The sequence below is a fragment of the Sphingobium sp. LMA1-1-1.1 genome (genome assembly GCF_040676365.1).
Lineage (GTDB): Bacteria > Pseudomonadota > Alphaproteobacteria > Sphingomonadales > Sphingomonadaceae > Sphingobium.
Genome location: NZ_JBEGHS010000023.1, coordinates 228,966 through 284,752 on the forward strand (window position 1 = coordinate 228,966; position 55,787 = coordinate 284,752).

Annotated in this window: 53 protein-coding genes (1 of these 53 only partly in view); 20 read left to right on the top strand and 33 right to left on the bottom strand. The window is 63.6% G+C overall.

Going from position 1 to position 55,787, the window contains the following annotated elements:
• Positions 1-131 precede the first annotated feature (131 nt).
• From rpmE to rpsB, 12 genes are all read right to left on the bottom strand, one after another.
• Positions 132-356, bottom strand: a complete 225-nt coding sequence (rpmE, locus tag MRBLMA1_RS12540; protein WP_007687040.1) for a 50S ribosomal protein L31 — start codon at positions 354-356, stop codon at positions 132-134.
• 183 nt (positions 357-539) lie between these two features.
• The gene (fabZ, locus tag MRBLMA1_RS12545) at positions 540-1,022 is read right to left on the bottom strand and encodes a 3-hydroxyacyl-ACP dehydratase FabZ (protein WP_133653002.1); all 483 of its coding nucleotides are present in this window, start codon (positions 1,020-1,022) and stop codon (positions 540-542) included.
• A gap of 8 nt (positions 1,023-1,030) precedes the next feature.
• Entirely contained in the window at positions 1,031-1,690 is a 660-nt protein-coding gene (locus tag MRBLMA1_RS12550; protein WP_363737175.1) for an OmpH family outer membrane protein, read from the bottom strand.
• Positions 1,690-4,392 carry an outer membrane protein assembly factor BamA gene (bamA, locus tag MRBLMA1_RS12555; RefSeq protein WP_363737437.1) on the bottom strand — a complete coding sequence of 901 codons (2,703 nt, stop codon included), beginning with the start codon at positions 4,390-4,392 and terminating at the stop codon, positions 1,690-1,692. Before bamA ends, MRBLMA1_RS12550 begins: the two co-directional genes overlap by 1 nt.
• A gap of 112 nt (positions 4,393-4,504) precedes the next feature.
• The gene (gene rseP / locus MRBLMA1_RS12560) at positions 4,505-5,638 is read right to left on the bottom strand and encodes an RIP metalloprotease RseP (RefSeq protein ID WP_363737176.1); all 1,134 of its coding nucleotides are present in this window, start codon (positions 5,636-5,638) and stop codon (positions 4,505-4,507) included.
• Positions 5,635-6,792 (bottom strand): 1-deoxy-D-xylulose-5-phosphate reductoisomerase, encoded by a 1,158-nt coding sequence (locus MRBLMA1_RS12565; protein ID WP_363737177.1) that lies wholly within the window; start codon positions 6,790-6,792, stop codon positions 5,635-5,637. Before MRBLMA1_RS12565 ends, rseP begins: the two co-directional genes overlap by 4 nt.
• Entirely contained in the window at positions 6,789-7,568 is a 780-nt protein-coding gene (locus MRBLMA1_RS12570; RefSeq protein WP_363737178.1) for a phosphatidate cytidylyltransferase, read from the bottom strand. The genes MRBLMA1_RS12565 and MRBLMA1_RS12570 overlap by 4 nt, the downstream gene beginning before the upstream one ends.
• A gap of 4 nt (positions 7,569-7,572) precedes the next feature.
• Entirely contained in the window at positions 7,573-8,313 is a 741-nt protein-coding gene (uppS, locus tag MRBLMA1_RS12575) for a polyprenyl diphosphate synthase (RefSeq protein ID WP_363737179.1), read from the bottom strand.
• 43 nt (positions 8,314-8,356) lie between these two features.
• Entirely contained in the window at positions 8,357-8,914 is a 558-nt protein-coding gene (frr, locus tag MRBLMA1_RS12580; protein WP_133652996.1) for a ribosome recycling factor, read from the bottom strand.
• Between the two features lie 6 nt (positions 8,915-8,920).
• A complete protein-coding gene (pyrH, locus tag MRBLMA1_RS12585) occupies positions 8,921-9,646 on the bottom strand; it encodes a UMP kinase (RefSeq protein WP_363737180.1) in 726 nt (241 codons plus the stop codon).
• A gap of 171 nt (positions 9,647-9,817) precedes the next feature.
• Positions 9,818-10,744, bottom strand: coding sequence for a translation elongation factor Ts (gene tsf, locus MRBLMA1_RS12590; RefSeq protein ID WP_363737181.1), 927 nt, complete (start codon positions 10,742-10,744; stop codon positions 9,818-9,820).
• 101 nt (positions 10,745-10,845) lie between these two features.
• Complete coding sequence (rpsB, locus tag MRBLMA1_RS12595) at positions 10,846-11,604, bottom strand: 30S ribosomal protein S2 (RefSeq protein ID WP_133652993.1); 759 nt, start codon at positions 11,602-11,604, stop codon at positions 10,846-10,848.
• Positions 11,605-11,852: 248 nt separating this feature from the next.
• Here rpsB and MRBLMA1_RS12600 point away from each other — a divergent pair, with 248 nt between their 5' ends.
• Positions 11,853-12,080, top strand: coding sequence for a hypothetical protein (locus MRBLMA1_RS12600; protein WP_363737182.1), 228 nt, complete (start codon positions 11,853-11,855; stop codon positions 12,078-12,080).
• 3 nt (positions 12,081-12,083) lie between these two features.
• Here the strand turns inward: MRBLMA1_RS12600 and MRBLMA1_RS12605 are convergent, their stop codons facing one another.
• Positions 12,084-12,860, bottom strand: coding sequence for a CDP-alcohol phosphatidyltransferase family protein (locus MRBLMA1_RS12605; RefSeq protein WP_363737183.1), 777 nt, complete (start codon positions 12,858-12,860; stop codon positions 12,084-12,086).
• The gene (locus MRBLMA1_RS12610; protein WP_133652990.1) at positions 12,860-13,594 is read right to left on the bottom strand and encodes a phosphatidylserine decarboxylase; all 735 of its coding nucleotides are present in this window, start codon (positions 13,592-13,594) and stop codon (positions 12,860-12,862) included. Before MRBLMA1_RS12610 ends, MRBLMA1_RS12605 begins: the two co-directional genes overlap by 1 nt.
• A gap of 217 nt (positions 13,595-13,811) precedes the next feature.
• Here MRBLMA1_RS12610 and MRBLMA1_RS12615 point away from each other — a divergent pair, with 217 nt between their 5' ends.
• Positions 13,812-15,032: an NADP-dependent isocitrate dehydrogenase gene (locus tag MRBLMA1_RS12615; protein ID WP_363737184.1), complete on the top strand. Its 1,221-nt coding sequence runs from the start codon at positions 13,812-13,814 to the stop codon at positions 15,030-15,032.
• 86 nt (positions 15,033-15,118) lie between these two features.
• Positions 15,119-16,732 carry a bifunctional GNAT family N-acetyltransferase/carbon-nitrogen hydrolase family protein gene (locus MRBLMA1_RS12620; RefSeq protein ID WP_363737438.1) on the top strand — a complete coding sequence of 538 codons (1,614 nt, stop codon included), beginning with the start codon at positions 15,119-15,121 and terminating at the stop codon, positions 16,730-16,732.
• Between the two features lie 117 nt (positions 16,733-16,849).
• Here the strand turns inward: MRBLMA1_RS12620 and MRBLMA1_RS12625 are convergent, their stop codons facing one another.
• From MRBLMA1_RS12625 to glmU, 6 genes are all read right to left on the bottom strand, one after another.
• Entirely contained in the window at positions 16,850-18,730 is a 1,881-nt protein-coding gene (locus tag MRBLMA1_RS12625) for a pilus assembly protein TadG-related protein (protein ID WP_363737185.1), read from the bottom strand.
• A gap of 8 nt (positions 18,731-18,738) precedes the next feature.
• Positions 18,739-19,434 carry a TadE/TadG family type IV pilus assembly protein gene (locus MRBLMA1_RS12630; RefSeq protein WP_363737186.1) on the bottom strand — a complete coding sequence of 232 codons (696 nt, stop codon included), beginning with the start codon at positions 19,432-19,434 and terminating at the stop codon, positions 18,739-18,741.
• Positions 19,407-20,078, bottom strand: coding sequence for a TadE/TadG family type IV pilus assembly protein (locus MRBLMA1_RS12635; protein ID WP_363737187.1), 672 nt, complete (start codon positions 20,076-20,078; stop codon positions 19,407-19,409). The genes MRBLMA1_RS12630 and MRBLMA1_RS12635 overlap by 28 nt, the downstream gene beginning before the upstream one ends.
• A gap of 532 nt (positions 20,079-20,610) precedes the next feature.
• Entirely contained in the window at positions 20,611-22,434 is a 1,824-nt protein-coding gene (gene glmS, locus MRBLMA1_RS12640; protein WP_363737188.1) for a glutamine--fructose-6-phosphate transaminase (isomerizing), read from the bottom strand.
• 83 nt (positions 22,435-22,517) lie between these two features.
• Complete coding sequence (locus tag MRBLMA1_RS12645) at positions 22,518-23,345, bottom strand: metallophosphoesterase (RefSeq protein ID WP_363737439.1); 828 nt, start codon at positions 23,343-23,345, stop codon at positions 22,518-22,520.
• A gap of 26 nt (positions 23,346-23,371) precedes the next feature.
• Positions 23,372-24,664, bottom strand: a complete 1,293-nt coding sequence (gene glmU, locus MRBLMA1_RS12650) for a bifunctional UDP-N-acetylglucosamine diphosphorylase/glucosamine-1-phosphate N-acetyltransferase GlmU (protein WP_363737189.1) — start codon at positions 24,662-24,664, stop codon at positions 23,372-23,374.
• Positions 24,665-24,824: 160 nt separating this feature from the next.
• Here glmU and gph point away from each other — a divergent pair, with 160 nt between their 5' ends.
• The 3 genes from gph (at position 24,825) to MRBLMA1_RS12665 (ending at position 27,563) form a co-directional block, all read left to right on the top strand.
• Positions 24,825-25,493, top strand: a complete 669-nt coding sequence (gph, locus tag MRBLMA1_RS12655) for a phosphoglycolate phosphatase (RefSeq protein WP_363737190.1) — start codon at positions 24,825-24,827, stop codon at positions 25,491-25,493.
• Positions 25,490-26,251 carry an enoyl-CoA hydratase/isomerase family protein gene (locus tag MRBLMA1_RS12660; protein ID WP_363737191.1) on the top strand — a complete coding sequence of 254 codons (762 nt, stop codon included), beginning with the start codon at positions 25,490-25,492 and terminating at the stop codon, positions 26,249-26,251. Before gph ends, MRBLMA1_RS12660 begins: the two co-directional genes overlap by 4 nt.
• Positions 26,252-26,390: 139 nt before the next feature.
• Positions 26,391-27,563: a GGDEF domain-containing protein gene (locus tag MRBLMA1_RS12665; RefSeq protein ID WP_363737192.1), complete on the top strand. Its 1,173-nt coding sequence runs from the start codon at positions 26,391-26,393 to the stop codon at positions 27,561-27,563.
• A 165-nt stretch (positions 27,564-27,728) separates the two neighbouring features.
• On the opposite strand, the gene lpdA is transcribed toward MRBLMA1_RS12665, so the two are convergent.
• From lpdA to MRBLMA1_RS12705, 8 genes are all read right to left on the bottom strand, one after another.
• Entirely contained in the window at positions 27,729-29,129 is a 1,401-nt protein-coding gene (gene lpdA / locus MRBLMA1_RS12670; RefSeq protein ID WP_363737193.1) for a dihydrolipoyl dehydrogenase, read from the bottom strand.
• Between the two features lie 26 nt (positions 29,130-29,155).
• Positions 29,156-30,397, bottom strand: coding sequence for a 2-oxoglutarate dehydrogenase complex dihydrolipoyllysine-residue succinyltransferase (odhB, locus tag MRBLMA1_RS12675; protein WP_363737194.1), 1,242 nt, complete (start codon positions 30,395-30,397; stop codon positions 29,156-29,158).
• An 8-nt stretch (positions 30,398-30,405) separates the two neighbouring features.
• Entirely contained in the window at positions 30,406-33,216 is a 2,811-nt protein-coding gene (locus tag MRBLMA1_RS12680) for a 2-oxoglutarate dehydrogenase E1 component (protein ID WP_133652978.1), read from the bottom strand.
• An 86-nt stretch (positions 33,217-33,302) separates the two neighbouring features.
• Positions 33,303-34,187, bottom strand: a complete 885-nt coding sequence (sucD, locus tag MRBLMA1_RS12685; protein ID WP_025547828.1) for a succinate--CoA ligase subunit alpha — start codon at positions 34,185-34,187, stop codon at positions 33,303-33,305.
• A gap of 104 nt (positions 34,188-34,291) precedes the next feature.
• Positions 34,292-35,254: a malate dehydrogenase gene (mdh, locus tag MRBLMA1_RS12690; RefSeq protein WP_363737195.1), complete on the bottom strand. Its 963-nt coding sequence runs from the start codon at positions 35,252-35,254 to the stop codon at positions 34,292-34,294.
• A gap of 295 nt (positions 35,255-35,549) precedes the next feature.
• On the bottom strand, positions 35,550-36,662 hold the full coding sequence (zapE, locus tag MRBLMA1_RS12695) for a cell division protein ZapE (RefSeq protein WP_363737196.1): 1,113 nt from the start codon (positions 36,660-36,662) through the stop codon (positions 35,550-35,552).
• A complete protein-coding gene (locus MRBLMA1_RS12700) occupies positions 36,659-37,102 on the bottom strand; it encodes a PaaI family thioesterase (RefSeq protein ID WP_363737440.1) in 444 nt (147 codons plus the stop codon). The genes zapE and MRBLMA1_RS12700 overlap by 4 nt, the downstream gene beginning before the upstream one ends.
• 34 nt (positions 37,103-37,136) lie before the next feature.
• Positions 37,137-37,925 carry a succinate dehydrogenase iron-sulfur subunit gene (locus MRBLMA1_RS12705; RefSeq protein ID WP_025547823.1) on the bottom strand — a complete coding sequence of 263 codons (789 nt, stop codon included), beginning with the start codon at positions 37,923-37,925 and terminating at the stop codon, positions 37,137-37,139.
• Positions 37,926-38,045: 120 nt separating this feature from the next.
• On the opposite strand from MRBLMA1_RS12705, the gene MRBLMA1_RS12710 reads away from it, so the two are divergent.
• From MRBLMA1_RS12710 to MRBLMA1_RS12720, 3 genes are read left to right on the top strand one after another with little or no spacing between them, the layout of a single operon-like run.
• Positions 38,046-39,242 carry a hypothetical protein gene (locus MRBLMA1_RS12710; protein WP_363737197.1) on the top strand — a complete coding sequence of 399 codons (1,197 nt, stop codon included), beginning with the start codon at positions 38,046-38,048 and terminating at the stop codon, positions 39,240-39,242.
• A gap of 48 nt (positions 39,243-39,290) precedes the next feature.
• Positions 39,291-40,352 carry a CDP-alcohol phosphatidyltransferase family protein gene (locus MRBLMA1_RS12715; RefSeq protein WP_363737441.1) on the top strand — a complete coding sequence of 354 codons (1,062 nt, stop codon included), beginning with the start codon at positions 39,291-39,293 and terminating at the stop codon, positions 40,350-40,352.
• Positions 40,349-40,777 carry an HIT family protein gene (locus MRBLMA1_RS12720; protein WP_363737198.1) on the top strand — a complete coding sequence of 143 codons (429 nt, stop codon included), beginning with the start codon at positions 40,349-40,351 and terminating at the stop codon, positions 40,775-40,777. The genes MRBLMA1_RS12715 and MRBLMA1_RS12720 overlap by 4 nt, the downstream gene beginning before the upstream one ends.
• Here the strand turns inward: MRBLMA1_RS12720 and MRBLMA1_RS12725 are convergent.
• Positions 40,765-41,532, bottom strand: coding sequence for a phosphocholine cytidylyltransferase family protein (locus MRBLMA1_RS12725; protein ID WP_363737199.1), 768 nt, complete (start codon positions 41,530-41,532; stop codon positions 40,765-40,767). The genes MRBLMA1_RS12720 and MRBLMA1_RS12725 overlap by 13 nt on opposite strands.
• Positions 41,533-41,650: 118 nt before the next feature.
• On the opposite strand from MRBLMA1_RS12725, the gene MRBLMA1_RS12730 reads away from it, so the two are divergent.
• Positions 41,651-42,976: a lipopolysaccharide biosynthesis protein gene (locus tag MRBLMA1_RS12730; RefSeq protein WP_363737200.1), complete on the top strand. Its 1,326-nt coding sequence runs from the start codon at positions 41,651-41,653 to the stop codon at positions 42,974-42,976.
• A 33-nt stretch (positions 42,977-43,009) separates the two neighbouring features.
• On the opposite strand, the gene MRBLMA1_RS12735 is transcribed toward MRBLMA1_RS12730, so the two are convergent.
• Positions 43,010-44,113 (bottom strand): NAD(P)/FAD-dependent oxidoreductase, encoded by a 1,104-nt coding sequence (locus tag MRBLMA1_RS12735; RefSeq protein ID WP_363737201.1) that lies wholly within the window; start codon positions 44,111-44,113, stop codon positions 43,010-43,012.
• Complete coding sequence (locus MRBLMA1_RS12740; protein ID WP_363737202.1) at positions 44,110-45,090, bottom strand: alpha/beta hydrolase; 981 nt, start codon at positions 45,088-45,090, stop codon at positions 44,110-44,112. Before MRBLMA1_RS12740 ends, MRBLMA1_RS12735 begins: the two co-directional genes overlap by 4 nt.
• A 63-nt stretch (positions 45,091-45,153) precedes the next feature.
• Between MRBLMA1_RS12740 and MRBLMA1_RS12745 the strand changes: the two genes are divergently transcribed.
• The 8 genes from MRBLMA1_RS12745 (at position 45,154) to MRBLMA1_RS12780 (ending at position 52,820) form a co-directional block, all read left to right on the top strand.
• The gene (locus tag MRBLMA1_RS12745) at positions 45,154-45,606 is read left to right on the top strand and encodes an A24 family peptidase (protein ID WP_414714768.1); all 453 of its coding nucleotides are present in this window, start codon (positions 45,154-45,156) and stop codon (positions 45,604-45,606) included.
• 52 nt (positions 45,607-45,658) lie between these two features.
• Positions 45,659-46,678 carry a Flp pilus assembly protein CpaB gene (cpaB, locus tag MRBLMA1_RS12750; RefSeq protein ID WP_363737204.1) on the top strand — a complete coding sequence of 340 codons (1,020 nt, stop codon included), beginning with the start codon at positions 45,659-45,661 and terminating at the stop codon, positions 46,676-46,678.
• A gap of 1 nt (position 46,679) precedes the next feature.
• Positions 46,680-48,203 carry a type II and III secretion system protein family protein gene (locus MRBLMA1_RS12755; RefSeq protein ID WP_363737205.1) on the top strand — a complete coding sequence of 508 codons (1,524 nt, stop codon included), beginning with the start codon at positions 46,680-46,682 and terminating at the stop codon, positions 48,201-48,203.
• Positions 48,204-48,220: 17 nt separating this feature from the next.
• On the top strand, positions 48,221-48,892 hold the full coding sequence (locus MRBLMA1_RS12760) for a CpaD family pilus assembly protein (RefSeq protein WP_363737206.1): 672 nt from the start codon (positions 48,221-48,223) through the stop codon (positions 48,890-48,892).
• A 1-nt stretch (position 48,893) separates the two neighbouring features.
• On the top strand, positions 48,894-50,177 hold the full coding sequence (locus MRBLMA1_RS12765) for a pilus assembly protein CpaE (protein ID WP_363737207.1): 1,284 nt from the start codon (positions 48,894-48,896) through the stop codon (positions 50,175-50,177).
• Between the two features lie 71 nt (positions 50,178-50,248).
• Entirely contained in the window at positions 50,249-51,247 is a 999-nt protein-coding gene (locus MRBLMA1_RS12770) for a type II secretion system F family protein (protein WP_363737208.1), read from the top strand.
• 13 nt (positions 51,248-51,260) lie between these two features.
• Complete coding sequence (locus MRBLMA1_RS12775) at positions 51,261-52,253, top strand: type II secretion system F family protein (RefSeq protein ID WP_363737209.1); 993 nt, start codon at positions 51,261-51,263, stop codon at positions 52,251-52,253.
• Positions 52,254-52,388: 135 nt separating this feature from the next.
• Positions 52,389-52,820, top strand: a complete 432-nt coding sequence (locus MRBLMA1_RS12780; protein ID WP_363737210.1) for a DUF2147 domain-containing protein — start codon at positions 52,389-52,391, stop codon at positions 52,818-52,820.
• A gap of 112 nt (positions 52,821-52,932) precedes the next feature.
• On the opposite strand, the gene def is transcribed toward MRBLMA1_RS12780, so the two are convergent.
• Positions 52,933-53,463 carry a peptide deformylase gene (gene def / locus MRBLMA1_RS12785; RefSeq protein WP_363737211.1) on the bottom strand — a complete coding sequence of 177 codons (531 nt, stop codon included), beginning with the start codon at positions 53,461-53,463 and terminating at the stop codon, positions 52,933-52,935.
• Between the two features lie 48 nt (positions 53,464-53,511).
• Positions 53,512-54,108: a recombination mediator RecR gene (gene recR / locus MRBLMA1_RS12790; RefSeq protein WP_133652959.1), complete on the bottom strand. Its 597-nt coding sequence runs from the start codon at positions 54,106-54,108 to the stop codon at positions 53,512-53,514.
• A 124-nt stretch (positions 54,109-54,232) separates the two neighbouring features.
• Here recR and fmt point away from each other — a divergent pair, with 124 nt between their 5' ends.
• Together fmt and truA are read left to right on the top strand one after the other, a co-directional pair.
• Positions 54,233-55,141, top strand: a complete 909-nt coding sequence (gene fmt / locus MRBLMA1_RS12795; RefSeq protein ID WP_363737212.1) for a methionyl-tRNA formyltransferase — start codon at positions 54,233-54,235, stop codon at positions 55,139-55,141.
• A 4-nt stretch (positions 55,142-55,145) separates the two neighbouring features.
• Positions 55,146-55,787, top strand: the 5' portion of a protein-coding gene (gene truA / locus MRBLMA1_RS12800) for a tRNA pseudouridine(38-40) synthase TruA (RefSeq protein WP_363737213.1). Its footprint extends 105 nt past the window's final position; only the first 642 of its 747 coding nucleotides appear in the window; it begins with the start codon at positions 55,146-55,148; its stop codon lies off the right edge, out of view.

The window sequence follows — 55,787 nt, forward strand, 5'->3', positions numbered from 1 at the left end:
GAGGGCATGACCGCTTTCGAGCATCTCCTCAATATCATGACCAGCGACAACTGGTCGAACCTGCCCCCTTATCCAACAAAAAAGGGCGCCCAGAAGGCGCCCTTTCAAATCATGCCCCTTGAAGGCGTCGATTACTTCTTCAGAGTCAGGCCGCCAAAGCGCTTGTTGAAGCGGGCCACCTGGCCACCCTGTTCAAGCTGGCGGGTACCGCCGGTCCAGGCCGGATGCGACTTGGGATCGATGTCGAGCGCCAGCGTGTCGCCTTCCTTGCCCCAGGTCGAGCGAGTGCGGAACGTGGTGCCGTCGGTCATCTGGACGGTGATGAAGTGGTAATCGGGGTGGGTATCGGCCTTCATGGGTCTGCTCCGTTCAGGGGCCGGTTTCCGACCGGCCATGGATGCGAAAAATTGCGAAGGCGCGCCGTTACATGGGAATGCGCGCAAAAGCAAGGGGAAGAGCGGGCCTTGCCCCTTGGCCGGTCGACCCCGTCATTCCCGCCGGGGCGGAAGTGACGGGAAATTCCGGATCACTACCCCGCCTCAATCCACAGGCGGGTCGGCAATCATCGCGACGAAGCTGGCCTCCGCGCAGAGCTTGCCTTCGACCATCGCCTTGCCCGTGAACTTGCAGACGCGGCCACGGATCTGGACCAGATCGACATGCAGGTCGAGCAGGCAGCCCGGTTCGACCGGAGTGCGGAACTTCGCCCCGTCGATGCTCATGAAATAGACGAGCTTGCCCGAACCCCGCAGGTTCATCGTCTCGACCGTCAGCACGCCTGCGGCCTGCGCCATGGCTTCGACGATCAATACGCCGGGCATGATCGGCCGGCCGGGGAAGTGCCCCTGGAAGAAGTCCTCGTTGATCGACACTGCCTTGACCGCGTGGATCGCGCTGTTGGGCACGAGCGAAATCACGCGGTCGACGAGCAGCATCGGATAACGGTGCGGCAGCGCCGCCATCACCCCACGAATATCGATGGGGCCGACGGCGGCGGCCGCATTGTCAGTCTGATCCGTCATCCGTGCGATCAGCGCGAGGCCGGCTGCTGCGACGGATTGGCGGGTGCAGCGGCAGGGGCGGCAGCGCCCTGGCCCTGACGGCCCGGCTGCCAGCCGGCCGGCGGGGTGATGCCGACGCTGGGCACCAGCGCGTTGAGTTCGGTCACCACCGACTGGGTGATGTCGACGGTCGGCTGATAGGACACGGTCGCGTCGGGCGACAGGATCAGGTCAACCTTGGCCTTGGTCATGGCGGACTTGAGCGCGTCCGACAGCTTGGCCGAAATCTGCTCCTCGACATAGGCGTTGGCGAGCGCGATCGGCTGGCCCAGGCGCTGCAGTTCGGCCTGACCGTCCTGGCCGGCCTTCTGATAGGCCTCATATTGGGTCTGGATCGCCGGGGTCGGCTTGCCGCCGGCGGCCTTCATCGCGGTTTCCAGGGCAGTGCCCTTCGCCTTCAGGTCCGCGTCGATGGCGTTCTTGCGCGCGGTGAAGCTGTCGATCTGCGCCTTGTAAGTGGTCTGGATCTGCGTGCGCGCGGTCGAATAGGCCGAGCTGGTGGCAACGGCGCGCTGCAGGTCGACGACGGCGATGCCGGTCTTCGACTGGGCAGCGGCAGGAACGCTGGTCAGCGCCATGGCAGTCATTGGCGCAAGAACCAGCGCAGCAGCCTTGAAAATCGTCTTCATCAGAATTGAGTCCCTACGTTGAAGCTAATGAGCTGAGTGTCGTCCCCTGGTTCCTTGAGCAGGGCTTTGGCGATGTCGATACGGAACGGACCGAAGGGCGAGTTCCAGTTGACGCCGAAGCCCACGGCAACACGCGGCTTGAGCGTGTCGCCGAGATATTGTTCCACGAAGCCGCTGCTGACCGTATTATAGCCGACAGCCGTGTTGCAGACAGGCGCCACGGCCGATCCGGTAGCCTGAACCACCGGCAAGGCGGGATTGCTGGTGGACGAGCAGAAGCCCGGGAAGGTGCCTGGGGTGGAGCCAGGTACGCTGACCAGACCAGGTCTCTTGAGCCCCCCGACAGCGCCCGCGTCCACGAACACCGAAGGCCGCAGCCCCATTTCACGCGCGCCCGAACCCAGCGGAATTTCCATTTCCGCATGCGCCAGATAATAAATGCGGCCGCCCAACGCGTCGTCGGCGCGATTGTTGTTGCCGGTATTCTCGACACCGGTGAAGGTGCCGTCGCTATTGGCTGTGGTCGTGAAGTAGCGACGGACGATCCGGGGCCCGACGCCACGAATGTCGAAGCCGCGAATCTGCGGATTGCCGAGGAAGAAGCGGTCCGTGAGGCGAACCGCATCAACCAGGGCGCCCGTGCTGTCGCGGCGATCCCCCTCAAGGCTGTGGATATAGCCGCCTTCGCCAGTCAGCGAGAAAATGAAACCACCGCCGACAGGCCAGTATTTTCCGCCGCTGAGGCGGGTGCGGACATATTTGACGCTGCCGCCCAGGCCGGCGAAATCCTGGCTGAGAACCAGATTATTGCCGCGCGTCGGCCGGATGCGGTTGTCGCGCGTGTCGTAGATCAGCGAATAACCGATCATGGACGTGGTGCGCTTGCCGATGGCGTCGCAAAGATAACGGCCCGACAGGATCGGGTCGCAGGTGTCGCCAGCGCTGTTGCCGCGAATACCGTCGCCATTGCTGTCGGTATAATAGGTCGACTTGTCCAGCGTCACATTGTCGAGGTTGAGCGTGTAGCGCAGCGCAAGCGACATATATTCCGTGATCGGCACGCCGGCGCGAAGCTGGAAGCCGGTCGTGGTCTGCTGGTAGGTGCGGTTGCGGTCGTTATTGTTGATATAGTTGAAGCTGTTGAGGTCGCGGCGATAGATGTCGCCGCCCAGCGCGATGTTCTTGTCCATGAAATAGGGCTCGGTAAAGCCCAGTTCGATCGACTTGCTGTAGGCCGAGTAATTGACGCTGGTGCGCAGTTCCTGGCCCTTGCCGCGGAAGTTGCGCTGCGTGATCGACGCCGAGACAATGAAGCGTTCCAGCGAGGAGAAACCAGCCGACAGCGACAGTTCGCCGGTCGATTTTTCCTGCACGTTCGTTTCCAGAACGATGCGGTCGGGCGCAGAACCCGGCTTCTGTTCGACGTCCAGCTTTTCCTGGAAGAAGCCCAGGGAGTTGATGCGGTCCTTCGACCGCTTGACCAGGAAGCTGTTGAACGCATCCCCTTCGGCCAGGCGGAATTCGCGCCGGACCACCTTGTCCTGGGTCAGCGTGTTGCCGTTGATGTCGACGCGCTCGACATAGACGCGCGGCGCATTGGCGATGCGGAAATCAATCCCCATCGTCAGCGTGTCCTTGTTGCGCTGGAAGTCCGGCTGGACGTCGGCAAAGGCATAGCCGAACAGGCCCGCCGTCTCGCTCAGCGTGTCGACCGTGTCCTCGACCTGCTTGGCGTTGTACCAGTCGCCCTTCTTCATCGGCAGCATCTTGGTCAGCGAATCGCCCGACAGGTCGCGAATGTCGCTGTTGACCTTCACGTCGCCGAATTTGTAGCGCTGCCCTTCCTCGACCACATAGGTGATGATGAAGTCCTGCTTGTCGGGCGTCAGTTCCGCCACGGCGGAAATCACGCGGAAATCGGCATAGCCGTTGGTCAGATAGAACTGGCGCAGCTTCTGCTGGTCATAGGCCAGGCGATCCGGGTCGTAGCTGGTGCCCGAGGAGAAGATGCGAAACCAGCGCGACTGCTTCGTCACCATCTGGCTGCGCAGTTCGCCGTCCTTGAACTTCTCGTTGCCGATGATGTTGATCTGACGAACCTTGGACTTGGGCCCTTCGGAAATTTCGAAGACGATATCGACACGGTTCTGGTCGAGCTGCACCATCTTCGGCTCGACCGTGGCGGCGAAGCGGCCCTGGCGGCGATACAGTTCGATGATGCGGGCAACATCCGCGCGGACCTTGGACCGGGTATAGATCTGCCGCGGAGCCAGTTTTATTTCAGGACGTATCTTGTCTTCCTTGAGGCGCTTATTACCTTCAAGGACGATGCGGTTGATGACCGGGTTTTCCTTCACCTCGACGGTCAGCGCGCCATTGTCGTTGCGGATCTGGACGTCGGCGAACAGCTCCGTCTCGTAAAGGTCGCGCAGCGCCTGGTCGAGCGATTCCTGGGTGAAGGGCTGGCCGATGCGCAGCTTGGTGTAGGACAGCACCGTGTCGGGTTCCAGGCGCTGGACGCCGGTGACGGTGATGTTGCGGATCGTGCCGGCTGCGGGCGCAACCGCTGGCACGGGCGCGGGAACAGGTGCGGCCGCCGGCGGGGCATTTTGAGCCATCGCCGGGACTGCAGACATGCCCGCGATCATCGTCGTCGCCAACAGGGCCACGACGACCGGGCGCTGCCTGTTGCTGCTCATCATCGCTGTCACCCGCTCCACCTTCTACAAAAAAGCAACATGTCGTTCACGCCGGACCCATTCCGTACATATCCGGAAAGACGGCGCCAAATCGCGCCCTCCTGCCCGATACGGCTCAGCCGATCAAGCCGGACAGACGATCCCAGAGACCGAAAGAGGATAAATCGTTGAATGTTACCAGCACCATCATCGCCAGCAGGACCGCCAGACCCGAACGATAGGCCCATTCCTGCACCTGCGGACTGACCGGCCGCCGCTGTATCGCCTCCACCCCATAGAACAGCAGATGGCCGCCATCCAGCATCGGGATTGGCAAGAGGTTGATGAACCCCAAGTTAATCGAGATCAGCGCCATGAAGAAGACGAAGCTTTCCACCCCCAGCGTCGCGGCCTGTCCCGAAACCTCGGCAATCTTGAGCGGTCCGCCCAGTTCCTTGACCGACCGGCCGCCCCCGACGATCTGGCCCAGCGTCTCGACCATGGTGCGGATGATCTGACCCGTCCGTTCGATCGCGACGACAGGCGCGCGGACAAGGCTGACAGGCTCGATCACCGGCTCGCCCGGCGCGATGCCCAGCCGCCCCAGCCGGAATCTATTGCCGAACCCGTCATTTTCCTCGACCGCGCCGACCTTGCCCTGCTTTTCGATCAGCTTGCCCTGCCGGTCGATCAGGATGGTGACGGGCTCACCCGGGCGAATCTGAGCGAACAGGCGGATATCGTCGAAGGTCGTCATCGCCCGCCCGTTGAGCGATACGATACGGTCACCCGCCAGTATACCCGCTGCGGCCGCTGCGCTGCCCGGCTGCACATGCCCGGCCACGGCGGGCGTGCGGCTCTCGCCATGGACAAGGGCGAAGGTTGCCAGGATCGCTATGGCAAAGAGGAAATTGATCGCCGGCCCGGCCGCAACGATCGCGGCCCGCTGCCACAATGGCTTGGCCGGAAAGCTCTCCGCCCGTTCGGCGGCAGGCATTTCCAGCCAGCGCGGGTCGGTCTGGCTGGCGGCGTTCATATCGCCCTTGAAGCGCACATAGCCGCCCAGCGGCAGGGCGCCCAGGCGCCACCGGGTGCCGCGCCTGTCGACCCAGGCGGCGATTTCCGGGCCGAAGCCGATGGAGAAGGCCTCCGCCTTCACCCCGCACCAGCGGCCCACCAGATAATGGCCCAGCTCATGCACGAAGACGAGCGGGCCGATGACCGCCACGAATGCCACTACGGTCAACAGGAAACCGGGATTCTGGATCAAGCGGTCAATCTTTCCATCACTTGCGCAGCCCTCTTGCGCGCCTGCGCGTCCGCTTCCAGCACATCGTCGATCTGCTGGGGCACAGGCGCGCTATAACCGTTCAGGACATCATCCACAATCATGGCGATATCAAGGAAGCCTATGGCGCCTTTGAGGAAGGCGGCGACGGCGACCTCATTGGCCGCGTTCAATATGGCGGGCGCAGCGCCGCCAGCCTCCGCCGCCTGTCGGGTCAGCCGCAGCGCGGGGAAGCGATCCTCATCCGGCGCCTCGAAATCCAGGCGACCGATCCGGGCGAGGTCCAGCGGCTGGCAGGGCGTGGCGATCCGCTCCGGCCATGCCAGCGCATGGGCGATCGGTATGCGCATGTCGGGCGAACCAAGCTGCGCCAGGGTGGATCGATCGCGATATTCGACCATGGAATGGATGACCGATTGCGGATGGACGAGGATCTCGATCCGGTCGAGCCCGACCGGGAAGAGATGCGCCGCCTCTATCAGTTCCAGCCCCTTGTTCATCATCGTCGCGCTGTCGACGCTGATCTTGGCGCCCATCGACCAGTTGGGATGGGCGACCGCCTGCGCGGGCGTTATGCCGCGCATCTCCTCCCGACTGCGGGTGCGGAAAGGGCCGCCGCTCGCCGTCAGGGTGATCCTTGCCACATCTTCCATGCGACTGCCCGCAAGGCACTGGAATATGGCGTTATGTTCGCTGTCGACTGGCAACAGCGTGGCACCCGACGCGCCGACCGCATCCATCATCAGCGCGCCCGCGGATACCAGCGACTCCTTGTTGGCAAGCGCCACCGTGCCGCCCGCCTTGAGCGCGGCCATGGTCGGGCGCAACCCCGCGCAGCCGACGATCGCGGCCATGCTCCAGTCTGCACCGGCCCCCGCGACGTCGATCAAAGCGCTTTCGCCCGCCGCCGCCTCCGTCCCCGAACCGCGCAGCGCGTCCTTCAGCGCCTCATAACGCGCCTCGTTCCCGATCACGGCGATCGCGGCATTGCTCTGCCGCGCGGCGGCCGCCAGGCCCGCCACGTCGTTGTGCGCGGTCAGGGCAACGACCCGATAGCCTTCCGGATCACGCTGGATCAGGTCCAGCGTGGACATGCCGACCGACCCGGTCGCGCCAAAGACCGACACCTTCCTCATGGCAATTGCACCAGGATCATATAGCAGATCGCGGCCAGCGGTGCGGCGGCGACCACCCCGTCCAGCCGGTCCATCACGCCGCCATGGCCGGGCAGCAGCGTACCGCTGTCCTTGACGCCGGCCCGGCGCTTCATCCAGCTTTCCAGCAGGTCACCCAGTTGCGCCGCCACTGCCAGCAGACCGCTTGCCGCGGCGAGCTGGATCGGCAGGTCCGCGAACCGATAGAGCAGAAAACCGACCATCAGGGCCGCCAGCACGCCGCCGCCCAGGCCGGACCAGGTCTTGGAAGGGCTGATACGTGGCGCCAGTTTCGGCCCGCCGATCGAGCGACCGGCGAAATAGGCGCCGATATCCGTCGCCCAGACGAGACCCAGCGCCCAGAAGGTCAGCAGCAGCCCCTGAAGATTGGGCGACTGCTCGCGCAGGAACAGCAACGCCATCACCGGCACGACGATATAGGGCACGCCCAGCGCCAGCCTGACCGAACGACCGGCCAGCGCAACAAAGAAGAAGGCAGCCGCCATCAGCGTGAAGCCAAGCCAGGACACGCCGGCCGCCGCGGGGCAAAGAATCGCCAGCGGCACCGATACGGCAAACATCGCCAGCTTGCGATTCTCAGGCCTGGCTCCCGTCAGGTCGCCCCACTCCCCCTGCATCAGCACGCCCGCCACGGACAACAGCACCCAAAAGGCGAAACCGCCCGCAAACAAGGCGCCCAACGCCACCAGGATAAGGAGGACACCGACTATCGCGCGGGTGCGAAGCTCGCTCGACATGCTGTCACAGCCCGCCGAAACGGCGGTCCCTCAGGCGGAAGGCGTCCAGCGCGGCGGCGAGCGCCCTCGCGTCGAAATCCGGCCACAGCATGTCGGTGAAATACAGCTCCGCATAGGCGGCCTGCCACAGCATGAAATTGCTGAGCCGCTGCTCGCCCGAGGTACGGATCATCAGGTCGAGCGGTGGCAGGTCGGCGGTGTAGAGCGCTGCATCCACATCATCCAGACCGATCTCCTCGGCCGCGATCTCGCCCGCGGCCACCCGGCGCGCCAGCGTCTGCGCCATGCGCACCAGTTCGTCCTGCGCGCCGTAATTCAGCGCTATGGCTATGATCGGCCCGCTGTTGCCGGCTGTCCGCGCCATCGCATTGTCGATCATTTCGACCAGCGAGGGATCCAGCGCCCGATAATTGCCGATGATGCGCAGCCGCACGCCATTGGCGTGGAATTCGTCGAGGTCGGACTGGATGAAATGGCGCAGCAGGGCCATCAGATCGGCCACCTCGCTCGCCGGACGCTTCCAGTTTTCCGAGGAAAAGGCGTAGAGCGTCAGGCATTCCAGGCCCAGCTCCCGCGCGGCGCGGGCGACGCGGCGCACCGCCTCCACCCCGGCGCGATGGCCGGCGATACGCGGCAGGAAGCGCTTCTTCGCCCAACGGCCGTTGCCGTCCATGATGATGGCGACATGACGCGCGCCATGGGCTGGCGCGCCGCTGGTCAGATCGGGTTTGGCTTGGGTCGCCATCAGACAGGAATGCGTGCTTTGGCCGCGAAAGGAAAGCCCCGGATCACTGACCGAGAATTTCCTTTTCCTTCGCCGCCGCCGTCGCATCGATATCCGCGATGGTGCTGTCGGTCAGCTTCTGGACCTCGGTTTCCTTGCGCTTGCGCTCATCCTCGCTGATCTCGCCCTTCTTCTCGTCCGCCTTCAGGCTGTCCATGCCGTCACGGCGGACATTGCGGACGGCGATGCGGGCCCCTTCCGCATATTTGCTGGCGAGCTTGGCCAGTTCCTTGCGGCGCTCCTCCGTCAGGTCCGGGATCGGCAGGCGCAGCGTCTGGCCATCGACAATGGGGTTGAGGCCCAGGCCCGCCGAACGGATCGCCTTGTCGCACGGGCCGACATTACTCTTGTCCCACACCTGGACCGACAGCATGCGCGGTTCGGGCGCCGAAACGGTCGCGACCTGGTTGAGCGGCATATGCGCGCCATAAACCTCGACCGTCACAGGATCGAGAAGCTGGATATTGGCCCGGCCCGTACGCAGCCCCGACAAATCGCCCTTCAGCGATTCCACGGCACCCGCCATGCGGCGTTCGAGGTCGGCCTTGTCATATTGAGCCATTTTGTTTCAGCGCTCCTGATTTTGCACGATCGTCGCCACACCATCGCCGGCCAGCACCTTGGCCAGGTTGCCGGTTTCGCGGATGTTGAACACGACGATGGGGATGTGGTTTTCGCGGCAAAGGGCAATGGCGCTCGCGTCCATGACCTTCAGATTGTCGTTCAGAACCTGATCGAAACTGATCGCGTCATAGCGGGCGGCATCGGGCACCTTCTTCGGATCGGCATTGTAGATGCCGTCGACGCTGGTGCCCTTGAACAGCGCGTCGCAATCCATTTCCGCCGCGCGCAGCGCCGCCGTGGTGTCGGTGGTGAAGAAGGGGCTGCCGGTACCCGCCGCGAAGATGACGATCCGGCCCTTTTCCATATGTCGCACCGCCTTGCGCCGGATATAGGGTTCGCAGACCGACGCCATCGGGATGGCGGACTGGACGCGGGTGTCATAGCCCAGCTTTTCCAGCGAATTCTGCACGGCCAGCGCGTTCATGACGGTGGCCAGCATGCCCATATAATCAGCGCTCGCCCGATCGAATCCCTTGGCGGCGCCCGCAAGGCCACGGAAGATATTGCCGCCGCCCACGACCACGCACAGTTCGAACCCGGCATCCTTCGCCGCGGCAATCTCGCCCGCCACGCGGTTCACCGTTTCCGGCTCGATGCCGAACTGCCCCTGCCCCATCAGCACTTCGCCCGAAAGTTTCAGCAGGATGCGCTTGAAGGCTGGGCGAGACATGCGGGGCAATATTCCTTTTATGATCGGGCAAGGAAATGGCGCGCACCTTAAGCAGCGCGCGCCATTATGTGAAGCAGGGTTTTGGCAACCCCGAACTTCCTTAGCGCCCGCGTCCGGCTTGTCGAGAAGCCTCAGCCTCCCGACACCGCCGAAAGCGAACGAACTGTCGGATCAGACGCCGGCGGCGGCGGCCACTTCGGCGGCGAAGTCGCTCGTTTCCTTCTCGATACCTTCACCGAGCTGGAAGCGGATATAGTTTTTCAGCGCGATCGACGCGCCGGCTTCCTTGGCCGCCTTGGCGACCACGTCGGCGACCGGGGTCTTGTTGTCCATCACGAAGAGCTGCGACAGCAGCGCGTTTTCCTTCGCATATTTCGCGACGGCGCCGTCCACCATCTTGGCGACGATCTCGGCGGGCTTGCCCGATTCGGCCGCCTTTTCGGCAGCGATCGCGCGCTCACGCTCCAGCAGGGCCGGATCGATATCGGCCGAGGACAGCGCCAGCGGGAAGGCAGCGGCGATGTGCATCGCGATCTGCTTGCCCAGCGGCTCCAGAACGTCGGCGGATGCATCGCCCTCCAGCGCGACCAGCACGCCGATCTTGCCCAGACCCGGAGCGGCGGCATTGTGGACATAGGGAACGACGACGCCCTGGCTCACCTCGACCTGGCCGACGCGGCGCAGGGTCTGGTTTTCACCAATGGTGGCGATGTTGGCGACCAGCTTCTCGGCCACGGTGCCGCCAGCCGGATAGGCAGCGTTCGACAGCGCGTCGGCGTCGGCAACGCCATTTTCCAGCGCGATGGTCGACACGGTGCGGACGAAATCCTGGAACTGGTCGTTCTTGGCGACGAAGTCGGTTTCGCTGTTCACTTCGACGGCGACGCCCTTGGTGCCGGCAACGGCGACGCCGACCAGACCTTCAGCGGCGGTGCGGCTCGACTTCTTCTGCGCGGCGGCAAGACCCTTGGCGCGCAGCCAGTCGGTTGCCGCTTCGATGTCGCCATTGGCTTCGGTGAGCGCCTTCTTGCAGTCCATCATGCCCGCGCCCGAACGGTCGCGCAGTTCCTTGACGGCGGCAGCGGTAATCTCGGCCATGTTTCGGCTCCTAAATGTTTCGGATGGTTCAAATAAGCGCTAGGGCGCGTTCCATCGGAGCGCGCCCTAGCCTGTCAATCTTGCAGTTCGAAGACCGCGTCTCAGGCCTGAGCGACGACCTCTTCGGCCTCGGGCTCGTCCAGAGCGCCAAGGTCAACGCCGGAAGCCTGCTGCGCACCACGGTTGCCCTTGGTGGCGGCGGCGGCGACGGCGTCGCAGTAGAGGCGGATCGCGCGGCTGGCGTCGTCATTCGCCGGAACCGGGAAAGCGATGCCGTCGGGCGAGACGTTCGAATCGAGGATCGCGACGACCGGAATGCCCAGCGTGTTGGCTTCCTTGATCGCCAGCTCTTCCTTGTTGGCGTCGATCACGAACATGACGTCAGGGATGCCGTTCATGTCGCGGATGCCGCCCAGCGACATTTCGAGCTTCTCGCGCTCGCGGGTCATCTGGAGGACTTCCTTCTTGGTGAAGCCGTGGGTGTCGCCCGACAGCTTCTCTTCCAAGGTCTTCAGACGCTTGATCGAGCCAGAGATGGTCTTCCAGTTGGTGAGCATGCCGCCCAGCCAACGATGGTTGACGAAATGCTGGCCCGACTTGCGGGCGGCTTCAGCGATCGGATCCTGCGCCTGGCGCTTGGTGCCGACGAACAGCACCTTGCCGCCGGCGGCGACGGTCGCGGACACGAAGTCCAGGGCGCGGCCGAACAGCGGCACGGTCTGCGACAGGTCAAGGATGTGAATGCCGTTGCGCTCGCCGAAGATGTACGGCTTCATGCGCGGGTTCCAGCGGTGGGTCTGGTGGCCGAAATGGGCGCCAGCCTCGATCAATTGGTGCATGGTGACGACAGGAGCCGCCATAATTATTCTCCTTCCGGTTACACCTCTGGGAATCAGGAACTGAAGCAGCGCGCCGCAGCACCGGATATGTCGATTCCCATGTGGAATGGGCGCGCGTTTAGACGCGTCGGAATATCATTGCAAGGGCTTGACTCTCCGTTCTAGATAGAACATAAGGAGAACATTGGGAACAAACGGCGGATTTGCACCGTTTGCATGCCCATAGTGAACCAAGCCGTGCAAATGGCAAGACAGAAAGTGAGCTGCATATGTTCGCACTGGTCGCAGCACTTGTTTTCACCGGATCATTCCTGCTCGCCGCGGGCGTCATTGTCGGCATGCTGCTGACCTATCATGACAAGATGGTGGCGGCTCTCGCATTCGAACCCATCCCGCGACAGGTTCCGGTATATCGCCTGCGCATCAGCCGGCGTCGCGCCGCACCCTCGACGCGACAAGAACGCCCCGCTTTTGCCGCCGCGGCGCTGGCTGCCTGAGGATCATTGCGCTTCGGCCGCGCGCTGGCGGCGAACCCTGGCATAGGACATCATGCCAAAGGGGATGAGCGCAAGATAAATGGCGCACAGCACCAGCAGAGTCAGCCATGGATCTGTGATCAGCAGCGCTGCCAGAAGCCCGGCCAGCGCAATCGCCTCCAGCCTTATGCGTTTGCGCAGACGCAGCGCGGACCAGCTATAGGTCGCGATGTTGGAGATCATCAGGAAGGCTGAGAAGGCGGTCCACGGCGCCACTACATACCATTGCCGGAACAACGGTTCGCCGGTCACCAGCCAGAGATAGAGCGGCACGAAGGCCAGACCGGCACCAGCGGGCGCCGGAACGCCGGTAAGAAAGCCGGCGGATTTGTGCGGCTGCACGTCGGCGTCGATATTGGCGTTGAACCGCGCCAGCCGCAGCGCGCAGGAAAGCGCATGGGCAAGAGCGAATATCCAGCCGAATTTCGGCATGGCGTTCAATGACCAGAGATAAAGCACCAGGGCCGGCGCCACGCCGAAGGCAATGGAATCCGACAGGGAGTCCAACTCCGCGCCGAAGCGGCTTTCCCCCCGCAGCAGCCGGGCAATGCGGCCATCCAGCCCGTCCAGCACGCCGGCGATCAGGATGGAGAGCACTGCCCGCTCCCATTCGCCCGAAATGCCGTAGCGCACGCCCGTCAGGCCGAAGCACAGCGCCATCGCCGTCACGGCGTTGGGCGCCACCATCCGCAGGGTGATCCCCCGGCGCAGACCGCGCGGGATGGTGCGCCGCTGCCGCATTATTGCTGAATCCCCGAAATCACGCGCATGTCGCCAATCTGGCCCAGGATCGTTTCGCCGGCCACGGTGCGCTGCCCCAGAACCACGCGCGGGGCGGTGCCCGCCGGCAGATAGACGTCGACACGGCTGCCGAAACGGATCAGGCCGATGCGCTGCCCCGCCGCGACCATGTCGCCCGGCTTCACAAAGGGTACGATCCGCCGCGCGACAAGGCCCGCGATCTGGGTAAAGCCGATGCGCACCCCGTCATGCCGCTCGACCAGGATATGCTGCCGCTCATTATCCTCGCTCGCCTTGTCAAGGTCGGCGTTCAGGAACTTGCCGGAAATATAGACGACCGACTTCACCGTCCCGCCGATCGGCGTCCGGTTGATGTGCACGTCGAACACGCTCATGAAGATCGACACGCGGATCATCGGCTGGTCGCCCAGCCCGTCCGGCCCGCTCATCTCCCGCGGCGGCGGCACCCGCTGGATCAGTGTCACCAGCCCGTCCGCGGGGGCAACGATGGCGTGCTCATCCTGCGGTACGGCGCGGACCGGATCGCGGAAGAACGCCAGGACCCAGATCGTCACCATCACCATCAGCCAGCCCGGAATCTCCCAGCCCACCAGGAACAGCAGCGCGGTGATGGCGGCCGCGATCAGGCCGAATTTCACGCCCTCCGGATGCACCGAGGGGAAGCGCCATTTCACATTGCCGCCCAGTGCGACGGTCAGTTCGTCATTTTCCATGGACACCGTCTTTAAGGACAGACACTTGCAGTGACAACGTCCGATCCCTTCCGAAGAGCCACGAAATAATCCCGCGCCGCATCTTCTCCCCGAACATGTGATATCCGGCGGCGGCGGCGCCCATTTCCCCGCGCGCCCTGCACACTCCAGTTGAACATTGCCGTCGCTTTCCCTAGGGCGTTCGCAAATTCCACCCGAATGAGAAGGCACAGGCGCTATGGCTAAGATCAAGGTGAAGAACCCCGTCGTGGAAATCGACGGCGACGAAATGACGCGGATCATCTGGCAGTGGATCCGCGAGCGCCTTATCCTTCCCTATCTCGACATCGACCTGAAATATTATGACCTGGGCGTCGAAAAGCGCGACGAGACCAACGACCAGATCACCATCGATTCCGCCAATGCCATCAAGGAGCATGGCGTCGGCGTGAAGTGCGCCACCATAACCCCCGACGAAGCGCGCGTCGAGGAATTCGGCCTGAAGGAAATGTGGAAGTCGCCCAATGGCACGATCCGCAACATCCTGGGCGGCGTTGTCTTCCGCGAGCCGATCGTGATCCGCAATGTGCCGCGCCTGGTTCCCGGCTGGACCGACCCGATCGTCATCGGCCGCCATGCCTTCGGCGACCAGTATCGCGCCACCGACTTCCTCGTCCCCGGCCCCGGCAAGCTGCGGATGGTGTGGGACGGCGCCAATGGCGAGAAGATCGAGAAGGACGTCTTCAACTTCCCGAGCTCCGGCGTCGCCATGGGCATGTACAATCTGGACGATTCGATCCGCGATTTCGCCCGCGCCAGCATGAACTATGCGCTGGGCCGCGGCTGGCCGCTCTACCTGTCGACCAAGAACACCATCCTCAAGGCCTATGACGGCCGCTTCAAGGATCTGTTCCAGGAAGTGTTCGACAATGAATTCGCCGCCGAGTTCAAGAAGGTGGGCGTGGTCTACGAACACCGCCTGATCGACGACATGGTCGCCTCCGCCCTGAAGTGGAGCGGCAAGTTCGTCTGGGCCTGCAAGAATTACGATGGCGACGTCCAGTCGGACACGGTGGCGCAGGGCTTCGGCTCCCTTGGCCTCATGACGTCCGTCCTGCTCTCGCCCGATGGCAAGACTGTCGAGGCCGAAGCCGCCCATGGCACCGTCACCCGCCATTATCGCCAGCATCAGCAGGGCAAGCAGACCTCGACCAATCCGATCGCGTCGATCTTCGCCTGGACCCAGGGCCTCAGCTATCGCGGCAAGTTCGACGAGACGCCGGACGTCACCAAGTTTGCCGAAACGCTGGAGCGGGTCTGCATCGAAACGGTGGAAAGCGGCAAGATGACCAAGGATCTCGCCCTGCTGATCGGCCCAGATCAGGCCTGGATGACCACCGAACAGTTCTTCGAGGCGATCCGCGTGAACCTGGAAGACGCCATGGGCAAGTGGAACTGATCTGCCGTTCTGCAGTTCAATACGGTAACGGAACGAGGCGGCGCCGCATCCCGGCGCCGCCTTTTTCATGAGCGGAAAGGCGAATGATGACGACAACGGCGAAGAAGCGCCTGGAAGTCCGGCCGGCGGTTCCGGCGGATGTGCGCGGCATTCAGCGGCTGATCGCGCGGGTCTATCCCGGCCTGCCCAATTATTCGCTCGCGACCCTTCGCGGCCAGATCAACAATTTCCCGACCGGCTGCTTCGTCGCCCTCTATGACAGCCGGATCGTCGGCTATTGCGCGACCATGCGCGTCAGCAAGGCGATGGCCTTTTCCCCCCATGACTGGGAGGAGATCACCGCCAATGGCTTCGGCACCCGGCACAGCGCGGCGGGCGAGTGGCTCTATGGCTATGAAATGGCGGTCGATCCCAAATTGCGCGGACTGCGCATCGGCCAGCGTCTTTATGACGAGCGCAAGGAACTGGCCGAGGAACTGGACCTGCACGGTATCGTCATCGCCGGCCGCATGCCCGGTTACGCCAGGGCCAGGCGGCGCGTCGATGGACCGGCCGATTATCTGGACAAGGTCGTCCAGGGCAAGCTGCGCGACCAGGTCGTCAGCTTCCAGCTCAAGAACCAGTTCGAGCCGCTGGGCGTGCTCGAAAACTACCTTCCTGAAGACAAGCAGTCCGACGGACATGCCGCGCATCTTGTCTGGCGCAACCCCTATGTCGATCCCGACGAAGCACCGGAAATGCGCGTGCCGCGCGGCGTGGAGAGTGTCCGCCTCGCCACCTGTCAGTTGCAGGCCCGCGCCGTCAAGGATTTCGACGAGTTCATCCGCAACATCGAATATTTCGTCGACGTGGCAGCCGATTATCGCTCTGACTTCATCGTCTTTCCCGAATTGTTCACCCTGCCCCTGCTGTCCTACGAAACCAGGAACCTCTCCCCTGCCGAAGCGATCGACAAGCTGACCAGCTACACCCCGCGCCTCACCAGAGAGCTGGAAAGAATGGCGCTGGAATATAATATCAACATCATCGGCGGCTCTCACCCGACCCGCGCCGATGACGGCGATATCCAGAATATCGCCTATGTCGCGCTGCGCGACGGATCGCTGCACAGGCAGGAAAAGATTCACCCGACGCCCAATGAGGCCTTCTGGTGGAACATCAAGGGCGGCGACTCGCTGGACGTGATCCAGACCGATTGCGGGCCGATCGGCGTGCTCATCTGTTACGACAGCGAATTTCCCGAACTGGCGCGACGGCTGGTCGACCAGGGTGCGCGAATCATCTTCGTGCCCTTCTGCACCGACTCCCGCCTGGGCTATATGCGCGTGCGATACTGCGCGCAGGCACGGGCGATCGAGAACCAATGCTATGTGGTCATGTCAGGCAATGTCGGCAACCTGCCCAATGTCGACAATATGGACATCCAATATGCCCAGAGCGCGATCCTGACGCCCTGCGACCTGCCCTTCGCGCGCGACGGGATCGCGGCGGAATCGACCGAGAATGTCGAGACGCTGACCATGGCCGACGTGAACCTGGCGGACCTCAGTTGGGCCCGGGCGGAGGGTACGGTGCGCAACCTGCGCGACCGGCGGTTCGACCTCTATCACATCGACTGGGACAGCAATCCCGATCACGCCCACGCGCCAAGCGGAGGCCCGGTCCCGGCGGGCGGGCACAACGCGCCGGGCGGGGGATAACGCAGATACCGTCATTCAAGGATGACGGAATATACTGCCGGCAGGCTTCAGGCGGTTACCCCATCCGGCAGCGTCGTTCCGGGCATCATGACAGTCTATCCCTATATCCGCGCTCCGTCACTGAACCAGTCGAGCCGTCTGGAGGGCAGTGGAGAATAGTTGCTGGAGAGCTGTGGTGATATTGTCATCGGCCGTCACGGTCTGCACCAGTGGCGAACCATTGATGCCCGATGACGCACAACTTTGCAGCGCGGTGAGAACCTGGTCGGAACTTCCCGCATTGCCGGCCGGATAGGGCGAAGGCGGACGCGGCAGGAACGGAGCGATATTCGACTGCGACCAGCTGTCACCGGCAAGCGATTCCGGCAGATATTGGGTATAGAGAATGGCAATCTTGATACCCTTGGTCTTGATCGCCGTGCATTGGGTCAGGTCGCTGCTCCGCATCGGGCCGAAATAACGGCCGCCGCCATTTGGCTGGTCCAGCATGCCGTCCGTGATGATGAACAATATCTTCTGCGGCGTCGCTCCAGGCGCGCCCGTTCCCGCGGTGGGGATGACGTTGTTCATGGCGGTGAGCATGTTCGTCACTTCGGTCGCTTTATCGTCGATGTTGCTGCCGCTGGTCGGCATGGAATTCTTCCACCAATAATCGTCGGCCGGGAACAGCGATGCCGCGGAAAAGCCGCTGCCATAGGAGGCGACGCTGGTCAGGCTGTTGAGCGTCCTGACCGGCGAAGAATTGCCAGATCGCGTCCAGTCGAATGAAAACATCTGCGCGCGATAGGTGACCTGATATTGGGACGCCTGGTTAGCCGCGAAGGGGATCAACTGCGTCGCGGCCGAAACCACATCGTCCTTGCGCAGGGTGATGCTGGCGGGACTGCCGTAGATCTGCCCATAATTATGGGTGAGCCAATAACCATCGGCAAAATAGCTGGTATCATACAATGTGTCGATTGGGGTGCCCGTCGTCGTGGTCGTCGTGGTCGTCGTGGTTCCACCGCTTGCCGGCGTGGAATCCTCGACAATCTTCTTGGTCGGCGTCACTCTCTTATATATGTTGGTTACGCCGCCTGGATTCTTGTTCACCGGCAAAACAATATAAGTGGTGACGTCGTAGGTACTGGTGGTGGTATCGATGTTCTTCTTGTTATTTCCGTTTCCAGATGTTGTCCGCACGGGGCCCACGACCGTCGGCGTCGAAGTCGAGGTCATGAGATTGCCTGCGCTGTCATAGATGAGGTTCGTAGTATAATCCCATCTATAGAAGACGTTCCGGGTCGCCGATCCCGACGTATAATAGCCCGTTGACAGCAATATATGGCGTGTTTGCTGATCCTTGACATAGATATTGTCGCTCGTCGGAAGCATCGCGTGGCACGCAAAGGCGCAGCCATTCGCGTTTTCGGAAGTCTTGGTGGCCGCGATGATCTTGCTGACGCCGTCCGACGTCGCGGGAAGCAGCATCGAAGGCGAATTGTCCATCGCCAGGTAGAAATCGACATTGGGCGGCTGCGCGGCGCTGGCCGAGGACGTACCGCTGACTGTTAATGTACCGACCCCCAATATGTTGCCGAACATATTGACCGACTTGACCGTATAGCTGACGGTCGCCTTGCGAAGATAGCCCAGCGCGCCGCCGCTGCCTGAGGTGCCGTCGGTGATGGTGGGCGTCACCTGCAGGTCCTGATAGCCGTTCAGAAGGCTGGCCTGCGCCGTGAACATGGCTCTTGCGGCGGTAGTCGCTTCACTGTTCGATTGCAGGATAAGCGAAGGGCCGACAGCCGCCAGCGCAGCCGCGTCGGCCGCCGCGTTCAAGTGCGTCTGAAGGGCCATGGCGCGGGAATAATCGACCCCGAACCCGACGACGAAGGTCAGCGGGATGAGGGAAAATGCCGTGATCATCAGGGCGCCGCCTCGCTGGTCGCCCTTCAGCCGGGCAGCCAGCCTGGCCAGGACACGCGCAGCGTTGGGGCAAGAGGATCCTGTCATCATTCAAGCACCTAGAAAAGACGAGGGGTCATGTAGAGGGTGTGAGTCAGCGTAGTCGTCTGGATGGGGATAAAGCTGATCGACGGCGTGAAATTATATTTGACCTTGCCCATGAACAGCCAGCCACCGGCCGTACCGACCTGGGTCTTGGTGCCGGTACCGGGCCCAAGGTTTCCGCACACATTCGAACCGTCCGGAGAGGTCGGGACCATCGTGGAACTGATCATGTTGGCGGGGATGGAAACAACGGTATTGGCCGACTGCGTCCCGGCCGTGGGGAGCGTCCCGGCCGTCTGTTCCGAAGTCGCGGCGGTGACGGTGCTACCGTCGGCGCTTTGCGTCTGGGCCTGGGTCCACACGACATAGGCATGGGTGGCATCGCAGACCCTGAGCAGCGATATCTGCTCGGTCGCCTTGTCGAGCTTGTAGGGCGACAGGACGACTGCGCTGGCGCTGAGATAGGATTTCGCGTCGGCGCTCGTCGGGTCCGTGTAGACGATGGTGGGTGACATCGTTCGGCTGGTGAGGTCGACAAGGGAGCGCGTCGCGATCGTGACCTTGCGGTTGCAGGCGATCATGTCCGACAGGGAGCATCCGCCGGTGTACAGGAGCACGAGCACCGGCAGGCAAATCGCGAATTCGATGAGAACCGCTCCACTTGCGTCCTGTGCAAAGCGCCTCAACATGAGCTTTGCGATGCGCTGCATGAATAATCTTCCGTCGTGAATACCGATGTCGCGACAAGCTGGCGGTTGCTGTTGGGCTGGTTCACCAGGTTCAGGCCCAGCGGGCCTTTTCCTGTCGGCCAGAGATAGACAAGCTGAAGAACGACGATGCGGGATTTGCCGCTGCCGCCCGACTGGTAACTATAGCCCGTGCCTGTCGAGGTCAGGACGCCATTGCTGTCATAAGTGAAGGTCGGCTTGGCGGTGCTGCCGGCATTATAGGTGCTCGCGGTGGCGACATTGACCGTCAGCCGGGAACAGGTGAGCAGTGCGGGCAACAGCGATGGGACAGTGATTGCCTGACCATTGGCATCGGTTCCGGAGAAACCGTTGCAGATGGCGTTCTTGAAATCGCTGGCGGTCATGCCGACATGGCCATTGGCCAGTTGCACGGTCTGGACGGTCCCCGTCAGCATCAGGCGCCCTGCGCTCTGCGCCGCGGTTTCCAGCATCTGCTGCGCCAGATATATCAGCATCGAGTAAAGGATCGCGAGCAACAGCGCGAGCAAGGCCGGGGCGATGACGGCGAATTCCACCATGGCCATACCCTGCCTGTCCTGCGACAGGTTCTTGCCGAAACGGCGCACCGCCTTCCCTGCGCAAAATATATTGCGTAAAACCGCCATTACGGAGCCTCCCGGAGGCTGTATCAACGATCAGCGTTCAAATTTGGTAAACGGCCCGTCGCGCCGGGGGAGACAGGGTTAAGGGGGTGCGTCAGCACCGGCCGAGTTCCGCCTCGTCGGGCTTCCCGCGACATCTTCGCTTCCGGGCCGATCCTGGCCGGAACACAGGCTCATGACCTTGCGTGATGCAATGGCCACAGCCTCGCCGAAAAGCGTCCTATTTTCGCAACCCCTGCCGGTTAAGCCTGTCCTATTTCGCGCCGACGGCCCATTCCGGAACCCTCTTTGAAACGTCCGACACATTGCGCAGCCGCCTACGCGCGCTGGCACGCGCGCGCATACGGTGTGAACTTCGGCGGCAAATGGCTGTTTCCCAAGGCGTCGGATCAGCGATGAAACATTCCCGGCCGCCAGTCATTCCATGTCTCATGCTGTCAAAGGCGATCCGGGATGTCGACTATGACGCGGCTGAACACCGGCTGGAGCATCGTGCGCAAAAGTGGGAACCGGTTTTGCGCACGGCAGCCGCCGCTCACTCGACGGTAACGGACTTGGCAAGGTTTCTTGGTTGATCGACGTCCGTGCCCTTGGCCACGGCGACATGATAGGCCAGCAACTGCACCGGAACGGCATAGACCATCGGCGCGATCAGCGGATGCACCTTGGGCATGGTGATCGTCGCCATGCAACCCTCACCCGCCGCCTGCACCCCGTCATAGTCGGAGATCAGCACCACCTTGCCGCCGCGCGCCTGCACTTCCTGCATGTTGCTGACGGTCTTCTCGAACAGCGGTCCACTGGGCGCCAGCACGATCACCGGCACCTTGTCGTCGATCAGGGCGATAGGGCCATGCTTCATCTCGCCAGCGGCATAGCCCTCGGCATGGATATAGCTGATTTCCTTGAGCTTGAGCGCCCCTTCCAGCGCCAGCGGATAGTCCGGCCCGCGCCCCAGATAGAGCACATCGCGCGCGCCCGCGATCAGATGCGCCATCCCCTCGATGGATTCGTCATAGGCAAGCGCGGCATTGAGCGCGGCGGGCGCCTCGGACAGGTGACGGACCAGTTCCTTTTCCGCCTTTGCGTCCAGCCGTCCCTTCGCCCGCGCCAGATTGGCCGCGAACGCCGCCAGCACCGCCAACTGACAGGTGAAGGCCTTGGTCGATGCCACGCCGATTTCCGGTCCGGCATTGGTGGGCAGCAACAGGTCGGCCTCCCGCGCCATGGTGCTGGTCGGCACGTTGACGACGGCGGCGATCTTCTGTCCCTCGGCACGGGCATGGCGCAGCGCGGCCAGGGTGTCGGCGGTTTCGCCCGACTGGCTGATGACGATCATCAGCCCGCCCTCTTCCATCACCGGCGCGCGATAACGGAACTCGCTGGCCACATCGATGTCGACGGGAACGCGGGCGAACTGCTCGAACCAATATTTGGCAACCATGCCGGCATAATAGCTGGTGCCGCAGGCGACGATGGTGACGCGGCGAATGCTGCCAAGGTCGAAATCCGGGATCGGCAGCGACACCTGGTCATCCATCCGGCGCAGATAGGAACGCAGTGTCTGCGCCACCACCACCGGCTGCTCGTAGATTTCCTTGAGCATATAGTGGCGGTGATTTCCCTTGGAGATCAGTTCGCCGGTGACGCCGGAAATGGTGACGGGCCGCTCGACGGGAACATTGTCCTTGTCGAAGATCTCCGCGCCGTCGCGAGTGATGACGACCCAGTCGCCTTCCTCCAGATAGGCGATGCGCTGGGTCAGCGGCGCCAGCGCCAGCGCATCGGAGCCAAGATAGGTCTCCCCCTCGCCATAGCCGACCACCAGCGGCGAGCCGAGGCGCGCGCCGATCAGCATATCGGGATGGCTGCGGAACAGGATCGCCAGCGCGAAGGCGCCGTGCAGGCGCGGCAGGACCTGCGCCACCGCGTCCTTCGGGGATGCGCCCTGCTCGACCAGTTCGCTCACCAGATGGGCGACGACTTCCGTATCGGTCTGGCTGTCGAAAGTGCGGCCCCGCGCCATCAGCTCCTCGCGCAGCGGCTTGAAATTCTCGATGATGCCGTTGTGGACGAGCGCCACTTCCTTTGTGGCGTGGGGATGGGCATTGCTGGTCGTGGGCGCGCCATGGGTCGCCCAGCGGGTATGGGCAATGCCCGTCTTACCCGGCAAGGGCGCGGCGCCCAGTTCCTTCACCAGATTGGCAAGCTTGCCCTCGGCGCGGCGACGGTCGATCTGCCCGTCATGGATGGTGGCGACGCCCGCGCTGTCATAACCGCGATATTCAAGCCGCCTGAGACCTTCGACCAGCCGCTCCGCCACGTCGTCCTTGCCGATGATTCCGATGATGCCGCACATGGATGTTCAGTCCCAAAGCCGTGAAAACTCTATGCTTGTGCCGCCTATGCCACGATCGCGCGGCGGGCGACAGGGGTACCGCATCATCGTGGATGAATTGTAATCAGCCAGACATCCGGCGGCGCCAGTAACCGGATCGGCAGGCCGCTGGTGCCAAGCCCGGCCGATACCACCATGATCCGCTGTCCTTCCCGGTACACCCCGCAGGCATAGCGGGTACCATAGCGTGAAGGCACATAGACTATGCCGGCAAAGGGCAAGGCCACCTGCCCGCAATGGGTATGACCCACCAGCGTCAGCATCGGCCGGTCGGGCAGCAGCGGAAAGACATCCGGCCCATGGGACAGCATCAGCGGCGCACCGCCCAACGCCTGCATCGCATCCAGCGTCGCGGGGATGTCGGGTCGGTCGGTATAGATGTCGCGCAGCCCGCCGATCGCCAGCGGACCCCGGCGCACCGCCTGATTCTCCAGCAGAGGAATGCCGATGCGGGCAAACAGGGCGGCCCATTGCCGGCGGCTGATCCGCGCATGTTTTCGGGCGTCGTGATTGCCCAGCACGGCGACCACGCCCAGCGGCGCGCGCAAATCGGCAAAGGGCGCGATGCTCTGCTCCGGACCATAGGTCGCGCCACCCTTTTGATCCCCGATATAGTCGCCGCCCAGGACGACCAGATCGGGTTTCAGCCCATTCACCAGGGCGACGATCCGCGCCATCCGGGCTGGACTGTTGTCGGGACCGGACAAATGGCCGTCCGTCAGCAGAGCCACCGTGACCGGCCGTCGGGGCGCATCCGTCGGGAAGGGAAGGGCGACGTCCAGATGCCGCACCACCGGCATGGCCCGCGCATTGAGCACGAGCCAGACTACCGCTCCCGTCAACAGGAGCAAAAGGATCAGCAGCGCGATCAGCCAGCGCCGCGTTCGGGAAAGGGCCTTCACTTGGCGGCTTTGCGCGCCTGCATTTTCGCCCGGAAGCGGGCGGCCCATCCAGGTTTCACCTCCTGCGCCGGCCGGACGAGACAAAGCGCATCGGCCTCCACCGGCTGGGTCACGACGCTTCCGGCCGCGACGATCGCGCCATCCCCGATCGTCACGGGCGCGACCAGCGCGCTGTTGGAACCGATGAAGGCGCCCGCGCCGATCTCCGTCCGATATTTGAAGAAGCCGTCATAGTTGCAGGTGATGGTGCCCGCGCCGATGTTGGCGCCTGCGCCCACGCTCGCGTCACCGATATAGGACAGATGGTTCACCTTGGCGCCCTCGCCCAGTTCGGCCTTCTTCATCTCGACGAAATTGCCGACCTTGGCCTTATCGCCGACCTTCGCTCCAGGGCGCAGGCGGGCATAGGGACCGATTGCCGCGCCCTTGCCGACAGAGGCGCCCTCCAGATGCGAAAAGGCGTGGATCGTCGCATCGTCAGCAATGCTGACGCCCGGACCGAAGACGACATGGGGTTCAACCACCACGTCGCGACCCAATAGGGTGTCATGCGCGAAGAACACTGTTTCCGGCGCGATCAGCGTCGCTCCATCCCGCATCGCCTCCGCCCGACGACGGTCCTGCCAGACAGCCTCCACCCCCGCCAGTTCGGCGCGGCTGTTGACGCCCGCCACTTCCCATGCTTCCGCCTCGATCACCGCGCTCTGGGCGCCCGGCAGCATGACGATGTCGGGCAGATAATATTCCCCCGCCGCATTGTCGTTGCCGATCTTGTCGAGCAGCACGAACAGGTCGGTCGACCGCACCGCCATCAGTCCCGAATTGCAGAGCGTCACCGCCCGCTCCTCTGCACTGGCGTCCTTATATTCCACCATCTTTTCGATCACGCCCTGATCGCGAGCGATGATCCGGCCATAGGCGGCGGCGTCCTCAGGCCGGAAACCCAGCACAACGGCGCGCGGCTCGTCACCCCAATTCAGGCGGTCCAGCATGCTTCGCAGCGTTTCGGTGCGCACCAGCGGCACGTCGCCATAGAGGATCAATATGTCGCCTGCGAAGCCGGCCAGCGCATCATGCGCCTGCGCTACGGCATGGCCGGTGCCCAGTTGCTGTTCCTGCACTGCGATGACGGCGCCGCTGCCCTCGACCGCCTTTTCCACCTGGTCGCGCCCCGCGCCGACGACCACCACCTGCCGCTCAGGCTGCAACGCCGCCACGCTGGCGAGCAGGTGGAGCAGCATCGGCCGCCCCGCTATCGGGTGCAGCACCTTGTGTTTCGTTGATTTCATGCGCGTCCCTTGCCCGGCGGCAAGGATGATCACGGCCAGGGGACGGGCGGGCGAGCGGCTGGAGGTCACAGGGGCATCCTTCACGAAAGGGCCAAGAATCTGAGCGCTCTCTGCCATGTTTGACTTGCCTTTGCCACTGTGCAGGCGGCATGAGCCGGCCATGGCCAGCATTCCCTTCGACATTGTCGGTTTTGACCTTGACGGCACCCTGCTCGACACCAGCGGCGACCTGGCGGCAGCGGTCAACTACGCCATTGCGACGGACGGCCGCCCGCCATTCCCGGTGGAGGCGATCCACCCCTTCGTCGGCAAGGGCGCGAAGGTGATGCTTCAACGGGCTCTCGACGCCTCCGGCGGATATGACGAGGCAATGCTGGCCAGGATGCTGCCCATCCTGCTCGACTATTATGAGCAGAATCTGGCGATTCATTCCCTGCCCTATCCCGGCCTGACGGCTGCGATGGACGCTTTGCAGGCGGCAGGCGTGAAGCTCGCCATCTGCACCAACAAGGCGGAACGCTTCACCATCCCCCTGCTTCATCAGATCGGCCTGTCGGATCGCTTCGCCAGCGTCGTGGGCGGCGACACGGTGGGCATCGCCAAACCGGACCCCGCGCCGATCCACGCCATGGTCGAACGCGCAGGGGGCGGGCGGGCGATCTTCCTGGGCGACACCATCAACGACATTGCCGGCGCGCGCAATGCGGGCATCCCCAGCATCGCTGTCAGCTTCGGCTTCCTGGATGGGCCGGTGGAGGCGCTGGAGGCCGACGCCGTGATCCACCATTATGACGATCTGATGCCCTTGCTGGAAAACTGGCCGGCATGACGCTTCATCTGGAAAGCGACGGTCCGGTCGCGACGCTGCTGATCGACCGGCCACGCCAACATAATGCGATGAACCAGCAGATGTGGGAGCAGTTTCCCCAACTGGTTCAGGAGGCGATGGCGGACGAGGCGATCCGCGTGCTCATCCTGACATCGGCGACGCCAGGCCTCTTCTGCGCGGGAGCGGATATACACGAATTCGCGCGCTGTTCGGGGGAGGAAGACTGGCGCTTCGCCAACCAGGCGGCGATCCGCGCCAGCCAATATGCCCTTGCCCATGCCGAAAAGCCGGTGATCGCGGCGATAGACGGCGATGCCGTGGGCGGGGGATGCGGACTCGCAATAGCCTGCGACCTGCGGATCTGCTCCCCTGCCGCCCGGTTGGGCATCACCCCGGCCAGGCTCGGCATCGTCTATTCGCTGTTCGACACGAAGCTGCTGGTCGACCTGGTCGGGCCTGCGCGGGCCAAGCGCATCCTGTTCACTGCCGCCCTCCTCGACGCGGGTGATGCGCTCGCCATCGGCCTGGCCGACCAGATCGCGCCCGCCCCACGGGAGGCAGCGATGGCACTGGCGCACAGCATGGCCGCCAACGCCCAGCATTCGATCCGTTCGTCCAAGGCCATTGTCCGCCGCATCCTGGATGGACAGGCAGACGACGATGACGAAACGCTCGCCATGTTCCGCGACGCCTTCACCCAGCCCGACTTTCATGAAGGCGTGCAGGCCTTCAAAGAGAAGCGCCGCCCCTCCTTCTGATCTGCTCGTCGACGGTTCGTCCATAACGGATTAACATCTCGTCCGATCTGGAAGTATTTGTTAAGGATCGGCTTTTACCCGTCTGGCGGTAGAGACGCCGCGCCGGCTGACGACCGACAAGAGGAACAGGCACAACAGCGTGGGGGAAAATTTCGCCTTCTTCCTGCCCGTCATGATGGCAAGTTTCAGCGTGGTGTTCGCCTTCGTCTGGAGCCTGCGCGTGCGCGCCGCCGGATATTGGAGCGCGGCCTATCTGTGCGTTGCTGGCGGCTTTGCCATGCCGGCGGGATTTGCCCTTGCGCCCTCACCTCTCTGGAGTCTGGCGGCGGACCTGCTGTTCACCAGCGGATTCCTGCTGTTCAGCCAAGCGTTGCTGGAACGGTGGCGGCCGAACTGGCTGCTGCGGGCGCGGATCGCGATCTGGGCCCTGTCCATATTGCTGTGCGCCGCCGCCCTCCTGTTCGACCATTTGCCCTTCGAACTGGCATCGTCCGATTTCGGCTGTTTCCTGCTGATCGGCCTGCCGCTGATCGCGGGGAGGAGCCGGCTCGACAACTGGTCGGACCGCACGCTGTTCGGGGCGGCGACATTGGTCGCGCTGGACAATCTGATACGCGGCAGCACCATGCCGCTCACATTGTCGGGCGGCAATTTCCTGAACAGCGATTATGCCTTCCTGATGCAGGCGCTGGCCTGCGTCTTTGGCCTGTTCCTGGCTCTGGCGGCGCTCGCGGCGAACATGCTCGACCTGCTCTCCCGCTATCAGCGCGATGCGCTGCATGATCCGCTTTCCGGCCTGCTCAACCGCCGCGGCTTTGACGACGCGGTCGGCCAGAGAGCGCGCAAATTGCCGACACAGGGCAGCCTGATCCTCTGCGACATCGATCATTTCAAGGCGATCAACGACTCCCATGGCCATGCGCTGGGCGATCGCGTGATCGTCGCGCTGGCGCGTACATTGGTGCGGTTCGCGCCCGAAGGCGCGGTTACAGCCCGGTTCGGCGGGGAGGAGTTCGTGCTCTTCCTGCCCGATACCAATGCTGCCCGCGCGGCGGCCATCGCCAATGACATTCGCGAGAGCCTGGCTCAGGAGGTCGCTGGACAGGTTGGCCTGTCCCGGCCGATGACGGCCAGCTTCGGGCTATCAGCCGTGCAACGGGGCGACGCTTCCATCCATGACGCCATTTCGCGGGCGGACGAGGCGCTCTACGAAGCCAAGACCCGTGGCCGCAACAGGGTGTGCGTGCGCCGGGCGCTCTCGACGCCGGCCACGACGGAACAGGATGTAACCTCGCGGGTCAGCAACGGCTGAAGCGCCGCTTCAAATCCGACGCGGGCCTCCAAATTCTCCGTCGCAGCATCCGGTGAGCGGAAAGCCGGCCCCGGTCTTCCGGACGGCGTTGCAACCGCTCGCTCTCCCCGAAAAAAGGCCGCCCCGAAGGACGGCCTCTTCATCTTCGCGGAAGGCTGCGCGCGATCACATATGGATCGGCTTGCCCGTGACGGCCATGGCCGCTTCCTTGATCGCCTCGCTATGGGTCGGGTGAGCGTGGCAGGTATAGGCGATGTCTTCGCTCGACGCGCCGAATTCCATCGCCTGGGCCGCCTGCGCGATCATCGTGCCGGCAACCGTCGCGATGATCCAGACGCCCAGCACCTTGTCGGTTTCGGCATCGGCAATGATCTTCACGAAACCATCGGGCTCATGGTTGGTCTTGGCACGGCTGTTCGCCAGCATAGGGAATTTGCCGACCTTGATCGCGCCCTTTTCCTTGGCCGCCTCTTCGGTCAGGCCCACGCCCGCGATTTCCGGCTTGGTATAGACGACCGACGGAATCACGTCATGGTTCACGATGCCGGTCAGGCCGGCGATATTCTCGGCGACGGCAATGCCCTCATCCTCGGCCTTGTGCGCCAGCATCGGGCCGGGAATCACGTCCCCGATCGCCCAGATGCCCGGAACCTTGGTGGCGAAATCATGATCGGTCTCGATCTGGCCGCGGGCATTGAGTTCCAGGCCGATCTTCTCGAGGCCCAGCCCCTCCGTATTGGGGCGACGGCCGATCGATACCAGCACGACATCGGCCTCGATCTTCTCGGCCGCGCCACCGGCGGCCGGCTCGACCGTCAGGGTCACGCCCTTCTTGCCGACTTCCGCGCCCGTGACCTTCGTACCAAGCTTATATTCGAAGCCCTGCTTCCTGAAGATCTTGTTCGCCTCCTTGCGGACTTCACCGTCCATGCCAGGCAGGATCTGGTCGAGATATTCGACCACAGTGACCTTCGCGCCGACGCGGCGCCACACCGATCCAAGCTCGAGCCCGATGACGCCGCCGCCGACGACGACCAGATGGCCTGGCACCTTGTCCAGTTCCAGCGCGCCGGTCGAATCGACGATCTTGCCGCCCGCATTGTCCACCGCGACGCCCGGAAGCGGCGTGACCGACGAGCCGGTGGCGATGACGATATTCTTCGCCGTCACCTTCTTGCCCGCGACTTCCACGGTATTGGCCCCGGCGAAGCTCGCGAGCCCCTTCAGCCAGTCGACCTTGTTCTTCTTGAACAGGAACTCGATACCGCCGGTCAGGCCCTTCACCGCTTCCTTGCGCTGGCCCTGCATGGTGTCGAGGTCCAGGCTCATCTTGTCGATCTTCACACCCAGCTTGGCAAGCGCGCCATTGGCCGCTTCGTCGTAAAGCTCCGATGCGTGCAGCAGCGCCTTGGACGGAATGCAGCCGACATTGAGGCAGGTGCCCCCCAGCGTCTCGCGGCTTTCGGCGCAGGCGGTCTTGAGGCCCAGCTGCGCCGCGCGGATCGCCGCGACATAGCCGCCCGGACCGGCGCCGATTACCAGAACATCATAATCGAAGTCTGCCATGGTTCACCTTCCTCTGGCGTGATGTCTTACAGGTCGATCAGCAGGCGGGTCGGATCCTCGATCGCGTTCTTCACCGCGACGAGGAACGTCACCGCCTCGCGACCGTCGATCAGGCGATGGTCATAGCTGAGCGCGAGATACATCATCGGGCGGATCACGATCTCTCCGTTGCGGACCACGGGACGGTCCTCGATGCGGTGCAGGCCCAGCACCGCCGACTGCGGCGGGTTGATGATCGGGCTGGAGAGCAGCGAGCCGAAGACCCCGCCATTGGAGATGGTGAAGGTGCCGCCCTTCATGTCCTCCATGGTCAGCGTGCCTTCCTTCGCCTTCTTGCCGAAATTGCCGATCGTCTTTTCGATATCGGCAACGCTGAGCGACTCCGCATTGCGGATCACCGGCACGACCAGACCGTTCGGCGCGGACACCGCGACCGAGATGTCGGCGAAATCATTATAAACGATCTCGTCGCCCTCGATCTGCGCGTTCACGCCCGGAATGTCGCGCAGCGCCATGCAGACGGCCTTGGTGAAGAAACCCATGAAGCCCAGACGGACGCCATGCTTCTTCTCGAACAGATCCTTGTACTTCGCCCGCGCCTCGATGACGTTCGTCATGTCGACGTCATTATAGGTGGTGAGCAAAGCGGCGTTATTCTGGGCTTCCTTCAGGCGCTTGGCCACCGTCTGGCGCAGCCTGGTCATCTTGACGCGCTCCTGCGCGCGGCTCGGGCCAGTCGCGGGACCGGCGGCCGCAGGCGCAGCGGCAGGGCTGGCGGCCGCAGCCCGCGCAGTACCGGCAGCGGCAGCGGCCAGCACATCGTCCTTGGTCAGGCGGCCATCCTTGCCCGTGCCCTTGATCTTGCTCGGATCAAGGCCATGCTCCAGCACCAGGCGGCGCACGGCAGGCGACAGGGTCAGGTTGCCGCCCTCATCCTCCTCGACGGGCGCCGAAGCGGCCGGCGCTGGCGTGGCGGCTTCCGCCTTGGCAGCGGGAGCCGGAGAAGCGGCGGGCGCAGCGGCAGTCGCAGCACCCTCGTTCACATAGCCCAGCAGCGCGCCGACCTCGACCGTGTCGCCTTCCTTGGCGATGATATCGCCCAGCGTGCCGGCGGCCGGCGCGGGCACGTCCACCGCGACCTTGTCGGTTTCAAGGCTGACGATGGGCTCGTCGGCCTTCACGGCATCGCCGGGCTTCTTGAGCCACTGGCCGACGGTTGCTTCGGTAACGGATTCGCCCAGGGTGGGGACTTTGACTTCGGTAGCCATGAGCTTGTTCAGCCTTTCTTCTGGCGACGGATTTCTTCACGGACGCTGTGACCCAGCGCATCGGCGACGAGGGCGCCCTGTTCGGCGACATGGCGCTTGGCGAGGCCCGTGGCGGGCGACGCCGACGCCTTGCGGCCGGCATAGCGGGCGCGCATCGGCGCCTTGCCGGCGGCTGCCAGCGCTTCCTCGATATAGGGTTCCACAAAGAACCATGCGCCGTTGTTGCGCGGTTCTTCCTGACACCAGACGACGTCTTCCAGGCTCGTCATGCGCTCCATGCGCTTGGTAAGGGCCTCCGTCGCGAACGGATAGATCTGCTCAATGCGCACGATCTGCACATCCGTGTCGCCGGCGGCATCGCGTGCTTCCATCAGGTCGTAGAACACCTTGCCGGAACAGAGCACCAGGCGGCGAGTGTCCTTGTCGGCCGACCCATTGGGGTCCGACAGGATACGCTTGAAGTGCGTTTCGCCCAGGAAATCCTCCGCCTTGCTGACCGCCAGCTTGTGACGCAGCAGCGACTTGGGCGCCATGATGATCAGCGGCTTGCGGAACGGCCGCAGCATCTGGCGACGCAGGACGTGGAAGTAATTGGCCGGAGTCGTGATGTTCGCGACCTGGATATTCCCCTCCGCGCAAAGCTGGAGATAGCGTTCCAGTCGGGCCGAGCTATGTTCCGGACCCTGCCCTTCATAGCCATGCGGCAGCAGGCAGACCAGGCCGTTGGAACGCAGCCACTTGGTCTCCGACGAAGCGATATACTGGTCGAAGATGATCTGCGCGCCATTGGCGAAGTCGCCGAACTGTGCTTCCCACAACACCAGGCTCTTGGGATCGGCCAGCGCGAAGCCATATTCGAAGCCCAGCACACCATATTCGGAGAGCGGCGAGTCCAGCACCTCGAACCGTCCATGCGGCACGGTCGAAAGGGGGATATATTTGTTCTCCGTATCCTGGTCGGTCCAGACCGCATGCCGCTGGCTGAACGTGCCGCGCCCGGAATCCTGGCCCGACAGGCGGACGCCATAGCCTTCCGACAACAGCGATCCGAAGGCCAGCGCCTCGCCGGTCGCCCAGTCGAAATTCTCGCCGGACTTGAACATCTCCGCCTTGGCGTCGATCACGCGCTTCAGCGTCTTGTGGACGTTGAGGCCTTCCGGAATCGCCGTCAGCGTCTTGCCAAGACTGTCGAACAGCTTCTGGCTGATCGCGGACTCGACGCTCTGACGGGTCGTTTCCGCGTCGGCCGGCTTGTGCAGACCTGACCAGCGACCGGCGAACCAGTCGGCCTTGTTGGGCTTGTAGCTCTTCCCGGCCTCGAATTCTTCCTCCAGATGGTTGACGAAGTCACCCGTAGCCTGGGCAACGAAATCGTCATCGACCACGCCTTCGGCCTTCAGCCGCGCCGAATAGACATCGCTGACGGGGGGATGCTGGCGGATCTTCGCATACATCTGCGGCTGGGTGAAAGACGGCTCATCGCCCTCATTGTGGCCGAAGCGGCGATAACACCACATGTCGATCACGATATCGCGGTGGAAGGTCTGGCGATATTCCATCGCCAGCTTGCATGCAAAGGTCACCGCCTCCGGATCATCGCCATTGACGTGCAGGATCGGGGCCTGAACGCCCTTCGCCACATCGCTGGGATAGGGCGAACCGCGCGAGAATTGCGGGCTGGTGGTGAAACCGATCTGGTTGTTGACGATAAAGTGGATGCAACCGCCGGTATTATAGCCCGACACGCCTGAAAAACCGAAGCACTCCCAGACGATGCCCTGCCCGGCAAAGGCTGCGTCGCCGTGGATCAGCACGGGCAGCACTTGTTCATGTTTGGCAAGGTCGTCGCGGAAAGTCTGCTGCGCGCGCACCTTGCCCAGCACCACCGGATCGACGGTTTCCAGGTGCGACGGATTGGGGACCAGCGACATATGCACCTTGACGCCGTCGAACTCGCGATCGGTCGAGGTGCCAAGGTGATATTTGACGTCGCCCGAACCGCCGACATCCTCGGGATTGGCCGTACCGCCCGAAAATTCGTGAAAGATGACGCGAAAGCCCTTGGCCATCACATTGGCCAGCACATTCAGGCGGCCGCGATGGGCCATGCCGTAGACGATCTCGCGAACGCCCTGCGCACCGCCATATTTGATGATGGCTTCCAGCGCCGGGATCATCGATTCGCCGCCGTCCAGACCGAAGCGCTTGGTGCCGACATATTTGCGACCCAGGAACTTCTCATATTGTTCGGCGTGGATCACCTTGGCCAGGATCGCCTTCTTGCCTTCCGGCGTGAAGTGGATTTCCTTGTCCTTGCCCTCCAGACGCTCCTGGAGGAAACGGCGTTCCTCCACGTCTGCGATATGCATATATTCAAGGCCGACATTGCCGCAATAATTGGCGCGCAGGATCGCCACGATCTCCCGCACGGTGGCATATTGCAGGCCCAGCGTACCGCCCAGATAGACCTTTTTGTCAGGGTCGTTCAGGCCGTGATATTCCGGCGTCAGGTCAGCCGGCAGGTCGCGCTGGGTCAAGCCGAGCGGGTCGAGATTGGCAGCCAAATGACCACGTACGCGATATGTACGGATCAACATCTGCGCGCGTATTGCATCGTCAGCCGCGCTTACGGCATCAGCGTCCGAAACCGCCTTGCCATTGGTCTTGGCGGCGGCCTTTACGGCCACTTGCATCTGCGTGGGGTCAAGCGCCCCGGTCAGGTCGTCGGTGTCGATCGGCGGCCAGTTGGTGCGCGCCCAGCTCGGCCCGCGTTCAGCCTCGCCAACTCCGTCAAAAACTTCCTGGTTCTCGTAACCCATTTCTCTTGTCCCATGCCAACCGCGTGCAGTCGCGGAGCGGGGTAACCGATGGCCGGGGTGCAGCCCGGCCATCGCGTTCGGCCGGTTCAGCCCTTCAGCACTTCCAGCAGGGTCGTGCCAAGTTCGGACGGGCTGGCGGCGACCTTGATGCCGGCCGCTTCCATCGCCGCGATCTTGCTCTCGGCGTCGCCCTTGCCGCCCGACACGATCGCGCCGGCATGGCCCATGCGACGGCCCGGAGGCGCCGTGCGGCCCGCGATGAAGCCTGCCATCGGCTTCTTGCGGCCCTTCTTCGCCTCGTCGATCAGGAACTGGGCGGCCTGTTCTTCGGCATCGCCGCCGATTTCGCCGATCATGATGATCGATTCGGTGGCGTCGTCGGCCAGGAACAGTTCCAGCACGTCGATGAAGTTGGTGCCGTTCACCGGATCACCGCCGATGCCGACGGCCGTGGTCTGGCCCAGGCCCGCATTGGTGGTCTGGAACACCGCCTCATAGGTCAGCGTGCCAGACCGCGAAACCACGCCCACGCTGCCCTTGGAGAAGATGTTGCCCGGCATGATGCCGATCTTGCATTCGCCCGGCGTCAGCAGGCCGGGGCAGTTCGGGCCGATCAGGCGCGACTTGCTGCCGGAAAGGGCGCGCTTCACCTTCACCATGTCCAGCACCGGAATACCTTCGGTGATGCAGACGATCAGCGGGATTTCCGCATCGATCGCCTCCAGGATGGAATCGGCCGCGAACGGCGGCGGGACATAGATGACCGAAGCGTCGGCGCCGGTCTTCGACTTGGCCTCCGCGACGGTGTCGAACATGGGCAGGCCGATATGGGTCGTGCCGCCCTTGCCAGGCGTCACGCCGCCGACCATCTGCGTGCCATAGGCCAAGGCGGTTTCGGTGTGGAAGGTACCGGTGGCACCGGTCATACCCTGGGTGATGACCTTGGTGTTCTTGTTCACCAGAATGGACATGAGCGTCCCTTCATTTTCTGTGGACGTGGCACTTTGGGTCTAAAGGCGAACCGCCCCAGGCTGCGCACTTACCTGGGACGGTCCGGTGCAAGCTCGTTTGGGGCTCAGGCCAGCGAAGGATCAATGCCCTTGCAGGCTTCCAGCAGTTCCTTGACGGCGTCGATCGACACCTGAAGGTTCGCCTTCGCCTCATCGTTCAGTTCGATCTCGACAACCTGCTCGACGCCATCCTTGCCGATGATCACGGGCACGCCGACATAAAGATTGTCGACGCCATATTGACCGGTCAGATTGGCGGCGCAGGGCAACAGGCGCTTCTTGTCGCCCAGATAGGCCTCCGCCATCGCTATCGCGCTGGTTGCCGGCGCATAGAAGGCGGAACCGGTCTTGAGCAGCGCGACAATCTCGCCGCCGCCCGAACGGGTGCGCTGCACGATGGCGTCGATGCGCTCCTTGGTCGAGCGACCCTGCTTGATGAGATCGGGAACCGGGATGCCGGCGACGGTCGAATATTCGATCACCGGAACCATCGTGTCGCCGTGGCCGCCCAGGACGAAGCTGGTGACGTCCTTCGCCGACACGTTGAATTCTTCCGCAAGGAAGTGGTTGAAGCGCGACGAGTCGAGCACGCCCGCCATGCCCACCACCTTGTTGTGCGGCAGGCCGGAAAATTCGCGCAGCGCCCACACCATCGCGTCGAGCGGGTTGGTGATGCAGATGACGAAAGCGTCGGGAGCATTGGCCTTGATGCCCTCGCCCACGGCCTTCATGACCTTGAGGTTGATGCCCAACAGATCGTCGCGGCTCATGCCCGGCTTGCGAGCAACGCCCGCGGTGACGATGATGACGTCGGCGCCCGCGATGTCGGCATAATCATTGGAGCCGGTGATCTTCGCGTCGAAGCCCTCGACCGAAGCGCATTGCGACAGGTCGAGCGCCTTGCCCTGCGGAATGCCCTCAACCACGTCGAACAGAACGATGTCGCCCAGACCCTTGAGAGCCGCGAGATGCGCGAGGGTGCCACCGATATTGCCAGCGCCGATGAGCGCGATCTTATTACGGGCCATATGCAATCATCCTCCAAGCCGTAAACTGGATTGCCGAGAAACCGAAACTGCATGAGCGCTTAGGCCTATACGACCTAGGTTTCAACCGCGCAAAAGCGCCCATCACAATTTATCTTTGCAATTCGTTCGCAATTGCATTAACAAGCCAATGCCTCTGTTGCCCACGCGCTCCTACCCTGGCGCACGGCCCTTCCCCACAGCGGCCACCTGCTGCGCGCCTCCCTGGACGGGAGCGCGCGGCCCCTTTCCTAAGCCTGAATTCTGATCAAATAAGCGGGCTGGCGACGAGCCGAGACTATTTCTCGCCGTGACCCAGCGCCAGATAGTCGTCGGACTGCATTTCCATCAGCCGCGATACGGTGCGCTCGAACTCGAACGCCCCGTCGCCTTCGGGATAGAGGCGTGCCGGCTCCGCATCGGCGGAGGCGAGCAATTTCACCTTATATTCGTAGAGCGCATCGATCAGCGTCACGAAACGCGCCGCCTCATTGCGCTTCTCCGGCCCCAGCACCGGAATGCCGACGATGATGACGCTATGATATTTGCGGGCGATCGCCAGATAATCGGGCGCGCCGCGGGCCTCGACGCAGAGGCGCTTGAAGGAAAAGACCGCCACGCCCTTCAGGCTCTTGGGCACGTGGAGCGTCCGGCCGCCCTGCACCTGGATATCCTCGGCCGGAACCTTGGCCCGGTCTTCCACGGGATAGTCCGTCAGCCGGAAAAAGGCTTCCGACAGCGCCCTTGTCGCTTCCGCGCCATTGGGTGAATGCCACAAGGCGGCATCGCCCAGGCGATCACGGCGATAATCGGTCGGCCCGTTCAGGGTCATGACGTCCAGCTTCGCCTTGATGAGGTCGATGAACGGCAGGAAAAGTTGGCGATTGAGACCGTTCTTGTAGAGTTCGTCCGGCGCGCGGTTGGACGTGGTGACGATCGTCACGCGCTTTTCCAGCAAGCCGGTGAAGAGCCGGGACATGATGGCGGCATCGGCCATATTGTTGACCACCATCTCGTCGAAACAGAGCAGCCGAGCCTCTTCCGCCAGCGACTCGACCACAGGGGGGATCGGATCGCCCGTTTCCGATTTGCGCGCCTCGGCCAGCCGGGCGTGAACGTCGAGCATGAATTCGTGGAAATGCGCGCGCTTCTTGCGCTGGATCTGCACCGTGTTGAAGAACAGGTCCATCAGCATCGATTTGCCGCGACCCACGCCGCCCCACATATAAAGGCCGCGCGGCGGTTCCGGCGCCTTGCGCAACAATCGCCACAATGTGGAACCACGCGGCGGCGTTGCCCCCAGTTCCTGTTGCAGCCGCTCCAGCCGCTCCGCCGCGGCCCGCTGGTCGGAATCGGGGCGCAATTCGCCCGCAGCGACAAGCGCGTCGTAGCGAGCGATGACGCTGCTCATCCTGGAAGCCTCCTGGCTTCGGGCGCCTTGCGCACGGTCGCGGTCGATGCCGCGATCAATTCATCATCCTGGGAAATGGTCAGGCGCAGGAACATCAGCCGCCCTGTTTCGCGCAGCAATTCGACCTCCGCGCGCAGGACGGGACCGATTTTCCCGGGACCGCAATATTGCATGGCAAGGTCAACGGTCACCGCCGCCACCTGTTCCGGCCGGCCCATCGCTGCCAGCCCGGCGAAATAGGCATGGTCGGCAAACGCCGCGAGAAGACCGCCATGCAGCACGCCCAGCCGGTTGGCGTGCGATGGCCTGCTTTCCAGCATTACCGTCGCTTTGCCCGCGGCATCGCTGCGTAAATATGTGATGCCAACGGCCGAATCGAGGAAGGTGCCCTCCACCATGTCGGCCCAGCATGACCAGCCCGCCCATGGTCCGTCGGCCACCAGGCTCAGATGACCTGCTTCCTCGCTCACTTCCTCAGAGTTGCCGTTCGACCATCATCTTCTTGGTTTCCGCGATCGCCTTGGCGGGGCTGAGGCCCTTGGGGCAGACATTCGCACAGTTCATGATGGTGTGGCAGCGATAGAGACGGAAGGGATCCTCCAACTCGTCCAGACGCTCGCCAGTATATTCGTCGCGGCTGTCGGCCAGCCAGCGATAAGCCTGCAGCAGGATAGCAGGACCAAGGAACTTGTCGCTGTTCCACCAGTAGCTGGGGCAGCTGGTCGAGCAGCAGGCGCACAGGATGCACTCGTAGAGGCCGTCCAGCTTCTCGCGGTCGGCCGGCGACTGGAGCCGTTCCTTGCCGCTGGGCGCCGGGCTGACGGTTTGCAGCCAGGGCTTGATGCTGTTGTACTGCGCGTAGAAATGCGTGAAGTCGGGCACAAGATCCTTGATCACGTCCATGTGCGGCAGCGGCGTCACGCGCACTTCCTTGCCCGCGCATTCCTCGATGGAGGTGGTGCAGGCGAGGCCGTTGCGGCCGTTCATGTTCATCGAGCAGGACCCGCAAATACCCTCGCGGCAGGAACGGCGGAAGGTCAGCGTCGGATCATATTCGTTCTTGATCTTCAACAGCGCGTCCAGGACCATCGGCCCGCAATTGTCGAGATCAATCTCGAACGTATCGTAACGGGGATTCTGGCCGGAGTCGGGATCGTAGCGATAGACCTTGAAGCTCTTGACGTTCGTCGCGCCGTCGGGCGCCTTGTGGGTCACGCCCTTGGCGCTGATCTTGCTGTTCTTGGGCAACGAAAATTCGGCCATTTCGATAAGTCCTGCTATCCCGTTCCCCGCCCCTCAACAATATAGGCACCACTTAGTCAAGCACCTACGGATGGCATTCCCATTGGCACTGGGCATCAAACCCGCTACGAGCCGCGCAAAATGACCGATGAGCGACAAAAGGACCCGCAGAATTCGAAGATGAATGACATCACTCACATCGGGATGCTGTTCGTGGGCGGAATGCACCAAGCCATGCATATTGCTCCCCTAGCGCAGTCGCTTGCACGAACGGAAGACGTTCGCGTTACAGCATTTACGGGACCAGACGACGCCGAAGCGCTAAAGATGATGCTGGCTGGACTGGCCCGGCCAAGCTCCTCACCGATACGTGTCAAACAACTATCCTTTTCAGGCAAGGTCGGCTTCATCAGCCGTCTGGCACCCAAAAAATTGAATAAGATATTGCGTATCCTCGCGCTGCGGGCGCAATTTGAAGGTCTGGATGCGCTGATTGCTACAGAGCGGACCTCGACCATTCTTAAGCGTTTTCCCGGTTCCAAGCCGCCTCGGATGATCCATTTCCCTCATGGCGCCGGTGATGGAGGACGGGGCTTCGATCCCCGCATTCGTTTGTTCGATTATGTGTTAGTTGCAGGATCGATGGTGTATGAAAGAACACTCGCAATGGGGCTGGCCGGCCCAGATAACTGTACCATAGTAGGTTCAATTAAACTGGCAGCACTAACCGGACCGGATGCACAACCTGTCAGAAGTCCATTCAGCGACGACAAGCCGATCATTCTTTACAATCCGCACTTCAACACTCGCCTGTCATCATGGAAAATGGCGGAGGCGATTGTAGATCGCATCGTATCCGATGGCCGCTTCAACTTGATCCTGGCACCTCATGCCCGCCTTTTCGATATGATGGGTGATGCGGAGCGTGCTAAGTGGCTCGAGCGATCCGGCGCGCCAAACCTCCACATCGACATGAAATCACCGCGTCTAAGCGACATGAGTTACACGCGACTTGCCGATATTTATCTTGGCGACATCAGCAGCCAGGTCTACGAATTTTTGCACATTCCACGACCCTGCGTCTTTGTGAACGCCCACGGGATCCACTGGAACGACGATGCCGATTACGCCATGTGGCTCTTGGGCGATGTCGGAGCCTCGCCCGATGAGATCATGGATGCCTTATCAAGTGCGCTAGACCGTCATTCGCACTATCGTTCAGCGCAGGAACGCAAGGCAGCCGAGGTGCTCGGGCCTATAGATCAAGGCGTTCCCGATCGTGCTGCACTAGAAGTCATAAGATTCCTGAAAGCCTCCGGTAAAGCAGCTCAGGATTAGGAACGAGATTTGGGTCTGGAAATACAGAAGAACACTGCGCTGGGGCCGATGCGGCTGCTGGGCGACAACACCACCCGTATCTGGGGCATGTCCAATGCAGAGCGCTGCCGCCGCATGGCCGAAAGCTCCGCGAAGAACGGGAGCGCATTGGCCGATGGCCACGAACTGCTGTTCAACCTCGCCTACGCCTTCGACCCGCTGCTGCTGCGGCTGGTGCTGGAGGAGCCGGGGACGGTGTTCGTCTGGGATGCCAGCCCGATTGTGGGACAAGTGCCGGCAGGCAGCGATCCGTTGGCGGCGCCGCATGTCGTCGATCTGTCGGACGGGCAAAAGCTCTACAACCGGCAGCTCCGCAAGCTGGAGCAGCCCTTTGTTCGAGAATTGACCCCCGCCACCCGGCGAGGGATCGAGCGAAAAAGCTATTTCGGCGCCTATAAGGGCGTCACGGACCTTCTGACCAAATATCTCTGGCCCGAACTGGCGCTGTGGCTGACGCGCCTGGCAGCCTCCATAGGCATGACACCCAATATGGTGACAGCCATGGGCGCGACGCTTTGCGTGCTCGCAACCTGGTTCTTCGCCCAGGGTCTCTATTGGACCGGTATGCTTGCCGGTTTCGTCTTCATGGTGCTGGACACGGTGGACGGGAAGCTCGCGCGCTGCACCATCACCTCCTCCAAATGGGGCAATGTGGCGGACCATGGCGTGGACCTGATCCACCCGCCCTTCTGGTGGTATTTCTGGGGCGTGGGCCTGTCGGCCTGGGGGCTGGCGCTGTCGACGCAGACTTTCGCGCTGGTGATGGCGGCGGTGATCGCGGGCTATGTGCTCCAGCGGCTGATCGAGGGGATGTTCATCAGGGATTTCGGCATGGACATCCATGTCTGGGGCCGGTTCGATAGCTGGTTCCGCCTGATCACCGCGCGGCGCAACCCGAATATGGTGATCCTGTTCTTCGCGCTGCTGGCCGGGCGCCCCGACATCGGCTTGATCGCACTGGCATGGTGGACCATCCTCTCGCTCATCGTCCACGCCGTGCGGCTGATGCAGGCCTATGCCGCGAAGCGCTCCGGACGGCCCATCGTCAGTTGGATGGAGGCAAGAACATGAACGCGACCATCGAAAAATTCGGCTATCCCGCGACGCTTGTCGCGCAGTTCCCGCACTGGGTCGTTCTGCTGCGTCCTGCCCAGCCGACGCTGGGATCGCTGGTGCTGGCGGCGAAATCCGACGCCACGGCCTTTGGCGACCTTCCGGCGGAGGCCCATGCGGAGCTGGCGGCCGTGACCAGGGCGATCGAAAGCGCGCTGGCCCGGGCGGTCGGCTACGACAAGATCAATTATCTGATGCTGATGATGGTGGACCCGCATGTCCATTTCCATGTGCTGCCCCGTCATGAGGGCAGCCGCAGCCATGCGGACCTTCAGATAGCCGACGCCGGATGGCCGGGACAGCCCGACCTCGGCAGCGCGGTTGCGCTCTCGCCCGAGCAGGTCGCCGTGCTCACCGACTGGCTGAAGCCCTATTTCGCGTAGCGGCCCTCTGCCAGCCAGCGAGCGGTGAGCGTGTTCGCCGCCTCGACATCCTGCGGGAAGTCGACCTCCTGCCAGTCCAGCCCCTCGATGGAGACGGTGCCGACGCGATTGCCCTTGGCGACGATGTCTATGGCGCGCAGATACCAGCGCTCCACCCCCTCGGGCGTTCGCATCATCTGGTCGATCTGGTTGCGGAAGATCGCCGGACCCTCGCCCCGGAAGGCCAGCATGCCGATGGATTCGGCGTTGGTGTCGTGCGGCAGCAACCTCTTGCCGATGGCGTGCAGGCGTCCCGTCTCGTCCCGGTTCACCTTCATGTCGTCATCATCATAGTCGCCCGGCTTGACGTCGACCGTGACGGTGATGGCGTCCTGCGCTCCCGCGATCAGCCTGCCCACAATCTCGTCCGAAACGATGGTGTCGCCGTTCAGGATGATGAAGTCGCGGTCCATTTCCTCCCGCACGATCCAGCAGGTGCCAAGATTGTCCGCCACCTGGAAGAAGGGGTTGAAGACCGTGCGGATGCGCGCGCCCGTTTCGCGATAGAGCTGGAGCGCGTGATCCTCCACCCGCTCGGTGCGGAATCCGGTGACAACGACGATGTCGGTCACGCCATTGGCCACCAGCGCCGCAACCTGCCAGCTGATGAGCGTCCGGCCGTTGAAGTCGATCATGCATTTGGGCACGTCGCGGGTCAGCGGCAGAAGGCGCGACCCCTGACCGGCGGAAAGGATGATGGCTTTTGCGATAGTCATGGGCTGCGCCTTTAGAGCAAATGAAAGGGGAGGAACAGCGTGTGTTGCATCGTTCCCCGGCCGATCATAGATAGTCGCGCGCCGGTCTGTCGGCGCGCGACGAAAGGCCGGAACCCAAGTGACGAGCAAGCATGGATCGGGTGGCCCCCAGGAAGGCTTTGCCCGCATCCTGGCGAATACGGGCTGGCTGCTTGGCGGCAAGGGCGTGGGCGCGGTGCTGAGCCTTGCTTATCTCGCCATCGTCACGCGAACGCTGGGCGTCGCCGATTTCGGCCGTTTCGCGCTGGTGCTGAGCGCCGCCAACGTGATCCAGACGCTGGTGAGCTTCGACAGCTGGCAGATCGTGGTGCGCTATGGCCAGCCTCACCTGGCATCGGGCGAAGGCGATGCGCTGAACCGGGTGTTGCGCTTCTGCATCCTGATCGATCTTGGGTCGGCCGTGGCAGGAGGGCTGATCGCCGCCTTCATCATCCTCGCCTTTGGGCCGCTGATGGAATTGTCGGCCGGGATGGGATGGCAGACCTGGATTTTCTGCATGGTGATGATGATCACCATCCGGTCCAGCCCGACCGGCGTGCTGCGGCTGTTCGACCGCTTCGATTCCGGCGCCTTCGCCGAAACCATGATCCCTGTCGGACGCATGATCGGCGCCGGGCTGGCCTGGGTGCTGATGCCCGATATCACTGGCTTCCTGATTGCCTGGGGCGCCGCCGAACTGCTCTGCGCGATCAGCTATTGGTGGCTCGCGCTGCGCGTCGGGGGTAAAATGCTGGGAAGCTGGCGCGCGGGCCGGACGCTGGATGCGCGCGGGGAAAATCCCGGCATCGTCGGCTTTCTCACCGCCACAAATTTGCAGACGACCCTATCCTCCGTGGGCCAGCAGGTGGCCGTGCTGGTGGTCGGCCTCTTCGTCGGCCCGGCGGGGGCCGGCCTCTACCGGCTTGCCAATCAACTCGCCAACTCGCTGACCAAGATTTCCAGCCTTCTGTCCCGCAGCATTTTCGTGGAACTGAGCCGCACCCATTCCAGCCACGGCCACGAAGCGCTCGGCACGCTGTTCCGGCGGACCAACCGACTGGCATTGGTCGCGGGCGCGGTGATCATCGCGTTGATCCTGACGATCGGTCATCCATTGCTGGGACTGATCGCAGGCAAGGCGTTCCTGCCGGCCTATCCGCTGCTGCTGCTGCTGGGCATCGCCGCCTGCATCGATCTGGTCGGGGTGAGCTATCGGCCGCTCCTCATGGCGACCGACCGGGCCAGCCTGTCGCTCCGCATCACACTGGTTTCAACCGGCCTGCTGCTGGGTATGCAGGCAGCCTTGTTGCCGATCTATGGGACCGTCGGCGCGGCCGGCGCCAATATCGCCGCCTCGATCGCGGGTTTTGCCATGATGGGCCTTGCGAGCCGACGGGTTTTGAAGCAACCACGCATGATGCCGTAGAGCGATTTTCAAGCGATCGGATCGAAATCCGACCTAGCGAAACCGCGCAGGAGAATAGGGCACCGGATCGATTCCCGCGATCTGCGCCGGCAAAGCCTCTCCCCGAAGAAGGGCTGCCCCCAGCAAAGCCGCGGCGGGCGAGGTCTGGATACCGAACCCACCCTGCCCCGCGAACCAGAAAAAGCCTCTCGCCGCCGGATCAAAGCCATAGACCGGCGCCCGGTCGGGGGAGAAGCTGCGCAGCCCCGCCCATCTGCGCTCGACCGCCTCGACCGGCCAGTCGACGACCGCCTCGAAACGGGCGATGGCCTCCGCCACTGCCAGTTCCTCCGGCGCGGCATCGCAGGGGGGCGATGGCTCCTCATCATGCGGAGTCAGCCAGACGCGCCCCTCTCCCTCCGGCTTGAAATAGAATTGCGAGCCAAGGTCCATGACCAGCGGCAGATCGGCGGAAGGCATGGCGGGCACGCGCAGCTGCACCACCGTCCGGCGCAGCGGCGCAATGCCGATGGGCGCCACGCCGCAAGCGCTGGCGACGCCGTCCGCCCACGCCCCCGCAGCGTTCACGATGATCGCGCAGTCTATCGCGCCTGCATCGGTTTCGACCCGCCAGCCCTCGTGCCACGCTTCGGCCCCTCGCAAGGCCGTCGCCAACCGCACCTCGCCACCCAGGCGACGGAAGCGCCGCAACCATGCCTGATGCAGGGCCGCCACATCGATGTCGCATACCCCCGGCTCCAGCACCCCCAGCGTCCATTCCGGCCGAAGCCCTGGAACAAATGCGGCAGGATCGACCGGAACCAGATCCACCTTGCCGGCGAACGCCTCCAGCAGCCGGTCGCGCGCTACCGTGTCGCCTGCCCGCCCGATATGCAGTGTCCGGCGCGGCTTCAGGAAAGGGGTGTCGGAAAAATCGGGATCCGGCGCAGCCAGCATCGGCCCCGATGCCGTGGTCAGCGGCTGGACGGCAACACCGCCATAGGTTTCTTCCCAGAAGGACACCGCCCGCCCCGTGGCATGATAGCCGGCGCTTGCTTCCATCTCCAGCAACAGCACGCTGGCATGCTCCGCCAGCACGGCGCCAAGGCTTGCCCCGGCAATGCCGCCACCGACGATGACGATATCAGGCCGCTTCATCCCCCGCCGCCCCTGCGTGGCGCGACTTCGTCCAGAAAGCCGTCGATCCGCCCCAGCGCGTCCAATCGCACCGGGTCCAGCTCCCGCAATATCTCATGCGCGGCCTCCCGCCCGTAAACATGGAGCCGCGCGCCCGCGATCCGTGCTGCGATCCGCTCGATGGCAGGGGTGGAGACGAGCTGGTCGGTCCGCGCCGCCAGGACGAGCAAGGGGACGACGATCCGCTCCATTTCCCGCCCCTTCTCCAGCATGCGCGTCGAATGCAGCGCCTGCGCCACCCATTTCCAGCTTGGCGGCCCCAACGCAACCTCGCGGCTATGGTCCCGCCACCACAATTCGTCGGCATAGCGTTCCGGATCGTGCGTCAGCCGCTTCTGCCGCATGCGCCGCTGCCGTTCCGACTCCTCCTTCTGGGTCCAGGCCTGCTTTTCCGCAAAACCCAGGGCGCACATGGTTTCGGCAATCGCCACCGCCAGCCAGCGGGGCAGAGGCGCTGTATGCAGTCCCATCATCGGCGCGACCGTCACCGCCGCATCGGGCGGCGCCATGCCCTCCGCCAGGGCGCGCAGCAGCAGGTGGCCGCCCATGCTGTGCGCGACGATCGCCTTCGGCCCCCTCCCTTCCCCGCGCCATTCGGCGGCGAAGGCGTTGAGGTCGGCGATCCACTGTCCGAAATCGTCAATATGTCCGCATAGCGGATCGTCCGTTGTTCGGCCCGATCCCCCCTGCCCCCGCCAGTCGAAGCTGGTGACGGCCCAACCGCGGTCGGCCCAATGGCGGATGACCTCGAGATATTTCTCGATCATGTCGCCGCGTCCGCCCAGCACCAGCATCCGGCCCCGATCGCCATCGCCCAGCCGAAAGCGGCGCAGGCGCCAACCGTCGGGTGCGGCCCAGTAGTCCAGCCGTCCGTCCATGGGCCAGGCACGCCGGTCGAAGGAAGCGGGAACGAAGCGGGGCGAATCCATGCGCGGCATGGTTACGCTTTGGTAAGGCATGCGGTCTATAGTTTCGAACCCATGATGGGGGATATTTTCCAAATGGCGCTGATCGGCGCCCTGGCACTGCTGCTGATCGTGGCGTCTGTCACCGATCTGCGGTCACGTATCATCTCCAACCGGCTGAACCTGACTGTGGCCGCTCTGGCGCCGATATGGTGGCTGGCCTGCGGGCTTGCGCTCTGGCCCGGAATGGCGGTGCAGCTTCTGGTTGCGCTGGTCGTGTTCATGGCGTTCGCCGCGCTGTTCGCGCTCGGCTGCATGGGCGGCGGCGACGTGAAGCTGCTGGCCGCGCTGGCGCTGTGGTTTCCATGGCAGGCGACCTTGTCGATGCTGATGCTGATGGCGGTGCTGGGGGGCATCGTCACCATCGTGACCGTCGTGCACCATCGCATGACCCGGCGGCTGGGTCAGCCGCAAATCCCCTATGGCATTGCCATCTCGTTCGCGGCGCTTTGGCTACTTGGCGAACGATATATTAACCAATTTGCGTGAATATCCGGGGGCTCAGACGCAACTCGTCTGATTGAGGGAGGCGAATTTCATCATGGATGCCAAGAAGATCGTGCTGCTGGTGGGAGCGCTGATCATAGCGGTCACTACAGCCCTGCTCGCACGCAACATGCTGAGTTCGTCGAGCGCGCCGCAGGCGGGCGCATCGTCCATGCCGGTTGAGGCGGACCAGCCCCATGTGCTGGTCGCGACGAAGGCCCTGCCGGTGGGCACCATCCTGGACGCGGAAAGTTTCCGTTTCCAGCCATGGCCCAAGGATCTCGTCGAGCAGGCCTATTATATCAAGGGCCAGGCCGATCCCCAGAAGCTGGTGGGCAGCGTCATCCGTACCGCCATTTCCGCCGGTCAGCCGATGACGGTGGGTTCAGTGATCAAGCCTGGCGACCGCGGTTTCCTCGCCGCGGCTCTGGGACCGGGCATGCGCGCCGTGACCGTGCCGGTGTCAGCGCAGAATTCGGTGGCGGGATTCGTCTTCCCGGGCGACCGCGTCGACCTGGTGCTGACGCAGAGCGTCAGCGGCGGCGGCGATGGTGATCCGCTCAAGGTTTCCGAGACCATCCTGCGCAACCTGCGCGTGCTTGCCACGGATCAGCGCATGGACGCGCTGGGCGCCGACGGCAAACCCGTCGTCCAGACCTATTCCAACGTCACCATCGAAGTCACGCCCAAGATCGCGGAGAAGATCGCAGTGGCGCAGACGATCGGCTCGCTCTCGCTCTCGCTGCGCTCGCTGGCGGACAATAGTTCGGAGCTGGACGCGGCCATCGCGGGCAGCGACGTCGACCTGCCCGACGGCAGCAATCCCAATGCGGAAAAGAAGCTGCTGGCCAGCATCGCCGCTCGCCCGGTCGACAAGGGCGGCACCTATTCCACCGGCGCCGACGTCTCGCGCTATCAGCGCAGCAGCGTCCCCGCCAAGCCTTTGCAGGCCATGGGCGCAGGCGGCGCTCCGGCCATGGGCGTGCCGGTCGGCGGCAGCATTGCGGGCCAAGGGCCGGTGATCCGCGTCGCCCGTGGAACCAGTGTGACCGTCGTTCCGGTCGGGGGGAAGTAAGATGAAGGGGTTTATCGTTCACACGGCAGCGGCCAGGCCGCTGCTCGGCCCGGCGATCGCGCTTGGCCTGGCGGTTGCGATCGCCGCCGCGCCGACCACAGCGCTCAACGCGGCGCCGGCCTCCATGCAGGACAATGCGATCCTGCTCTCCGTCGGCGGCAGCAAGGTCATCAACCTGCCGGCCAAGATGTCGGACGTGGTGATCGGCGATCCGGATGTGGTCGACGTCCATGTTCGTTCGCAGAACCAGCTTTACCTGATCGCGAAGAAGGCGGGCGAGACCACCGTCTTCGCAACGACGACCAACGGGAAGGTGCTGTTTTCCGGCACGGTCCGCGTCGGCAACAACCTGACCAGCATCGACGAGATGTTGAAGCTGGCGATGCCCAACGCGGACATCGCCGTCAACAAGATGAACGGCATGGTCCTGCTGACCGGAACCATCGCCGCGCCGGAAGACGCGGCAGAGGCCGAACGGCTGACCCAGGCCTTTGTCGGCAAGGAAGTGACGGTGGTGAGCCGCCTGCGCACCGCGACGCCGCTCCAGGTCAACCTCCAGGTCAAGATCGCCGAAGTCACCAAGGATGTCGGGCACAAGATCGGCATGAATATCACGGGACTCGGGACCGGAACCGGCAGCTTCAGCGGTTACATCAACCGCGCCGATCGAGCGTTCCAGACCAACACCGGTGGCGGCGCACCGACCAGCGACATTTCGCGATCCTGGCTGTTCAACAGTCCCACGGACGGCACGACCTCCTTGGGCTTCGTCGCCAAGCTGCTGGGCATGGATGTCGCCGCCGCGCTCGACCTTGCAGAATCAAGCGGCCTCGCCACCACTCTCGCCCAGCCCAACCTGACCTCGCTGTCCGGCGAAACCGCCAGCTTCCTGGCGGGCGGCGAATATCCCTATACCGTCAGCAACGGCACGCAGGGAAACAGCATCGAATTCAAGCAATATGGCGTGCAGTTGGCCTTCACGCCCACCGTTCTGGCGGATGGCCGCATCTCCCTTCGGGTGCGCCCCACCGTGTCGAGCCTCGACTTCTCGATCAACGCCAGCGTGCCTGCGCTCAAGAGCCGAACCGCTGAAACCACGGTGGAGCTGGGTTCGGGTCAGGCTTTCATGATCGCAGGGCTGTTGAGCAACGAAACGGGGAACAATGTCAACAAGGTGCCCGGCCTTGGCAACCTGCCGATCCTGGGCAGCCTGTTCAAGTCACGCAGCTTCCAGCGCAACGAGACCGAATTGGTGATCGTCGTCACGCCCTATCTGGTGAAGCCGATGAATGCATCGGACGTGCGGCTGCCGACTGACGGGTTCCGCAATGCCAATGAGGGTCAGGGCCTGTTCCTGCAACAGGGCCATGACGGCGTCAGCGGCGCCCAGGCACCCATGCCGAGCCGCGCGCCGGGTGCGCCGGTCCCGGCGCCCGGTCCGCAATCGTCGGCGGCCCTGCCGCCCGTCGCCTCCCGTGACACCGGAAAGCGTTCCAAGGACGCCGCGCCGGGCTTCAGCTTCTGACCCGAAGGACGAAAGACATGACTTTCCAGTCTCGCAAGACCCCCGTCCTCACCGGCATCGTCCGCTTGGGTGCGCTCGCCCTGATGGCGTTGCCGCTCGCCGCCTGCCAGACCGACCAGGCCGCCAATCGCGGCGTGCAGTCGGTCCACCAGCCGGTCGTCGGCCATACCGCCTTCACCTATGACGTGCAGGCAGGGCCCGATGGTGGCCTTTCGGCATCGGAAGCGCGCCGGCTGGACGACTGGTTCGTTTCCATCGGCCTTGGCTATGGCGACCAGGTCGCCGTCGCGACGGAGGCGGGCTACTACAGCCCCGCCCTGCGCGAAGGCATAGCCGATGTGGTCGCGCGCCATGGCATGTTGGTGGGGGAAGACAGCACGGCCGTCGCCGGCACCGCGCCGCAGGGCGCCATACGCCTGATCGTGCGCCGCGCCACCGCCAGCGTGCCGGGATGCCCCGACTGGTCGGACAAGCCGGAAGCAGACCAGCAATTGGGCGCGTCGAAAAATTTCGGCTGCGGCGTGAACGGCAATCTAGCCGCAATGATCGCCAATCCGGAGGATCTGGTGCGTGGCCAGACCACCGACAGCGATCTGCGCACCGCAACGTCCAACCGGGCGATATCAACCTATCGCGACAAGCCGCCGACGGGAACGGGCGACCTGAAGACCTTAACGGGAGGCAAGTGATATGAACGCACCCTGGAAACCCGGCGCATCCGGCCAGCGTGACCCTTTCCATGCCTTTGTCTGCGATGATCACAGCTTCGACCTGCTGCGCGTCGTCGCGGCCGAGATGGGCTGGGCGCCGGAAAAGGTGAACAAGGGCGGCATGCGCAACGCCGTGCAGTCCCTGTCGATCACCGCCTCGCCGCAGATCCTGTTCATCGACATGTCGGAAAGCGGCGATCCGCTCAATGACATCAACAACCTGGCCGAAGTGTGCGAGCCCGGCACGGTCGTCATTGCCGCCGGCCAGGTCAATGACGTGCGCCTCTATCGCGACCTGCTGGCCAGCGGCATTCAGGACTATCTGCTGAAACCCTTCGGCGCGGACCAGTTGCGCGACGCACTGGCCCAGGCGCAGGCCGTTTTCTTCGCTCCCCGCGACGCCGGGCCGGAACGGCCGCACATGACCACGGCGGTCATCGGAACACGCGGCGGCGTGGGCGCTTCCAGCGTTGCAACCTCGCTCGCCTGGCTGCTCAGCGAGAAGAAGAAGCGGCCGACCGCCCTTCTCGACCTGGACGTTCATTTCGGCACCAACGCGCTGGCGATGGATCTGGAACCGGGACGCGGGCTGACCGACGCCATCGAAAATCCCAGCCGCATCGACGGGCTGTTCATCGAACGAGCCATGGTGCGCGCCAGCGACACGCTGGCGATCCTGTCGGCCGAGGCGCCGATCAGCCAGCCCATGCTGACCGATGGCGGCGCCTTCTACCAGTTGCTGGAGGAGTTCCGGGTCGCTTTCGAATGCAGCGTCATCGACCTGCCGCGCGGCATGCTGATCCAGCACCCCCATCTGATGAGCGACGTGAACGTCACGGTCGTGGTTACGGAATTGACGCTGGCGGCGGCGCGGGATTCGATCCGCATTCTGTCCTGGCTCAAGACCAATGCGCCGCAGTCGCGCGTGCTGGTGGTCGCTAACCGCGTTCATCCAGGCGCGCCGGAAATCAGCCGCAAGGATTTCGAGCAGTCGATTGAACGCAAGGTGGACGTGCTGATCCCCTTCGACCTCAAGATTGCCGCGCAGGCGGCGAAGCTGGGCAAGACGCTGGCGGAAACGGCCAAGGGCAGCAAGGTGGGCGGCGCCTGCCAGGCCCTGCTGGAGGCGGTGCTGGGCGCGGCAGAGGATGCGGATGCCGAAGGTGGCGCAACCTCTTCGAAGAAGGGTGATTCCCTGCTGGGCAAGATCAGCGATCTCAAGAGCATGATCCCCTCGCGGCGCAAGGACAAGGCTTCGGCCTGAACAGGACGGACCATGCCGCCAGCGGGTGGCATGGCCGCTTTGATGGAACCAGACTGGAAACGGGCAGGCGCATGAACGGCAATATCATCCTGATGACGGTGCTGCTCGCAGCCATGCTGGGCCTGATCGTCATGGCCTTTGGCGGGCCTTCGCCGGAAAAGGCGCAGAAGCGCCGCATGCAGCTGATCCGCGGCCGGCACAGCGATTCGACGGACGCCATCATGGAAGCGCGCATGCGCAAGGCGATATCCAACCGCCCCGCCGGCAATGAAGCGTCGATGCTGGTGTCGCTGGTGCCCAATCCGGAAAATCTGGCCAAGCGCATCCGCATGACCGGCAAGAAATGGACGGTCAGCCAGTATATGACCGCCTGTGCCGTCATCTTCCTGCTGCTGACCGCCATATTGATGCTGCGCGGATTTCCGCCGCTTTTCGCGGTGATGCTCGGCCTCGCAGCGGGCCTTGGCCTGCCGCATATGTGGATCGGCCGGCTCATCAAGGGTCGCGTGCTGAAGTTCAACGCCAAGTTTCCCGACGCGCTGGAACTGCTGACTCGTGGCCTGCGCTCCGGTCTTCCCATTTCCGAGACGCTGACTGTCGTGTCGACCGAGGTTCCAGGACCGGTGGGCGAGGAATTCAAGCTGATCACCGAACGCATCAAGATCGGCAAGAGCATGGATCAGGCGCTGCAGGAAACTGCAGACCGGCTGGGCACGCCCGAATTCCAGTTCTTCGTCATCAGCCTGGCGATCCAGCGCGAAACCGGCGGCAATCTGGCGGAAACGCTGTCCAACCTTGCCACCGTGCTGCGCCAGCGCGCGCAGATGAAGCTCAAGATCCGGGCGATGTCCTCGGAATCCAAGGCTTCGGCCTATATCATCGGCGTCCTGCCGTTCCTGGTGTTCGGCCTGATCTGCTACATCAACTATAATTACATGTCGCCCTTCTTCACGCCCGACCCGGCGGGGCTGTTCGGCCTCTCGCTCATGCAGGTCGTCGGTATTGGCGGGATGTGCTGGATGGCCATCGGAGCCTTCATCATGGCCCAGATGATCAACTTCGAGATTTGAGGAAGCCGCCAAGATGGAAAGCACGCCCGTTCCTGCCGGCACCCTGTTCGGACTGACCGCCACCGATTTCGGCACACTGCTCGCCGCTCTGGCGACGCTGGCGACGCTGTTCGCGCTCTACGCGGTGATGACGGTGCGCGATCCGATGGCAAAGCGCGTCAAGACGCTCAACGATCGGCGCGAGCAGTTGAAGGCGGGCATCACCGCCTCCACCGCGCGCCGCCGCGCCAAGCTGGTGAAGAAGAATCAGGCGACCGACCAGATGCGGTCGCTCCTCTCCAACCTGAAGGTCCTGCAGGACGATCAGCTCAAGGAAGCGCAGACCAAGCTGGCCCAGGCCGGCATCCGGTCAAAGGACTGGGCGGTCGCGGTCATTTTCGGCCGCATGATCCTGCCGATCGTGATCGGCGGGATGGCGGCGCTGCTGCTCTATGCCGTGGGCATCTTCCCCGAATGGGGCGGCGCCAAGCGCTTCATGGCCTTTGCGGGCGCCCTGCTGCTGTCCTACAAGGCGCCGGACATCTTCATCGACAACAAGGTCCAGAAACGCTCCGCCGCGATCCGCAAGGGGCTGCCCGACGCGCTCGACCTGCTGGTGATCTGCGCCGAGGCGGGGCTGACGGTCGATGCCGCTTTCAGCCGCGTCGCACGCGAACTGGGCAAGGCCTATCCGGAACTGGGCGATGAATTCCACCTGACCGCGATCGAACTCAGCTTCCTGACCGAGCGCCGCATGGCGTTCGAGAACTTGGCAAACCGCGTCAAGCTGGACGCGGTCAAGGGCGTGGTCACCACCATGATCCAGACGGAAAAATACGGAACGCCCCTCGCCTCTGCTCTGCGCGTGCTGTCCGCCGAATTCCGCCACGAACGCATGATGCGCGCAGAGGAAAAGGCCGCGCGCCTGCCCGCCATCATGACCGTGCCGCTGATTCTCTTCATCCTGCCGACCCTGTTCGTCGTCATTCTGGGCCCTGCCGCCTGCTCTATCAGCAAGGCCTTCTGAAAATCGGGGGACGACAAAGGGGCGCTGCCGTAGCGTCCCTTCCAAAACCCCAGGAAAGCCGTTGATTTTCGGCTTGGCGAACCGGCGGAACCTGCCTTATCGCTCTTTGCAAAGACGCAAAATCCGGAGAGGTCAATGGTCGCCATCACCCGCATCGCCGCCCGCGCCGCACTGTTCGCCCTGCCCCTGTTCGCCGCCCTGCCCGCTGAAGCTGCGCAGCCCATCATCGGCCGCTGGGCCACTGTCGACGGCAAGGCCATCGTCCAGATCGCCCCATGCGGAAAGACGCTGTGCGGGCGTATCGAGAAGATCGTGAAGCCCACGCCGGGCCGGCCCCAGACCGACATCAAGAACCCCGATCCTGCACTGCGCAGCAAACCCCTTGCCGGACTGGCGCTGCTCACGGGTTTTGCCGACGCAGGCGAGCTGTGGAAAGGATCGATCTACGATCCGGAGAGCGGCAAGACCTACAACAGCAAGGTCAGCCGCAACGGCAACGGCACGTTGAAGGTGCAGGGTTGCATCATGATCTTCTGCAAGACCCAGACATGGACGCCCGTCCGCTGATCTGATGACCCGTTCGGACGGCGAATGCGGATATTTCCCGACAGATATGCGCCACGCTAACTGCAACGCCCCGGCCACGACCGGGGCGCTGGTTTCAGCTCCACCACAAGGATCAGGCCGCCTTGCGGGCCTTGGTCAGCTTCTTCATCAGCATGTCCCGCTTCAACCGGGACAGATGGTCGATGAACAACACGCCCTGCAGATGATCCATCTCGTGCTGGAGGCAGGTGGCGAGCAATCCCTCCAGCCGTTCCTCGTGGATGCGTCCATCCCGGTCCATCCAGCTTGCCCGGATGCTGGCCGGCCGTTCCACTTCCGCGAACTGGTCGGGGACGGACAGGCAGCCTTCATTATAGACCGACAGATCCTCCGACCCCTCCAGGATTTCCGGATTGATGAACACCATCGGTTTCCTGACCGGCGGCGCCCCTTCCTCATCGGATTCGGGTTCCTGCAGGTCGATCACCAGCACCCGCTTGGGCACGCCCACCTGGATCGCCGCCAGACCGATGCCGGGCGCGTCGTACATGGTCTCCAACATGTCATCGATCAGACGCTGCAAATCGTCATCGATCGCCTCCACCGGAGACGAGATGGTACGCAGGCGCGGATCGGGCGCCTCCAGGATGGGAAGAATGGCCATGGCACCAAAATAAACGGCCGGCCGGAAAATTTCAAGCGATCGCCATATTCACCCGATGGGACGACGGGCCCTCAGCGCCTGGGCCAATGTCCCCTCGTCCAGATAGTCCAGTTCCCCGCCCACCGGCACGCCATGAGCCAGCTGCGTGAGGCGCACGGGAAAGCGCTCCAGCCGTTCGGCCAGATAATGGGCGGTGGTCTGCCCCTCCAGCGTCGCATTCATCGCCAGCACCACCTCGTCTATGCCGCCCGCCTCCACCCGCGCCACCAGCGCGTCGATGGACAGGTCCTCCGGCCGCACGCCCTCCAGCGCAGACAGCCGTCCGCCCAGCACATGGAAGCGTCCCGGAAACAGCCGGGACTTGTCGAGCGCCCAGAGGTCCGCCACATCCTCCACAACACAAAGCGCCCGCGCATCCCGGCGCGGATCGGCGCAGATACCGCAGGGATCGACCGTGTCGACATTACCGCACAGGCTGCACGTCACCAGCCGATCGTTTACCGCGTCCAGCGCGCGCAGCAGCGGCTCCAGCGCGGATTCCCGCTTCTTCAGCAGGTGCAGCACGGCACGTCGCGCCGAACGCGGGCCAAGGCCGGGCAGGCGGGAGAGCGCATGCGTCAACGCTTCGATTTCGGGAGAAGCCATGGGACCGGAATAAGGGCTTGCAAGTCGTGGATACAAGGGGTTTGAGAGGCGTCTTCGTAAATACGCCTCCGGCGCGTTTCAGATGCGGCACCTCAACGTGCCGAAACCGAGCAAAAGGCCCGCCATGCGCATCGTTTATATGGGAACCCCCGATTTCGCCGTGCCGGCTCTGGCCGCCCTGGCAAAGGCCGGGCATGAGATCGTTGCGGCCTACAGCCAGCCGCCCCGACCGGCGGGGCGCGGCAAGGCGCTGCGCCCCTCACCCGTCCACGCGATGGCGCAGGAAATGGGCATAGAAGTGCGCACGCCCGTTTCGCTGAAGGATGCAGAAGTGCAGGCCGCCTTCGCCGCACTGGACGCCGATGTGGCGGTGGTCGCCGCCTATGGGTTGATCCTGCCGCGCCCGGTCCTGGATGCTCCGCGCTTCGGCTGCATGAACATCCACGCATCTCTCCTGCCCCGCTGGCGCGGCGCGGCGCCGATCCAGCGCGCCATCCTCGCTGGCGACAATGTCACCGGGGTCACCATCATGGACATGGAGGCAGGGCTGGACACCGGCCCGATGCGCGCCAAGCATGTCACGCCGATAGAGGACAAGACCGCCGGCGCGCTGACGCAGGAACTGGCCGATGCAGGCGCGGAGCTGATGGTCGAGGTGCTGGACGACATCGCCCTCCATCCGCCCGTCGCCCAGCCGGAGGAAGGCGTCACCTACGCTACCAAGATCGACAAGGCGGAATCGCGGATCGATTTCAGCCGCGACGCGCGTCAGGTCGAACGGCAGGTGCGCGCCTTCAACCCGGCGCCCGGCGCCTTCTTCGAATATCGCGGAGAGCGCTTCCGTATCCTCGCCGCCCATGTCGAGGAGGATGAAGGCCCGGCGGGCGAATTGCTCGACAACAGCCTGCTCATCGGCTGCGGCCATGGCAGTATCCGCCCGGCAGCCATCCAGCGCGCGGGCAAGGGCGCCATGTCGGCGGGCGAATTACTTCGCGGCTTTGACATGCCCGCCGGCAGCCGGGTCGACGCCTGACCCCATGGCCCGTTTCGCCTTCACTGTCGAATTTGACGGCCGCCCCTTCATGGGCTGGCAGCGGCAGGCCCATGGGCCGAGCGTACAGCAGGCGATTGAGGATGCGATCTTCGCCGTCACGGGCGAACGGGTCGCCGTCCATGCGGCGGGCCGCACCGACGCGGGCGTCCATGGCCTTGCCATGCGCGCCCATGCCGACATTGCGAAGGACATGACGCCCTTCCGCCTGATGGAGGCGCTGAACGCGCTGCTCCGCCCGGCGCCGGTCGCGATCCTGGCCTGCAAGACCGTGCCGGATGATTGGCATGCGCGCTTTTCCTGCAACGGCCGATCCTATGTCTATCGCATCGCCAACCGCCGCGCACCGCTGACCTGGGAAGATGGGCTGGTCTGGCGCGTGATCCAGCCACTGGATGCGGAGGCGATGCAGCAGGCCGCGCAACTGCTGGTCGGGCGGCACGACTTCACCACTTTCCGCTCGGTCCATTGCCAGGCGGAAAGCCCGGTAAAGACGCTGGACCGACTGGACGTGGAGCGTTCGGGCGACCGGCTGGCCATTCATGCGGAGGCGCGATCCTTCCTCCACCATCAGGTGCGGTCGATGGTGGGATGCCTTGCCATGGTGGGCATGGGGCGCTGGTCGGCG

What these genes read in the sequence shown, in the direction of transcription:
- rpmE (WP_007687040.1), bottom strand. Translation starts at nt 356, where the DNA reads ATGAAGGCCGATACCCACCCCGATTACCACTTCATCACCGTCCAGATG.
- fabZ (WP_133653002.1), bottom strand. Translation starts at nt 1,022, where the DNA reads ATGACGGATCAGACTGACAATGCGGCCGCCGCCGTCGGCCCCATCGAT.
- MRBLMA1_RS12550 (WP_363737175.1), bottom strand. Translation starts at nt 1,690, where the DNA reads ATGAAGACGATTTTCAAGGCTGCTGCGCTGGTTCTTGCGCCAATGACT.
- bamA (WP_363737437.1), bottom strand. Translation starts at nt 4,392, where the DNA reads ATGATGAGCAGCAACAGGCAGCGCCCGGTCGTCGTGGCCCTGTTGGCG.
- MRBLMA1_RS12565 (WP_363737177.1), bottom strand. Translation starts at nt 6,792, where the DNA reads ATGAGGAAGGTGTCGGTCTTTGGCGCGACCGGGTCGGTCGGCATGTCC.
- MRBLMA1_RS12570 (WP_363737178.1), bottom strand. Translation starts at nt 7,568, where the DNA reads ATGTCGAGCGAGCTTCGCACCCGCGCGATAGTCGGTGTCCTCCTTATC.
- uppS (WP_363737179.1), bottom strand. Translation starts at nt 8,313, where the DNA reads ATGGCGACCCAAGCCAAACCCGATCTGACCAGCGGCGCGCCAGCCCAT.
- frr (WP_133652996.1), bottom strand. Translation starts at nt 8,914, where the DNA reads ATGGCTCAATATGACAAGGCCGACCTCGAACGCCGCATGGCGGGTGCC.
- pyrH (WP_363737180.1), bottom strand. Translation starts at nt 9,646, where the DNA reads ATGTCTCGCCCAGCCTTCAAGCGCATCCTGCTGAAACTTTCGGGCGAA.
- tsf (WP_363737181.1), bottom strand. Translation starts at nt 10,744, where the DNA reads ATGGCCGAGATTACCGCTGCCGCCGTCAAGGAACTGCGCGACCGTTCG.
- rpsB (WP_133652993.1), bottom strand. Translation starts at nt 11,604, where the DNA reads ATGGCGGCTCCTGTCGTCACCATGCACCAATTGATCGAGGCTGGCGCC.
- MRBLMA1_RS12600 (WP_363737182.1), top strand. Translation starts at nt 11,853, where the DNA reads ATGTTCGCACTGGTCGCAGCACTTGTTTTCACCGGATCATTCCTGCTC.
- MRBLMA1_RS12605 (WP_363737183.1), bottom strand. Translation starts at nt 12,860, where the DNA reads ATGCGGCAGCGGCGCACCATCCCGCGCGGTCTGCGCCGGGGGATCACC.
- MRBLMA1_RS12610 (WP_133652990.1), bottom strand. Translation starts at nt 13,594, where the DNA reads ATGGAAAATGACGAACTGACCGTCGCACTGGGCGGCAATGTGAAATGG.
- MRBLMA1_RS12615 (WP_363737184.1), top strand. Translation starts at nt 13,812, where the DNA reads ATGGCTAAGATCAAGGTGAAGAACCCCGTCGTGGAAATCGACGGCGAC.
- MRBLMA1_RS12620 (WP_363737438.1), top strand. Translation starts at nt 15,119, where the DNA reads ATGACGACAACGGCGAAGAAGCGCCTGGAAGTCCGGCCGGCGGTTCCG.
- MRBLMA1_RS12625 (WP_363737185.1), bottom strand. Translation starts at nt 18,730, where the DNA reads ATGATGACAGGATCCTCTTGCCCCAACGCTGCGCGTGTCCTGGCCAGG.
- MRBLMA1_RS12630 (WP_363737186.1), bottom strand. Translation starts at nt 19,434, where the DNA reads ATGCAGCGCATCGCAAAGCTCATGTTGAGGCGCTTTGCACAGGACGCA.
- MRBLMA1_RS12635 (WP_363737187.1), bottom strand. Translation starts at nt 20,078, where the DNA reads ATGGCGGTTTTACGCAATATATTTTGCGCAGGGAAGGCGGTGCGCCGT.
- glmS (WP_363737188.1), bottom strand. Translation starts at nt 22,434, where the DNA reads ATGTGCGGCATCATCGGAATCATCGGCAAGGACGACGTGGCGGAGCGG.
- glmU (WP_363737189.1), bottom strand. Translation starts at nt 24,664, where the DNA reads ATGAAATCAACGAAACACAAGGTGCTGCACCCGATAGCGGGGCGGCCG.
- gph (WP_363737190.1), top strand. Translation starts at nt 24,825, where the DNA reads ATGGCCAGCATTCCCTTCGACATTGTCGGTTTTGACCTTGACGGCACC.
- MRBLMA1_RS12660 (WP_363737191.1), top strand. Translation starts at nt 25,490, where the DNA reads ATGACGCTTCATCTGGAAAGCGACGGTCCGGTCGCGACGCTGCTGATC.
- lpdA (WP_363737193.1), bottom strand. Translation starts at nt 29,129, where the DNA reads ATGGCAGACTTCGATTATGATGTTCTGGTAATCGGCGCCGGTCCGGGC.
- odhB (WP_363737194.1), bottom strand. Translation starts at nt 30,397, where the DNA reads ATGGCTACCGAAGTCAAAGTCCCCACCCTGGGCGAATCCGTTACCGAA.
- MRBLMA1_RS12680 (WP_133652978.1), bottom strand. Translation starts at nt 33,216, where the DNA reads ATGGGTTACGAGAACCAGGAAGTTTTTGACGGAGTTGGCGAGGCTGAA.
- sucD (WP_025547828.1), bottom strand. Translation starts at nt 34,187, where the DNA reads ATGTCCATTCTGGTGAACAAGAACACCAAGGTCATCACCCAGGGTATG.
- mdh (WP_363737195.1), bottom strand. Translation starts at nt 35,254, where the DNA reads ATGGCCCGTAATAAGATCGCGCTCATCGGCGCTGGCAATATCGGTGGC.
- zapE (WP_363737196.1), bottom strand. Translation starts at nt 36,662, where the DNA reads ATGAGCAGCGTCATCGCTCGCTACGACGCGCTTGTCGCTGCGGGCGAA.
- MRBLMA1_RS12705 (WP_025547823.1), bottom strand. Translation starts at nt 37,925, where the DNA reads ATGGCCGAATTTTCGTTGCCCAAGAACAGCAAGATCAGCGCCAAGGGC.
- MRBLMA1_RS12710 (WP_363737197.1), top strand. Translation starts at nt 38,046, where the DNA reads ATGACCGATGAGCGACAAAAGGACCCGCAGAATTCGAAGATGAATGAC.
- MRBLMA1_RS12715 (WP_363737441.1), top strand. Translation starts at nt 39,291, where the DNA reads ATGCGGCTGCTGGGCGACAACACCACCCGTATCTGGGGCATGTCCAAT.
- MRBLMA1_RS12720 (WP_363737198.1), top strand. Translation starts at nt 40,349, where the DNA reads ATGAACGCGACCATCGAAAAATTCGGCTATCCCGCGACGCTTGTCGCG.
- MRBLMA1_RS12725 (WP_363737199.1), bottom strand. Translation starts at nt 41,532, where the DNA reads ATGACTATCGCAAAAGCCATCATCCTTTCCGCCGGTCAGGGGTCGCGC.
- MRBLMA1_RS12735 (WP_363737201.1), bottom strand. Translation starts at nt 44,113, where the DNA reads ATGAAGCGGCCTGATATCGTCATCGTCGGTGGCGGCATTGCCGGGGCA.
- MRBLMA1_RS12740 (WP_363737202.1), bottom strand. Translation starts at nt 45,090, where the DNA reads ATGCCGCGCATGGATTCGCCCCGCTTCGTTCCCGCTTCCTTCGACCGG.
- MRBLMA1_RS12745 (WP_414714768.1), top strand. Translation starts at nt 45,154, where the DNA reads ATGGCGCTGATCGGCGCCCTGGCACTGCTGCTGATCGTGGCGTCTGTC.
- cpaB (WP_363737204.1), top strand. Translation starts at nt 45,659, where the DNA reads ATGGATGCCAAGAAGATCGTGCTGCTGGTGGGAGCGCTGATCATAGCG.
- MRBLMA1_RS12755 (WP_363737205.1), top strand. Translation starts at nt 46,680, where the DNA reads ATGAAGGGGTTTATCGTTCACACGGCAGCGGCCAGGCCGCTGCTCGGC.
- MRBLMA1_RS12760 (WP_363737206.1), top strand. Translation starts at nt 48,221, where the DNA reads ATGACTTTCCAGTCTCGCAAGACCCCCGTCCTCACCGGCATCGTCCGC.
- MRBLMA1_RS12765 (WP_363737207.1), top strand. Translation starts at nt 48,894, where the DNA reads ATGAACGCACCCTGGAAACCCGGCGCATCCGGCCAGCGTGACCCTTTC.
- MRBLMA1_RS12770 (WP_363737208.1), top strand. Translation starts at nt 50,249, where the DNA reads ATGAACGGCAATATCATCCTGATGACGGTGCTGCTCGCAGCCATGCTG.
- MRBLMA1_RS12775 (WP_363737209.1), top strand. Translation starts at nt 51,261, where the DNA reads ATGGAAAGCACGCCCGTTCCTGCCGGCACCCTGTTCGGACTGACCGCC.
- MRBLMA1_RS12780 (WP_363737210.1), top strand. Translation starts at nt 52,389, where the DNA reads ATGGTCGCCATCACCCGCATCGCCGCCCGCGCCGCACTGTTCGCCCTG.
- def (WP_363737211.1), bottom strand. Translation starts at nt 53,463, where the DNA reads ATGGCCATTCTTCCCATCCTGGAGGCGCCCGATCCGCGCCTGCGTACC.
- recR (WP_133652959.1), bottom strand. Translation starts at nt 54,108, where the DNA reads ATGGCTTCTCCCGAAATCGAAGCGTTGACGCATGCGCTCTCCCGCCTG.
- fmt (WP_363737212.1), top strand. Translation starts at nt 54,233, where the DNA reads ATGCGCATCGTTTATATGGGAACCCCCGATTTCGCCGTGCCGGCTCTG.